51 protein-coding genes and 2 pseudogenes (1 of these 53 running past the window's edge) are annotated in these 57,671 nt (G+C 58.0%); 28 read left to right on the plus strand and 25 right to left on the minus strand.

From position 1 onward, the window contains the following. Nucleotides 1-377: 377 nt before the first annotated feature. The 13 genes from ACGLHR_RS15220 to ACGLHR_RS15280 all read right to left on the minus strand — a co-directional run bounded on the left by ACGLHR_RS15220 (nt 378) and on the right by ACGLHR_RS15280 (nt 8,964). The gene (locus ACGLHR_RS15220; protein WP_400094869.1) at nt 378-1,265 is read right to left on the minus strand and encodes a hypothetical protein; all 888 of its coding nucleotides are present in this window, start codon (nt 1,263-1,265) and stop codon (nt 378-380) included. A gap of 55 nt (nt 1,266-1,320) precedes the next feature. Continuing rightward, on the minus strand, nt 1,321-1,842 hold the full coding sequence (locus tag ACGLHR_RS15225) for a hypothetical protein (protein WP_400094870.1): 522 nt from the start codon (nt 1,840-1,842) through the stop codon (nt 1,321-1,323). 74 nt (nt 1,843-1,916) lie between these two features. Continuing rightward, entirely contained in the window at nt 1,917-2,288 is a 372-nt protein-coding gene (locus ACGLHR_RS15230) for a Rap1a/Tai family immunity protein (RefSeq protein WP_400094871.1), read from the minus strand. 70 nt (nt 2,289-2,358) lie between these two features. Continuing rightward, nucleotides 2,359-3,006 carry a hypothetical protein gene (locus tag ACGLHR_RS15235; protein ID WP_400094872.1) on the minus strand — a complete coding sequence of 216 codons (648 nt, stop codon included), beginning with the start codon at nt 3,004-3,006 and terminating at the stop codon, nt 2,359-2,361. Between the two features lie 17 nt (nt 3,007-3,023). Then, nucleotides 3,024-3,296, minus strand: coding sequence for a hypothetical protein (locus ACGLHR_RS15240; RefSeq protein WP_400094873.1), 273 nt, complete (start codon nt 3,294-3,296; stop codon nt 3,024-3,026). A gap of 185 nt (nt 3,297-3,481) precedes the next feature. Then, nucleotides 3,482-3,619 (minus strand): hypothetical protein, encoded by a 138-nt coding sequence (locus ACGLHR_RS15245; RefSeq protein WP_400094874.1) that lies wholly within the window; start codon nt 3,617-3,619, stop codon nt 3,482-3,484. Between the two features lie 797 nt (nt 3,620-4,416). Then, nucleotides 4,417-4,806, minus strand: coding sequence for a hypothetical protein (locus ACGLHR_RS15250; protein WP_400094875.1), 390 nt, complete (start codon nt 4,804-4,806; stop codon nt 4,417-4,419). A 125-nt stretch (nt 4,807-4,931) separates the two neighbouring features. Then, nucleotides 4,932-5,627 (minus strand): hypothetical protein, encoded by a 696-nt coding sequence (locus ACGLHR_RS15255; RefSeq protein WP_400094877.1) that lies wholly within the window; start codon nt 5,625-5,627, stop codon nt 4,932-4,934. A gap of 242 nt (nt 5,628-5,869) precedes the next feature. After that, entirely contained in the window at nt 5,870-6,148 is a 279-nt protein-coding gene (locus tag ACGLHR_RS15260) for a hypothetical protein (RefSeq protein WP_400094878.1), read from the minus strand. An 11-nt stretch (nt 6,149-6,159) separates the two neighbouring features. Next, nucleotides 6,160-6,321: a DUF6726 family protein gene (locus ACGLHR_RS15265; protein WP_400094879.1), complete on the minus strand. Its 162-nt coding sequence runs from the start codon at nt 6,319-6,321 to the stop codon at nt 6,160-6,162. 32 nt (nt 6,322-6,353) lie between these two features. Further along, nucleotides 6,354-6,638 (minus strand): HU family DNA-binding protein, encoded by a 285-nt coding sequence (locus ACGLHR_RS15270; protein WP_400094881.1) that lies wholly within the window; start codon nt 6,636-6,638, stop codon nt 6,354-6,356. Between the two features lie 775 nt (nt 6,639-7,413). Next, complete coding sequence (locus ACGLHR_RS15275; protein WP_400094882.1) at nt 7,414-7,752, minus strand: hypothetical protein; 339 nt, start codon at nt 7,750-7,752, stop codon at nt 7,414-7,416. Between the two features lie 870 nt (nt 7,753-8,622). Further along, nucleotides 8,623-8,964, minus strand: coding sequence for a hypothetical protein (locus ACGLHR_RS15280; protein WP_400094884.1), 342 nt, complete (start codon nt 8,962-8,964; stop codon nt 8,623-8,625). Between the two features lie 753 nt (nt 8,965-9,717). On the opposite strand from ACGLHR_RS15280, the gene ACGLHR_RS15285 reads away from it, so the two are divergent. After that, a complete protein-coding gene (locus ACGLHR_RS15285; protein ID WP_400094886.1) occupies nt 9,718-10,533 on the plus strand; it encodes an oxaloacetate decarboxylase in 816 nt (271 codons plus the stop codon). Between the two features lie 45 nt (nt 10,534-10,578). Here ACGLHR_RS15285 and ACGLHR_RS15290 read toward each other — a convergent pair whose 3' ends face one another. Both ACGLHR_RS15290 and ACGLHR_RS15295 read right to left on the minus strand, forming a co-directional pair. Then, entirely contained in the window at nt 10,579-10,902 is a 324-nt protein-coding gene (locus tag ACGLHR_RS15290) for a DUF3470 domain-containing protein (protein WP_400094888.1), read from the minus strand. A 60-nt stretch (nt 10,903-10,962) separates the two neighbouring features. Then, a complete protein-coding gene (locus ACGLHR_RS15295; protein ID WP_400094890.1) occupies nt 10,963-11,379 on the minus strand; it encodes a cupin domain-containing protein in 417 nt (138 codons plus the stop codon). 251 nt (nt 11,380-11,630) lie between these two features. On the opposite strand from ACGLHR_RS15295, the gene ACGLHR_RS15300 reads away from it, so the two are divergent. The 5 genes and pseudogenes from ACGLHR_RS15300 (at nt 11,631) to ACGLHR_RS15320 (ending at nt 16,917) form a co-directional block, all read left to right on the plus strand. Continuing rightward, entirely contained in the window at nt 11,631-12,968 is a 1,338-nt protein-coding gene (locus tag ACGLHR_RS15300) for an MFS transporter (protein ID WP_400094891.1), read from the plus strand. 79 nt (nt 12,969-13,047) lie between these two features. After that, on the plus strand, nt 13,048-13,794 hold the full coding sequence (locus ACGLHR_RS15305; protein WP_400094892.1) for a helix-turn-helix domain-containing protein: 747 nt from the start codon (nt 13,048-13,050) through the stop codon (nt 13,792-13,794). A gap of 67 nt (nt 13,795-13,861) precedes the next feature. After that, nucleotides 13,862-14,500 (plus strand): DJ-1/PfpI family protein, encoded by a 639-nt coding sequence (locus tag ACGLHR_RS15310; protein WP_400094894.1) that lies wholly within the window; start codon nt 13,862-13,864, stop codon nt 14,498-14,500. A 733-nt stretch (nt 14,501-15,233) separates the two neighbouring features. Then, nucleotides 15,234-15,850, plus strand: a pseudogene (locus ACGLHR_RS15315) (DNA-3-methyladenine glycosylase I). A gap of 95 nt (nt 15,851-15,945) precedes the next feature. Beyond that, entirely contained in the window at nt 15,946-16,917 is a 972-nt protein-coding gene (locus tag ACGLHR_RS15320) for a LysR substrate-binding domain-containing protein (protein WP_400094895.1), read from the plus strand. Nucleotides 16,918-16,946: 29 nt separating this feature from the next. Here the strand turns inward: ACGLHR_RS15320 and ACGLHR_RS15325 are convergent, their stop codons facing one another. Continuing rightward, nucleotides 16,947-17,543 carry a TetR/AcrR family transcriptional regulator gene (locus ACGLHR_RS15325; RefSeq protein WP_400094897.1) on the minus strand — a complete coding sequence of 199 codons (597 nt, stop codon included), beginning with the start codon at nt 17,541-17,543 and terminating at the stop codon, nt 16,947-16,949. Nucleotides 17,544-19,053: 1,510 nt separating this feature from the next. On the opposite strand from ACGLHR_RS15325, the gene ACGLHR_RS15330 reads away from it, so the two are divergent. From ACGLHR_RS15330 to ACGLHR_RS15345, 4 genes are all read left to right on the plus strand, one after another. Beyond that, on the plus strand, nt 19,054-20,166 hold the full coding sequence (locus tag ACGLHR_RS15330) for an alkene reductase (RefSeq protein WP_400094898.1): 1,113 nt from the start codon (nt 19,054-19,056) through the stop codon (nt 20,164-20,166). 196 nt (nt 20,167-20,362) lie between these two features. Beyond that, a complete protein-coding gene (locus ACGLHR_RS15335; protein WP_400094900.1) occupies nt 20,363-21,007 on the plus strand; it encodes a glutathione S-transferase family protein in 645 nt (214 codons plus the stop codon). A 94-nt stretch (nt 21,008-21,101) separates the two neighbouring features. Further along, nucleotides 21,102-21,848: an SDR family oxidoreductase gene (locus ACGLHR_RS15340; protein WP_400094902.1), complete on the plus strand. Its 747-nt coding sequence runs from the start codon at nt 21,102-21,104 to the stop codon at nt 21,846-21,848. Between the two features lie 491 nt (nt 21,849-22,339). Further along, nucleotides 22,340-23,275 (plus strand): LysR substrate-binding domain-containing protein, encoded by a 936-nt coding sequence (locus tag ACGLHR_RS15345; protein WP_400094904.1) that lies wholly within the window; start codon nt 22,340-22,342, stop codon nt 23,273-23,275. A 42-nt stretch (nt 23,276-23,317) separates the two neighbouring features. Here ACGLHR_RS15345 and ACGLHR_RS15350 read toward each other — a convergent pair whose 3' ends face one another. Both ACGLHR_RS15350 and ACGLHR_RS15355 read right to left on the minus strand, forming a co-directional pair. Then, complete coding sequence (locus tag ACGLHR_RS15350) at nt 23,318-24,505, minus strand: thiolase family protein (protein WP_400094906.1); 1,188 nt, start codon at nt 24,503-24,505, stop codon at nt 23,318-23,320. Then, the gene (locus tag ACGLHR_RS15355) at nt 24,502-25,023 is read right to left on the minus strand and encodes a DUF1993 family protein (protein ID WP_400094907.1); all 522 of its coding nucleotides are present in this window, start codon (nt 25,021-25,023) and stop codon (nt 24,502-24,504) included. Before ACGLHR_RS15355 ends, ACGLHR_RS15350 begins: the two co-directional genes overlap by 4 nt. A gap of 569 nt (nt 25,024-25,592) precedes the next feature. Here ACGLHR_RS15355 and ACGLHR_RS15360 point away from each other — a divergent pair. Further along, nucleotides 25,593-26,530 (plus strand): annotated as a pseudogene (locus ACGLHR_RS15360) (IS3 family transposase); the annotation flags it as partial. Between the two features lie 167 nt (nt 26,531-26,697). Here the strand turns inward: ACGLHR_RS15360 and ACGLHR_RS15365 are convergent. After that, nucleotides 26,698-26,967 (minus strand): LysR family transcriptional regulator, encoded by a 270-nt coding sequence (locus tag ACGLHR_RS15365; RefSeq protein ID WP_400094909.1) that lies wholly within the window; start codon nt 26,965-26,967, stop codon nt 26,698-26,700. A gap of 75 nt (nt 26,968-27,042) precedes the next feature. After that, entirely contained in the window at nt 27,043-27,717 is a 675-nt protein-coding gene (locus ACGLHR_RS15370) for a glutathione S-transferase family protein (RefSeq protein WP_400094910.1), read from the minus strand. A 159-nt stretch (nt 27,718-27,876) separates the two neighbouring features. Between ACGLHR_RS15370 and ACGLHR_RS15375 the strand changes: the two genes are divergently transcribed. From ACGLHR_RS15375 to ACGLHR_RS15385, 3 genes are all read left to right on the plus strand, one after another. Beyond that, nucleotides 27,877-28,479, plus strand: a complete 603-nt coding sequence (locus ACGLHR_RS15375) for a TetR/AcrR family transcriptional regulator (protein ID WP_400094912.1) — start codon at nt 27,877-27,879, stop codon at nt 28,477-28,479. Nucleotides 28,480-29,071: 592 nt separating this feature from the next. Then, entirely contained in the window at nt 29,072-30,016 is a 945-nt protein-coding gene (egtD, locus tag ACGLHR_RS15380; protein WP_400094914.1) for an L-histidine N(alpha)-methyltransferase, read from the plus strand. Nucleotides 30,017-30,542: 526 nt separating this feature from the next. Further along, nucleotides 30,543-31,685 (plus strand): PA0069 family radical SAM protein, encoded by a 1,143-nt coding sequence (locus ACGLHR_RS15385; RefSeq protein ID WP_400094915.1) that lies wholly within the window; start codon nt 30,543-30,545, stop codon nt 31,683-31,685. A 264-nt stretch (nt 31,686-31,949) separates the two neighbouring features. Here ACGLHR_RS15385 and ACGLHR_RS15390 read toward each other — a convergent pair whose 3' ends face one another. Next, on the minus strand, nt 31,950-32,864 hold the full coding sequence (locus tag ACGLHR_RS15390; protein WP_400094916.1) for a LysR family transcriptional regulator: 915 nt from the start codon (nt 32,862-32,864) through the stop codon (nt 31,950-31,952). A gap of 93 nt (nt 32,865-32,957) precedes the next feature. Here ACGLHR_RS15390 and ACGLHR_RS15395 point away from each other — a divergent pair, with 93 nt between their 5' ends. The 10 genes from ACGLHR_RS15395 to ACGLHR_RS15440 all read left to right on the plus strand — a co-directional run bounded on the left by ACGLHR_RS15395 (nt 32,958) and on the right by ACGLHR_RS15440 (nt 44,924). Continuing rightward, complete coding sequence (locus ACGLHR_RS15395) at nt 32,958-34,349, plus strand: dihydroorotase family protein (protein ID WP_400094918.1); 1,392 nt, start codon at nt 32,958-32,960, stop codon at nt 34,347-34,349. Continuing rightward, nucleotides 34,346-35,620, plus strand: a complete 1,275-nt coding sequence (locus ACGLHR_RS15400) for a Zn-dependent hydrolase (RefSeq protein WP_400094920.1) — start codon at nt 34,346-34,348, stop codon at nt 35,618-35,620. Before ACGLHR_RS15395 ends, ACGLHR_RS15400 begins: the two co-directional genes overlap by 4 nt. 12 nt (nt 35,621-35,632) lie before the next feature. Further along, the gene (locus tag ACGLHR_RS15405; RefSeq protein WP_400094921.1) at nt 35,633-37,288 is read left to right on the plus strand and encodes a urocanate hydratase; all 1,656 of its coding nucleotides are present in this window, start codon (nt 35,633-35,635) and stop codon (nt 37,286-37,288) included. Then, nucleotides 37,281-38,354 (plus strand): DUF917 family protein, encoded by a 1,074-nt coding sequence (locus ACGLHR_RS15410; RefSeq protein WP_400094922.1) that lies wholly within the window; start codon nt 37,281-37,283, stop codon nt 38,352-38,354. Before ACGLHR_RS15405 ends, ACGLHR_RS15410 begins: the two co-directional genes overlap by 8 nt. Before the next feature lie 10 nt (nt 38,355-38,364). Then, nucleotides 38,365-38,964, plus strand: a complete 600-nt coding sequence (locus tag ACGLHR_RS15415; protein ID WP_400094924.1) for a glutathione S-transferase family protein — start codon at nt 38,365-38,367, stop codon at nt 38,962-38,964. Nucleotides 38,965-39,000: 36 nt separating this feature from the next. After that, nucleotides 39,001-39,987, plus strand: a complete 987-nt coding sequence (locus tag ACGLHR_RS15420) for a Bug family tripartite tricarboxylate transporter substrate binding protein (RefSeq protein WP_400094926.1) — start codon at nt 39,001-39,003, stop codon at nt 39,985-39,987. A 34-nt stretch (nt 39,988-40,021) separates the two neighbouring features. Next, the gene (locus ACGLHR_RS15425) at nt 40,022-40,804 is read left to right on the plus strand and encodes an enoyl-CoA hydratase/isomerase family protein (protein ID WP_400094927.1); all 783 of its coding nucleotides are present in this window, start codon (nt 40,022-40,024) and stop codon (nt 40,802-40,804) included. Continuing rightward, nucleotides 40,801-41,373, plus strand: a complete 573-nt coding sequence (locus ACGLHR_RS15430; protein WP_400094929.1) for a cysteine dioxygenase — start codon at nt 40,801-40,803, stop codon at nt 41,371-41,373. Before ACGLHR_RS15425 ends, ACGLHR_RS15430 begins: the two co-directional genes overlap by 4 nt. Next, complete coding sequence (locus ACGLHR_RS15435; protein ID WP_400094930.1) at nt 41,370-43,667, plus strand: molybdopterin guanine dinucleotide-containing S/N-oxide reductase; 2,298 nt, start codon at nt 41,370-41,372, stop codon at nt 43,665-43,667. The genes ACGLHR_RS15430 and ACGLHR_RS15435 overlap by 4 nt, the downstream gene beginning before the upstream one ends. A 72-nt stretch (nt 43,668-43,739) precedes the next feature. After that, nucleotides 43,740-44,924, plus strand: a complete 1,185-nt coding sequence (locus ACGLHR_RS15440; RefSeq protein ID WP_400094932.1) for a CaiB/BaiF CoA transferase family protein — start codon at nt 43,740-43,742, stop codon at nt 44,922-44,924. Nucleotides 44,925-45,257: 333 nt separating this feature from the next. On the opposite strand, the gene ACGLHR_RS15445 is transcribed toward ACGLHR_RS15440, so the two are convergent. Genes ACGLHR_RS15445 through ACGLHR_RS15455 form a run of 3 tightly spaced genes read right to left on the minus strand, consistent with a single transcriptional unit; the run spans nt 45,258 to nt 49,383 of the window. Next, on the minus strand, nt 45,258-46,613 hold the full coding sequence (locus ACGLHR_RS15445; RefSeq protein ID WP_400094934.1) for an MFS transporter: 1,356 nt from the start codon (nt 46,611-46,613) through the stop codon (nt 45,258-45,260). Nucleotides 46,614-46,653: 40 nt separating this feature from the next. Beyond that, nucleotides 46,654-48,201, minus strand: coding sequence for a class I adenylate-forming enzyme family protein (locus ACGLHR_RS15450; RefSeq protein ID WP_400094935.1), 1,548 nt, complete (start codon nt 48,199-48,201; stop codon nt 46,654-46,656). Between the two features lie 3 nt (nt 48,202-48,204). Then, nucleotides 48,205-49,383 carry an acetyl-CoA acetyltransferase gene (locus ACGLHR_RS15455; RefSeq protein ID WP_400094936.1) on the minus strand — a complete coding sequence of 393 codons (1,179 nt, stop codon included), beginning with the start codon at nt 49,381-49,383 and terminating at the stop codon, nt 48,205-48,207. Nucleotides 49,384-49,583: 200 nt separating this feature from the next. Between ACGLHR_RS15455 and ACGLHR_RS15460 the strand changes: the two genes are divergently transcribed. Then, nucleotides 49,584-50,624: a LuxR C-terminal-related transcriptional regulator gene (locus tag ACGLHR_RS15460; protein WP_400094973.1), complete on the plus strand. Its 1,041-nt coding sequence runs from the start codon at nt 49,584-49,586 to the stop codon at nt 50,622-50,624. A 430-nt stretch (nt 50,625-51,054) separates the two neighbouring features. On the opposite strand, the gene ACGLHR_RS15465 is transcribed toward ACGLHR_RS15460, so the two are convergent. After that, nucleotides 51,055-51,696 (minus strand): TetR/AcrR family transcriptional regulator, encoded by a 642-nt coding sequence (locus ACGLHR_RS15465; RefSeq protein ID WP_400094937.1) that lies wholly within the window; start codon nt 51,694-51,696, stop codon nt 51,055-51,057. A gap of 285 nt (nt 51,697-51,981) precedes the next feature. Between ACGLHR_RS15465 and ACGLHR_RS15470 the strand changes: the two genes are divergently transcribed. The 3 genes in view from ACGLHR_RS15470 to ACGLHR_RS15480 are tightly spaced (at most 4 nt apart) and all read left to right on the plus strand, a layout consistent with a single transcriptional unit that may run on beyond the window. Further along, complete coding sequence (locus tag ACGLHR_RS15470) at nt 51,982-53,211, plus strand: efflux RND transporter periplasmic adaptor subunit (RefSeq protein ID WP_400094939.1); 1,230 nt, start codon at nt 51,982-51,984, stop codon at nt 53,209-53,211. 4 nt (nt 53,212-53,215) lie between these two features. Next, nucleotides 53,216-56,389 (plus strand): efflux RND transporter permease subunit, encoded by a 3,174-nt coding sequence (locus ACGLHR_RS15475; RefSeq protein WP_400094941.1) that lies wholly within the window; start codon nt 53,216-53,218, stop codon nt 56,387-56,389. Continuing rightward, nucleotides 56,386-57,671, plus strand: the 5' portion of a protein-coding gene (locus ACGLHR_RS15480; protein ID WP_400094943.1) for an efflux transporter outer membrane subunit. 184 nt of this gene lie beyond the right edge of the window; 1,286 of the gene's 1,470 nt are visible here — the first part of the coding sequence; the start codon lies at nt 56,386-56,388; its stop codon lies off the right edge, out of view. Before ACGLHR_RS15475 ends, ACGLHR_RS15480 begins: the two co-directional genes overlap by 4 nt.

A 57,671-nucleotide genomic window follows, 5' to 3' on the forward strand; every position in this document is an offset into this window, starting at 1 on the left:
GCCGTTCCCCCCGCTTCAGGCCCGCTGTCCCATCATCACCATCGCGGCCGACATACCTACCGGCGTCGCTTCACCCCCGCATTCCTGAAGCCTACCGAGCACTTCATCTCGCGCTCTGCGTGGTCATGTTCATTCCCATCGCAGCGCGAGACAAACACTGTCGTTTCACCTCGATTAGCCCGGGATGTCGGCCCTCAAATAGCGCGGGACGTAACAGCAGGTGGCGGCCTTCGTCATCTTTCCATTCCTTAAGTGTGACCGGACGGCCGTCAATCGTACCGTCGAAAATTGGTTTCCAGTTATCCATGGGTTGTCAACTTTTGTTAGACGCTGGCTACCGGCCAGCCTCGGGCGCACGGGGCGCTTTTCCTTGTGGTTCAGTCACCCTCATACTGGCCGGCCATGCGCTCAGCAGTCAGATGCCACTTCCTTACCAGTGCCGCCGCCGTCGGCTGCGCGGCCATGACTTGTGCCGCCTCGGGAAAGAGCGCCACATAGTGATTCGCGAAGTAGCCCATGAGGACACATGCAGTACTCACAGACGTGGCGGCCATGGTGGCTTGCTGGGCGAGATCGCGCGCATCACGGATCTGCAGTATGCTCAGCCAGCTCGCATGCGAGTAGCCGCACAGATAGCTGTAGAGATCGCGGATTTGCGCGGGGTGAAACCCGGCCTGGACGCCGATCGCTGCCCACGCCCGCCCCGCGCGCCAATCCCCATTCAGGAACGCCTTGCGGTCTTTCGCAGGATGTTGCGCCCACCTGCGATGGGCTTGCATCGCGGCGCGTAGCGTCTCGATGGCCGCCCTTTCGTCCGCCAACTTCTGCCTGTTTTCGGCCTTGCGCGCGCTCGCCCGCAGCTTCTGCCGGTCCAGCAGGCCCGCGCAATGCCACGTCAGGTGACGAAATTCCCGCAGGTCGGGATCGCTACAGCCATACACATGTGCAAACGTCAGATAGGTCTCCAAGGCTGCCCGCGCCAGAATCAGCACCGAACTATGGTCGACGTGCGACGCCGAACCCTGGGGCATCACCACCTCGACAGGCTGCACCAGCACGTGCAGCGACGCGAGGTGATAATAGAGCTTAAGCGCCAGCACCTGGGCATCGTTCATCCACAAGTGGCCGACCGGGATCACCCTGTCGGCCTGAGACTCGATCAGCTGCACCGTCAGGTGCAGCAACGTCCGGGAATCGCTCGATCCCACCTGCGTGACAGCTGCGTTGCCGTCCGCCCCCACGCACGGTGCAGTCAGTGGATCCATGTTGTTCGCTTTTTCCTAGTCGTTCCGAACTGCATCAATACAGTCACCGATTGAATTATCGTGCCACGCACAGGATCTTTAGCAGTCGCGCGCCGTTCCCTTCCGGAGGGATGTACCTCCAATCGCCCGGTTTGTCGCTGGAGCCGCGCTTGCCGCCAGTTTGAAATGAAGTGCTTAACTCTCGAATCATGCGTCCCCGGCAGTCGAGTTCGTAAAATATGCTGGCTTGTGGATCCAAGCTACCGATGTCTGCTGTGACTTCGTATTGCGTGACCGTCAAACGTTGGTCGGCGTCAACCGTCTCCACCGTTGCGAACGGCGGTACGTATTTGCTCCCGACCTTCTGAGCAGTGTTCTCCAGGATCTTGCCGCCGAAGGCCTTTTGGATATCGACGCTATCTAGGTCCTTTTCACGGAGGCACTTTGCCCACACCCTCACGTGAGCGTTGGGCATCTGTGTGATCCCCGTTGCGTCGTAGAAGCACCATGCTCGCTCATATAACGATGTGCCGCCATATAACTTCCAATCGACGCTCGGTGGTTGCGCGAAGGCCCCACGCACGACGATGAGCAGCAATGCCGCGCTACAGCAAGCAGCGCGATTTCAACCGTTTCTTTAGATAGCGGTTCATGTGCTTTTCCTCGGTGTTTCTACTGGCACGGAAAGGCCTTCGACAGAGCGATAAGCGCTTCCGTGCGGCCGCTCTGGTGAAGGCCATCCGGATTCTCACGCAGCCATTTCACCACTAGCCGGATGGCTTGGTCGTTCGTGATACCGTTTGGCGGAAGGCAAATGGCTTGCTTCCCATTGACCTTTGGCGGTGTCATACCAACGGCGTCGAGGAATCCAGCAACATATCCGATGCACCAAATAGATTCCGCGCTCTCGTCCACGGAGATCGTGATGCCGTCCTGCTGCTTGACCACCGCTCCACATGAACGCAGCAGGTCGGCGCCAGTCGGAGCGCTCATTGCCACTCCGCTCACGAGAGCCAGAAGAAGCGAGAGAATGTGCTTTCTCATTGCAATCTCCGTATGCTGTCTTTTCCTATGCGACCGTATCGTGTTGATAGGAGGCCTGTGTGCCCAGGATCTAACCCGAATTCAGCAAATGCATCGAGCGACGGTCAAGGTCGCTCGGCCACCAGCGCATGCGCAGCCGGTGCCAAATGTTTGGCCAGCTATTGAAAATCAATCGGTCCAGCAGGTATTCCGCAAGCGTGCCGTGTTCGACACATAGGTCCCACGCCTGCTGCACTCGTTCTGCACTTCGCTGCACCACGGGCATCGCTGCGGGAACATTGGCCGCAGGCATCGGCGCCCGCGAGCCATTGAGCGCGGCGGCAAATTGCTGCAGAAGTGCGTCCAAGTCCTTGTGCCTCATCCGACAGTGCATCAAGTGTGCGCTTAGTCGCGCATCGAGGTCGGATACCTGAGTCACGGCTACACCGTCAGGAAGCGCTGACAACGTCGGGCGCAGTTGTGCAAGACGCTCCGCACGCCACTGAGGTCGAGCCCACTCTCCGAGCGGCGGATCGATGGATTGCAACGCCCGTTCGAGTGCATCGTGGGTGGCTCTTAGTTGTTGCGTGTCGGGGAGCAGCGCAGAGGCCATCACCCAGCGCTGGCGGCGCACGGTCAGCGCTGCAACGATCAGCGCGCCGACTACGCCCATGAGGCCGCCTATGAATGAGCCGACGAGCGTCTGCCAGTGATCGAGCAAGGTCACAACGTCTGCCATGTTTTTCCTGACCGTTCTCAACTACGCGCGAACCACATGGGAACCTTGTCGCCTGGCTCGCGCAGATTTTCAAGCATGTAGCCGCAGAATTCATTTGCGGCCTCTACTGCTGTCATGTCGTTTGGAATGCGGTCGCTCGCATGAAGCGCATCGTGAAGGGTGCCCATGGTTCCCGTAGCAGAAAAGATATGCCGCTTCTTCTTCGCCTCCTCGGGTTCAAGTGCGAGGTTGACTGCGTTCGCTAGCATGATCGTTTGTACCGCCCACAAAAACTGCTCTTGCTTCGACATAGGCTCTCCCTGTTCTTCGATTTCACTCACTCCGGGAGAGATCGGCCATCGAAGCACGAATCCAACCCGTCCATTGACCGTCCAGTCTCAACCAGAAGGGGCGTTCAGTCACTATCCCGTCGCCCTCTTGGACGATCTCAACGATGATCCATACACCGTTCGTTTCCTTCGTCCCTTGTTGCGCCTCAGTGCCGGAAGAGCATCGCAATCGCAAACACAAAGGCAATGACGATCACGCAAGCCCAGAATTTCTGCATGCCGGGACTGGATCGATTGATCTCCTCGGCAAGATGACTGCGTCTGCGGTACTTTCTGCGCGCCATTGAGTTCTCCAGTCAGGTGTCGTGCCCGTCAACCGCAATTCTGCCGGGCTGGGATGGGCCTGCGCCCCTACCAAAGAGGTGACCATCCGAGAGACCTCCCTCGGTTAGCGTGCTTCCGCTTTGCATCACCGCTCCGGCCACGCTCTCCGCCCGCGTTATCGCGCGAGGCAATATTGATGGCAATACAGATGAAAAATTGCTCGATACCATGTCGCCCCTCTTCCTATGAACTTACATCAGATCGAAAGGTGAAAGTACCCCGGACAGTCCTCCATTCTCGTCGTCCACAAGCCACAATGTAGGCAGGTTTTGGTTTACATCATCGAGTAGGCCTGCGACGTCATCGTCAGGCTTGACGACACGGGCATTTACAAGAACGAGGGGGCCGTCCTCACTGACACAGCATTTTCGATTGACGTGCCTAGTGCCATCTTTCTCTGGGGGCCGCCGCGGGGAAGAAGCTTTGGCATGGAAACGTCGGGGAGCAGCTTCCACTGGCCCCCGATTCTGACTGGAAGATACGTGAATGAATTCATCAACATGAGCCTGCCGTGCATAGGCAACAGGCTGCCACGGATGTACGGTCACCGTGCCTCTGACCATGAAGTCTCTAACCTTTGTACGAGCCACCTGCTGTTCTTGCATTAACGCCTCCTCAAGCCCAATGCATAGTCCGATTGCCGTCGCCGTAGCGTGACGCGGCGGCAAGTGCCGCATATCTCGCTGTCCGAAGACTGTCTCTGTAGTGGAGACGCTCCTCCCATCTCAGGGGCGGTGGCATTGTTTTCCTTTGTCTGTCAGAGGATTGCGCCGACGCGATCGGATGTTCCGAACCTAGCTTCGAAGGAAGCCGCCTGATCCGGCGGCACCGCGATAGGTAAAGAGCGTAGTCCGCGGTCCCGCAACCAGGCGAACCGGTGACGACCATCAGTGAATGAAACCCGCCGTTCGTCATCTAGACAGACGGTCGGCATAAAGACGAACTCGGCGTTGGAGAAGAACTCACCGAAGTGCTCATACCTGCCGCCATGCTTCGATCCGACACCACCTGCTGAAATGTAGTCCCCGGTCTTGCGCCATTCCGCCTCCAGAGCAGCAACGGAAATCCAGATCACCGGGTAGGGTGGGACATCCCACCCATCCCCGTTCGGCTGTTGCCCCCACACGATATTCAGAAGGTCCGCCATGGCTTGCTTTTCCTATAGCCAATCATTCATGCGCGCCGTCTCTGCTCACGTGGTCACAAGTGCCGTGAGGCAAGCCCTTGTTGGCTGATGGGCTTTCAAGGCCGCGCGTGTCGTGCGCGTGCGTATTACCAGAGGTCCAGTCGGCGGTGATCATACCGCCCCATGTAGAACTCGGTCAGGTCGTAGCGCGCCTCCAGCACGTCGCTCCACCACGCCGACACTTGGTCGTCGCCGGAGGTCACCGAAGGCGCAGGGGCTGCATTCCACCCATCCGGCCATGCACGGTGCCAGCCATCGCCGCCCGCCCGGATGTACTTTACGATCTCTCGCAGCGCATCCGTCACCCGCAATTGAACATTCACTGTATGCGCATACAGCGAGCTCAGCGGGTGATCGCCCGCTTGCAGCCCGTTACAGTCCCGCACCAGTTGTTCGAGCAGTGACATCACACTGTCCGTGAAGGCGACTACGCGCCTATAGTCCATCTGTGGCGCGACCTTGCGGAGGCGCGCACAGAAGCTTCTTGTGTTGGACACGGACGTGCGCCAAGGAATATTGGCATCGGGCATCGGATGGAGTGCCACGTTCACCAAGTGCTGATGGGCGTCGTACTGCCACTTCTTCAGCATGCCGGGTGGGAACCGCGGCGACAGCACGTCCACGAGCGTTGCGCAGCCCATGCACAGCCACGCACCATTATCGTAGGCCCGAAGTTGCGCCCGGGTCATCGTATGGTCTGGGCGCGGACCACCCTCCGAAGCCGCCGCATCATGCGCTGCGGCGCCAAAATGAACGTATTTTCTCGTGGTGATGTCGAACACGTGTGTGAGCCGATTGCAGCCTGGCCGTACACAGTGGTGATTAGCCGCGCTCGCGAGCGAGTCCTTTACTCCGGGCGTGAAATCGGCCCGCTTACGTCTGGATGTATTCCGCTCCATCACCCACTTTCCCGTTCTCAAATTCACTCATCTGCCAGGCAGGTAGCCCGGCGCACGCCAGGATGACGGTGGCCAACCGTGGCCAGCCAGCCGGCGCACGCGCGGGAGTCCGACATTGCCTTTTCCTACATGAGATCGATGTTCAGTTGGAATCCAATCTTTCCAACCTCAGGACCGAATGCCGGCTTGGCATACCTATTGAGAATGGGAGCGAACATCACCCCGTTCTCAGTACGCAGCTCTACCGCGCCGTGCTTCAGCAGGTACGCAAACTCGGCCGCTGAAACGACGCTCTCGTCCGTAACATATTGAACACCAGCCTTGTTCCAGCCGTTGCTAAGCAACTTGGCGAGAATCGCCTTGGAGGCGGCATCAAGCGGCGCCGTTGAAATCCGCAGACTCATCTTCTTCCTTGCTAGTCGATTTCTGCTGCACAGCCGTCTGCTGGGGCGGCAGCTACTCCACCTATCGCGGGGATCATTTTCAGACCGGCCGACGCGAAACGGCATGGCGCAGCCATGACACCACAGCCAGCCAGGGACGCCGCTAGCGGCAGCAGCACAAGCAAACGCTTCATCCTATTCAACCTTTTCCGGCAAGGCTCGGAGATTACTTCGAGCCAGTGGCCACTGCTTCCTTGAAGGTCTTTCCAGCGGTGAAAGTGGGAACAGTCGTTGCGGCGATCTTGATGATTTCGCCCGTCTGAGGATTGCGACCGTCACGCGCTGCCCGCGCGGAACTCTTGAAGGTGCCGAAACCCGGTACCGTAACGTCGCCTCCAGATGCAACTGTGCCCTGGATGATATCTATGCAGGCATTCACGGCGCGCTCGGCATCCACCTTGGTGAGGTCAGTCTTGTGGGCGATTGCCGCAATCAATTCGGATTTGTTCAACTTCCTTCTCCTGGAGTGGGGTGACTTAATTGGACGGCTCACGGTCGCCGCCGATAGCGGCAACTATCAGCCAATCTGTAGTTGAGGGACACATCGGCAAGTCTAGTACCAGGGTCGCGCAAGAAACAATGGCTTACTGGATCATTGTACGTTCGTATTTTTGAGGGCGAGTGACGAAAATCCGCCACAGAATGGATTCAGTAGCGGAGTAGTCGTGGAGGCGAGTTGCAAAAATACAACATGACATTGACTCGACGCCGCATCCTACTTGGCGCGGCGCGCGCACGACTTGTGTCGCACTCTATTGTTTCGTGTCCAACTCTATTGTTTGTTCACAAGCGTCTGAATCGTACCGAACAGTGCATCGTCGATCATCTGCCTTTCCTATGTTCCAGAGGTGCTGGTCTCTGTTGCCCCGGCAAAATGCCGCGACGAAGCTAGCTTTCCCTCCAATGATCCGATGATCAAGACGTGCCGCAGTCTGAAGTCCGGATCGCCTGAGACCGTCAAGAGCCGTTGTGCAAGTAGCGCGGCACACAGCTTCTGGTCATCCTCATTCAAGTCAGCGGTGTCGAAGCTCGCCCCTAACAACTCGCAGACTGACAGAAACGGCGCGATTTTTGTCCCCCGAAAATACGACGTGCGTCGGATTGATTCGAGCAGCGCACGGTTCGCAGGAAGATGGCAGATGCGATCTACAAATGCTTGATCCCGATGCTGGCCAACGATTCGGCTTTGACGGCGGCGAGGAACCACCAGTTCTTCAACAGACCAATCATGGCTTTTCCGAGTTACCAGCGCCAGCCATCATGCGCGCAATCTGCGGCCCAAGCGGCCGCCAGAAGCCAAGCGAACGCGTATCAAATCCAATTTGGTGCGCAGCGAGTATCGCGTCGTCCAGCGTCAGAAATGAGCAGGGCTCATGACGCCCTGACTCCGCAGTTCGGAGCGGGGTAACTTGCTTACCGCCGGCAACCATGAGGGCAAGGGACCATGCGCCATTTACCCGCATGACCGTGAAATCATCGATCAGGCCGCCTCGAAACATTGCTCGTGCCTGGTCCATCGAGAACGTTTCGACCGGCTTACTACTTTCGGAACTTTTCTGTGGCATTTGTATATCTGGCTTTTCCGTGCTGTTATCGTGGGTCGCGCATCACTACAAAGCCCGGATCGCAGTGATCGCGGCCCGCATCCTTGGCTTTCTCTTCCGTGTCAAACGTGCCTGCATCGGCCAAGTTATCCGTGTAGCCAACGTCGCCATCCTTTGGGCAGAGATAGTCGTCTCCGATGCGGTGTGAAGGAACAATGGAGTTTGACACATGGTGCCCCATAAAATCAGGAGTTTGGCGACACACGCGCACTCACTTCAGAGAAATAGAGTTCGACACAACCTGCTAGCGGCAGGGCGCCATCGAATCCCTTGGCTTGCATCGACGATTGGTGCTCCGTCTGACGCGACCGGCCATGTCGACCCAAAGGAGACGCTGACGTAGCCACCCAGGCGGTTGCGAAGGATCTATTCGTCAGACGCCAATAAGCGGACACGTCCTTGAAGAAGAACCTCGCAGAGCGGGTCGGACGACATCCGCCCGTCCCAATACGCCTGCACGTCCGATATTGACTGGCTATATGAAGCTTCGGGGCGGATACGGTCTAGCAGAGTCATATCGGCGATGAAGGATGTCCCTTCTAACAACTCGACTCGGCACAAGAGCTCGCCAAGTCCATGCCTTTGTCGATACTTGTCAACGGCCTCCCTGCTCAAACACGCGAAAATCGATCTCGTTCGGATTGGTTTTTTCGGCCCATGGGCCTTGCGGACCGTTTCGTAGAGGAACTCCCAAAACCGAACGGCTACGACGTTGTTAGGGACCTCCGACAACGCAGAGGCACCTCGCGCAAGCTTGACAAAACGATCCGTAACGTCGTGATTTCACTCCAATGAATCAAAGTTCGAGCGACCACCAGGTCGCTGCCCTGGTCAGACAACAAATCCGTCCGAGTACATGTCCATCTTCAGCCGCGGCTCAGCGGACGGACCCGAACGGTCCATACCAGCGATGCTGTGCGTGCCGTCGGTGAACGTATTGAATTTGCCCTGACGAGCGCCATCACTGAAGACGTCAAACTTGCCCTGACGGGCGCCTTCGGTGAATGCATCAAATTTGCCTTGGTGCGCTGCGTGGGCACCTCCTTGGTCGTCTGCCCGATAGCAGTAGCCATAGGCTTCACCCGCCTTCCTGGTCGACGAACAGGCCTGGGCCGTGCCGGCCAGTGCTGCAACACCGAAGATGGCGAGGGTCAGAATTTTCTTGGCGTTCATCACGCACTCCTTACTTTGGACTGTCGAGTCCTCAGTCATGGAGAGGCTCAACTTGGGTCTACCGTAGATTAAGTGCCTCTTTAGGCATCATCTATCTATTGCTAGATAGATGATGAGGTCAAAAAAAAGCACTTGCCTGTACTGCGTGGGTTCGGGCGGGTTTCCTTGTGTCATCGCTGCCCTAGTCCGTGATCTGAATGGTATCTACTACTAGATAGATGTTCAAGGAAAACTTGGATGAATTGGATTTGGGCGAGGCGTGAAATTCAGTCTAGAAACTGTTGCGTCATCAACGATGATCGCCCTCGTTATATGCCTCAATTCCTCTGGAAGCTAAGCTGCAAACCAGATGCGGACTTATGGCCTGTCCTTGCAGCAGAGCTTCAATGAGCCAATTGTTTGGAAAAAGAGAACATTGCATACCCTTTTATGCGCTTGAGTAGGGCCGACCCGCAGCGCTACCGTACAGTCCGCTAGAGCTTTTCAGCCGCATTAGCGTCGACCCTTTGCTCCGTAAGGGTAAGCACTCTCATGCGAGTTGATGGCGATTGGCTGCTGCGCTGTTCTATCTTTCCCCATATCCCTGGCTCGTACTCCGCGAGCCAGGGTCTTTTTGTGGGGGAGCGCTCGCCACCTCGATGCAACTTGCTGTGAGCCAGTATGCTTAGCTCATCAACATACCCAATGACTTGTTGGACGCAAAGCCACGAGCGCCGAGCGGTAATTGGAGTCCCTGTTCAAGGAGCCAATGTCATGCCACGCACAATCGCAGAGAAGCGCGCCCTGTTTTGGACACTGCACGCTTCAGATTGTTTCTTGCTTCCCAACCCCTGGGATGTAGGCAGTGCTCGCTACCTTGAAGCACTCGGTTTCCGCGCCATCGCGACCACCAGTTCCGGCTTTGCATGGTCAACCGGACATGCCAACAATCACTTGTCACGGGATACGGTGCTCACGCATCTGGAGCAGATGGTGGCTGCCAGGGACTTACCAGTGAACGCGGACTTCGAGAACGGCTTCGGCAAAGATGCTGCCGGCGTGGCGGAAAGTGTGAAGCTGGCTGTTGCCGCCGGCGTCGCAGGGCTTTCCATAGAAGATTCGACTGCCGACGCGACGGATCCGTTACTTCCGCTGGACGTCGCTGTGGAACGTCTCAGAGCTGCCCGTCAAGCAATTGACGAGGTTGGCGGCGACACGATGCTGATAGGCCGCGCGGAAAACTTCTTTGTGGGAGTACCAGACTTGGAAGACACGCTCACGCGACTCAAGGCATATGCGGCAGCAGGCGCCGACTGTCTCTATGCCCCGGGAATAAAGACGCGAGAGCAGATCGCCGCGGCAGTCGCAGCAGTCGCGCCGAAGCCCGTCAATGTGCTGGTGGGCTCGAGCTCTGAATTCACATTGAGCGACTTCGCCGCTCTGGGCGTACGGCGCGTCAGCGTCGGCGGCGCTTTGGCGAGGGCCGCATGGGGCGGCTTCATGCAGGCTGCACAATCCCTGGCAAATGGTCGCTTTGACGGATTCACGGATGCCGCCACGGGCGCCCAGCTCAACTCACCGTTCACCTGACATTTCCTGACATTCAAAGTCGGAGTTGGTGCGCGCCCGCGAATCTCATAGTTTCAAAAACCTCCTCTTGTCGCTCGAGGAGGCCCAGGCCTCGGCATCAGGGAGCGGCTGTGGGGCAACGGTGACCAAAGGCCATTGCTTTGCCATGTGTTGGTTGATTTCGACAAACTCTTCCTCATGAGGAGCCAGGTCGAAGTCGCTCTTGATGGCCGAAACCGGACAGACAGCCTCACAGATTGAACAGTTGATGCACACCTCTGGATCGATAACCATGAAGTTCGGTCCCTGGTGGAAGGCTTGAACCGGACAAACTTCGATGCAATCTCCGTGGCGGCAATTGATGCAGGGCTCGGTGACGACATACGTCATGGTTACCTCCGAATAGGCTACCAGGGCAATCCACCTGGATCGCCCCACCCTCACCCGACTTCAGGACCCCTTGCGGAAACCCGCCGTACCAAAGAACACATTGGGCTTGCGATAGACAGCAAGCAGCAGGCAGCCTTCATCCGAATGCGTCTCGTGCAGCGAGCCAGGCTGCCGCCAAACGAATTGACCCGCGCGGCAGATGCCGTCGTGGTCGTAAAACGATCCCTCCAGGACATAGCTCTGCTCGATTTCTGGATGCCTGTGGAAAGGCAGAACCGCGCCCGGCTCCCACTTCAGCAGCACCGTCATCTCGCCTGCTTCGTCGTTGCGATACAGGACCTTCATGGAGATCTTCTCGAACTGGGAAGGCTCCCACTCAAGCGTGTTGGGGTCGACGTAGACGGATCCGCCGGCCGTCGGTTCCAGTTTGCCTTTGAGGCGTTCGGCGAAGTGCTTGTTCTCGGTCAGAGTTGTCACGACTGTCTCCTTGGTATGGAAGATGGGGAAAGCGCGCACGCGGAGTCTGCGATGCCGCCACGAATCAATGTAGTCAAATGTTTCCTTCCAGTCAACTCCAGCTTACGCGAAGTGGCCATTTATGGCGCTTAATGCCCATATGTTTCTCTCGTTTACCCTTGTTTGATTGAATATGTTTCCTTTTTGTCTACCATCAACGCGCAGGCAAAGGAAACCAGTGGCCTCAGGCTACGACGAACAGGAGACAAGGAATGGACATCTACAATTCCGATGCGGCGGGACTGGCCCCTACAGCTCCCCCCACCACAGGCACCAACAGCATGGGAAAGGTCGTGATGGCGAGCGTCATCGGCACCATGGTTGAGTGGTACGACTTTCTGCTCTACGGCACCGCTGCCGCCCTCGTATTCAACAAACTCTTCTTTCCGACGCTGGACCCGCTGATGGGCACCCTTGCGGCGCTGGGCTCATTAGCTGTTGGTTTCATCGCGCGCCCTCTTGGAGGCGTGGTTTTCGGTCATTTCGGCGATAAGATCGGACGCAAGACGATGCTGATGACCACTATGTTCCTGATGGGTAGCGGAACATTCGCCATCGGCCTGCTACCGACGTACTCTCAGATCGGCGTCTGGGCACCGGTGCTGCTGATTCTGCTGCGCGTTGTCCAGGGCATCGGGATTGGCGGTGAATGGGGTGGCGCGGCATTGATGGTCATCGAACACGCGCCGCGGGATAAGCGAGGTTTCTACGGCAGCCTTGTACAGATGGGCTTCCCCCTCGGGATGCTTGCCTCCACTGGAATCTTCGCTTATCTGTCGCGCATGCCTGATGCAGACTTTCTGGCGTGGGGCTGGCGCATCCCGTTCCTGCTTAGCGCCATACTGGTGGCTCTCGGCTTCTACATCCGGCTTAAGGTAACTGAGTCGCCTGTATTCGCGGCCGCAGCTGCCGACAAGAAAGAGGAGAGCCCGAAAATCCCGCTTTTCGAGGTCCTTACTAAGCATCGGCGTAACCTGGCGATCAGTATTGGGCTGAAGATCTGCGAGGTTGCTTGGGTCTATATCCTGACCGTTTTTGTTGTGGTCTACGGCACCACGGTTCTACATCTCCCCAAGACCGTAATCCTTGACGGCGTATTGCTCGGCGCCGCTCTCGAACTCTTCACAATTCCATTGTTCGGGTGGCTATCGGACCGTTGGGGCCGCCGCACGCTCTACTTCATGGGCTCCCTCTTCACCATCGCTGCAGCGTATCCGCTTTTTCTCCTGATCCAGACCGGCAACCCCGCCGTGATTGCTCTGACAGTCGCGGTCTGCATGAACATTGGCCATGGCTCGATGTATGGACCACAGGCGGCCCTCTTACCCGAACTCTTCGGCACCAAGGTTCGCTACAGCGGCTCCTCGCTGGGATGTCAGGTCGCGGCCGGCATTGGCGGCGGCCTGGCACCGATGCTGGCCACCGCCCTGCTTGCCAGGCAGGGACATTTCGTCGGCGTGGCCATCATGATCGCTGTGCTGGGTATCGTGACGCTGATTGCCACAGCGGCAAGCCCGGAGACCCATCGCGATAACCTCTACGATTCCTGAGCGAGCCGGTTCGGCACGGTCCGTGCCGTTCCATCTTGGGTGGGCTCGCAAATCCCGCATACAATCTCCGGAGGAAACCTTGCGTTTCCTGATTCCCATCTTGAACGGACGACCGGATTTGCGAGCCATGTCGGCAAAAGCCCTCCAGCAGAACACGACCCCTGCCCAAGAACCCCGAGCTGCTGCGAACGTGTCCCAGGACACCAGCGCAGCACAGGATGATGAAGAAGTCGTATGCCAGCGGTTGCGCATGGCACGGATAGATCACGGCCTCACGCTGGATGCCCTGGCTGAGAAGTCGGGCTTCACCAAAGGCTATCTTTCCAAGATCGAGAACGGCAAAAAGGCCCCTCCCATCGGCTCGCTAGCGCGCATTGCGCGCGCTATGGGTATGGAGCTCAGCTATTTTTTCACGGACCCCAATCCGACAGAAGCCGCGACCATTGAAGAGGTCGACCGCCCCGTTTCAGTGGTCCATCACTGGGAAAGGAAGCCTGTTGTCCGTGGTGGAAGTGCCTATGGATACGACTACGTGAGCCTGGCCCATAAGAAGCAGCACAAGCTGATGGATCCGTTCATGTTCACCTTCCCGTCAGCAACAGACCTGGACTTTTTCTTCGAACACAGTGGCGAAGAGTTCGTCTTTCTGCTCTCCGGCAAGGTGGAATTCGAGTTCAAGCTGAATGGCAAGCTCCAGCGCTATGTCCTGGAGGCAGGCGACAGTCTGTACTTCGAATCTGGCACGCCTCACCGTGGCCGCGCCCTCGAAGGCGATGCGCAAGCCATCGTCGTGGTGACGGAACCTTCCGAACCTAAAGCCAAGTGACTCAACTTGTGTTGCCAGTTGGGAAACTTTCCCCTAGAATTGGGAAACCTACCAACAGGAGACACCCATGCGCGCTGCCGTCGTCTTATATCCCCATGTTGAACCCATCGATTTGGCTGTTGTCGGCACCCTGTCGATGGCCAAGCGTGTGACAGACAAGCTGTCCTACTTCACAGTGTCCGAGAACGGTGGCCAGGTCGAGCTGCAGAACGGATTGCGCGTGGAAACCGATTTCTCATTTGCCGATGCGCCTGTGGCTGACGTCGTTGTCGTAACGGGCGGACCAGGCTGGCGCAAGGAGCTCGAGAACACGAAGATGCACGCGTTCCTCAAGCAGCGTCATGCTCGGGGCGAGGTAATTTCAAGCGTATGCACTGGGGCAATGATTCTCGGAGCATCGGGACTACTCGATGGCAAACGCGCGACAACTAAGGCACCTGTAGCCGACCCGGAGGAGTGTCCCATCACAACAATGGAACGCCTCTACTCGACGACAGACGCTGTCGAAGCGCTTGTCGTAGATGAGGGCGACATCGTGACGGGTGGTGGCGTGACTCTCGGGATCGACACGACGCTCTATCTGCTTGAGCGCTATCTTGGACCAGAGGTTTGCAGTGAGACCGCGCGGATCATGGAATACGGCGCCGCGCTTCGCGCCAATCGAAGCCGACTCCCTACGCTGAAGGCAGAGATTCTCGCAACGTAAAGCCCATGCATAGGCTCGCATGATGGAAACATCCCTCCCACGACGGGCTGGCGGTCATTAGCGAGTCACCTCACAGTCCGTCATGCCGTGACTTGACCCCACGGTATTTTCTTCCCCGACCGCGCAGTGAGACTGCGCGGCTTTCTTTGCACGACAGACATCCATGTATCTGCGGCGGTGGACGCAAAGCGCAACTGATAGTGGATGTGCTACAACGCCTAGCAAGGCTCGTAACGCGTCTCGCAATACGCCGTTGTAGCCCTGCGGCATCGGCGCTCGTTTGCGCGCTGACCACTGCACAAAGCAAAGCCTCACGCGCACACGACGCCCGACGTATTCGCAAGTGAGTCCACGAAGGAATGCGAGCGAACACAAGAACATCCCTCTGCAGTGATGTGATGTCAGGTTCACCGTCTGTACGGATGTGCCCAAGCGGTATCGTCACGGCTCCTCTAATGCAATAAACGAGATGTGCTGCCAGAGAAACGAGATTTTCTCGCGTTGCGCTTTCGATTCTCGATTCGACGGCGCCACATAACTCGCTCCTCATCGCCAGCAGCGCACATATCTGCATCAGGACGAACTGTATGGTTCGTTGACCTTAATGATAGTACCTGCTATCATTAAGATGTGCGGTGCCGGTAGTACTTTTAGCCTCCGACACCGCAGTTCGCCGGCGTGACCATGCAAGCTTTGGAAGGGTCTTGCGAGCTTGATCAATCAAGGAGGCGAGGTGGTGTCAAAGGCCGGGCTGCAGGCATCAGCTCGTTGCGATTGGTGCGGAGACTTGGAAGGCTCTACTGCCGCTATCACGACAAGGAATGGGGCTTCCCAGTTCGCGATGACAAGCGGATCTTCGAAAAGTCTGCCTGGAGGGATTTCAAGCCGGTTTGAGTTGGCTGACGATCCTTCGCAAGCGTGAGGCCTTCTCCGATTTCGAGATTGAGCATGTCGCTCAATTTTCCGAACGCGATGTTCAGCGACTGCTGGGAAATCGGGGCATTGTACGATACAGAGGAAAAATCGAGGCGGCCATTCATAACGCCAAATGTGCGCAGGAAATGCTAAGGACGGAGTCATCCTTGGCTGCCTATTTCTGGCAATACGAACCCGATCCGAGGAGCCGTCCAACACGCGTGACACCGGAGGTGTATCGCGCGATGACTACCAGCCCAGAATCTATTCGCTATATCGAAGGATTTACGAAAGCGCGCCTGGAAGTTTGTCAGGCCAACGAACATGTATGCCTTGATGCAGGCATTGGGCTTGGTGAATGACCACGTGGAAGGCTGCTGGGCCCGAGACGCAGCATTTCGCGCCCGAGAGAAATTCAAGGTCCCACATACATGACGACGCCCGACAGGTGCAGATCAGAAGAGTCTCCCCGATAGCGAGGTGACGGAGAGAACGTGTAAGGGTGAGGGAAGATGGACCGGTTACATGCCATGGAGGTGTTCGTACGCGTGGTAGAGGCTAATAGCTTCTCCCGGGCTGCGAACGTCCTTCATATCTCCCGTACCTCTGTGACGATGATCGTCAAGAATCTAGAAGGGCATCTTCGGGTGCCCTTGTTGCAGAGAACGACGCGCACCGTAAAGCTTACTCCTGAGGGAGAGGAATACTACGAGCATTCTCTGAGAATCCTGGCTGAGGTATCCGAAATGGAAGCCGTGATGGGAGGACCCGGAAATGGGCCTCGCGGCAAATTGCGCGTAAGCATGCCGGCCATCATAGGAAAATGGCTGGTCACTTCTCAACTGCAGCACTTCCATTCGACGTATCCGGACATAGCACTGACTCTGTCGTACTGTGACAGATGGGTGGACCTCATCGGAGAAGGTGTAGATTGCGCAGTCCAAGCTGGCGAGCTTGAGAATTCCAGCTTCTTAATTGGACGTCGCCTGGCTGATATGCAGAAGATCACCGTGGCGACCCCGGACTACCTGCGACGCCATGGGCATCCCGAAAACATCGAAGATTTGAAGAATCACCAGGCACTGCACTATGTGTCGAGCAGGACAAACCGCCCCACGGATCTGAGTTTTCGAGTGGAGGGCGAGCGCCTCGATGTGCCGATGATGGGCAAGCTCAGCTTCCACGACGTCGATGCATATGTCGAGTGTGGACTCACCGGCCTCGGGATATTGCAGCCTCCACGATTCATGGTCCAGGAGCACTTAAGCGTCGGTTCGTTTGTGGAGATTCTGCCGCAGTGGAAGCCAAGCTCACTACCCCTCTCGGCAGTCTATCCACAGAACCGCCATCTTCCTCCGAAGGTCAAAGTGTTCCTGGATTGGATCACCAAACTCTTCGAGCAATCAGACCTTTTCGCGTTGGAAGATAGGCCACGGAAGATACCGGCGATGGCGGCCTCCATGCCTGACTGCCCAGTCCCGAGAGATAGCAAGAGAGGCTAAGCAGTTTTCGATGGCGACGCTCCTTGGGCTTACTTCCTCTTTGGCGGCGGGAGTATCAGCTTTTTGGTTTCGACCGCTGCGGCATTAAGTATCTCTTTCGCGAGCTCGGGATTGGACGGATTAATAGCTCGCGCGATGGCCACTACCCCAGCCAAAGAGGTCACCAGAAACAGAGCCCTGCGACGCGCCAAAGCGGGAGAGAGCGTCTTGCGCAGCGAGAACTCCATTAGCTTGGCAATCTCCGCCGTGCCGTCTGCAAAGGCCGCCATCACGTTCTTCGGCTGACGTGCAATCTCACCCGCATAAGCAGCCAGGGGGCAGTTGACCGTCGGATCCTGGCTCAATGCATAGAGCAGATAGTCGTCTATGTAAGCCAAAGCGCCGTTGCGGTCGCCGCTTTCGGCTTCCCAGCGTTCGCAACGCGAGGCCAGGTCAAGTCGGCAAGCTATCGCCGTGAGCTCATCCTTGGTGGCAAATTGCCGATAGAACGCCCCCTGGGTCAGACCTGCTTTCGCGCTGATCTCCGCGACACTCGCGCCGTCGAATCCCTTCTCCTTAAGCAATAGTCTGGCGGCGTCGATCAGGGCGGCCCGGTTCTCGGCTACCTTTTCCTTGCTGACTTTCATGGTGCTGCCTCTTGTGCATCCACATCGCATGCGCATTTGCCATCGCGATGCAGTCGATGGACCGCAGAAGTCGGGTCCGCTGTATTGTTCAATTATACCAAACATTCTATTTTCAAAAAATGACTTGAGAAGACGATGGTTTATCCGCTACTGTCCTAACGTCAGGACGCGATTCGTTACGGTCTCTTTCCGGCACCTCTTACTCTCCGTGGAAATTGCCGGTTTCTTCATCGAAACGATCCAGGTTCGTTGGTTGCGTCCTGATTTACTCCTATCTTCTCGCCCTGGCCGCTCCCGCAGTCAGGGATTTTTTTTTGAGAGGAAGGATTTGCAGCGATCTCTCGGATGACGGAGTCAGTCGAACAGAGAAGAGCTCTCGGCAGTGGCGCCGATTGCAATGCAAAGCGTTTTTCAATCGCTCGCCGCAGGCTCTTAGCGATGGCGCTACACCGAATAAGCGCGGAGGTTGATTCTCGTTGCTAGGCCTGGCCCTGATCCAGTCTAGTTTGTCCTGCACAAACCACCAATAAACCAAGGTTACTGGCGCCCCCCTTCTCGACGGCACCAATCCGGCCCGCCGTCATCGCTACGCGGCCTGGACACATTGTTGGTACGTTCTGTCCAAAGCTAAATTGTTTCGTTGTGATAAATAAAGCTTTCAGCAGATTGAACTTGGGTTCATAACGCGAATAACGCTATTGTTATAATCGGTTAGGGCAAGATACGTTTCGATTTGGCTCATATGCCTTTTCCCTCCACCTGTCATCTGAGCTTGACCCCGTGTCGAAACTTGAATGGTGCTCGCTCGTCCTGACCTTTCTCCCCCCGTCCCCTGGGCCGAACCGAACCGGCGGTCCAGGGGTTTTTTTTGGTACCGCGGAATTAATAGAACGTGCGCTCCGGGAAATGCAGCATCCAATCCGATCGTTTCGTTTCAACCCACTGCTCGCAGAACACCCGATTTATCGGAATTGACTCAATGGACCCGAGTCCTGACTACGCGATTTGGTGTGAGATCCCGTCGCGGTGTAGCGGTCGGGCCTGCTGATTGCCCAATGGGCTCAATGAGCATCCGACGTCCGGTCATGCTAACCACCGGCAATGGCTGTCATCCGAGCCCGGGAGAGCGTCGCGGGCCGCGCACAGTTCATGCGTCTGCAAAGTCACAAATCGGCATATCCGAAGCGCAAACTGCTGATCTGATAGCCCCTAGGTATGCGCCAAAATACACAAACGTCCGACTGACGTCGTCGCTCCGCGGTGCCCGCCCGGTTCCTCAGCCATCTCACCACCCTGTGGGGAAATGTTTCCCAGCGCAGCCGGATACTGCTTTTCCGCTTCCATTCATACACTTGCATCACCGGGTTCGCGTTGGTCCGATTCACAACGGATTGGAAATAGAGGAGCCCAATTTCGAGCGGTGTTGATTTGCTTTACCGCATAAGCAATCGACGCTCTTTAGCTCTTATTGTTGATTCCGATTGACGTACTTTTAAATCGCGAGATTGTCATGTCCAAGCTTTTTTCGACTGTTAAGGTTGGTGCCTACGAGATTTCCCACCGCGTTGTTATGGCGCCTGTATCGCGTATGCGCGCAGCAGAAGGCGCAATCCCGACGCCGCTGATGGCAACCTACTATGGCCAGCGCGCCTCCAAGGGTGGCTTCATGCTGACCGAAGCTGCCGCGGTAACCATGGGCGGCAACGGCTATCTGGGCTCTCCCGGCATCTACGATGACAGTCAAATTGCTGGCTGGCGTCTCGTCACCCAGGCGGTGCATGCAAAGGGCTCCAAGATTTTCATGCAGCTCTACCATGCTGGCCGCCAGTCGCATGCCGAGCTCCAACCCGATGGCGGCGCCCCCGTTGGTCCGTCCGCAATCCCTCACAGCGGCGTTGCTCACATCCGTGGCGGCTGGGTTCCGGCCACGCCGAACCGCGCACTTGAGTTACACGAGATCGCCGACCTTGTGGAGAGCTTCCGTGTCGCCGCACAGCGCGCCGTGGAAGCTGGGTTCGACGGTGTCGAACTCTATGCGGCAAATGGATACCTGTTCGACCAGTTCCTCCAGGACGGCAGCAACAAGCGCACGGATGTCTATGGGGGTTCGCTCGAGAATCGCGCGCGCCTGCTGGTCGAAACGATTCGCGCTGTCCTCGATGTGGTTGGTGATGGGAAGCTTGGCGTGCGGCTGAGCCCCAGCGGGGTATTCAACGATGTGTCGGACTCTGACCCCGTCGCGCTCTTCACCTTCGTCGCGCGAGAGCTTGCCAATTTCGACCTGGCATACGTGCACATCATTGAGCCGCGCATCACGGGCGCCGGTGAAACGGAGGGCGCGCACCCGGATGCCATCGCGGCTCGGCATATCCGCAAGCACTACCCCGGCATCATCATCGCAGCCGGTGGATTCACCGGCAGCACGGCACAGGAAATCGTCGATGCGGGCGATGCGGACCTCGTGGCATTCGGTCGCCACTTTGTGGCCAACCCTGATCTGCCTGAGCGGCTGCGCAAGAACCTTCCCCTGAATGCTTATGACAGGGCAACGTTCTCCGGCGGTACGGAAGTAGGTTACACGGACTATCCGTTCTACGCCGAAGAAACGCAGGCAGCGGCCTAAGGCATCCGCATCGGGCCGCGAGGGCAGCTGTCGCGGCTGCCCCCTAACCCTGAAGGCCGCGGGGTAGATCTCCTGGTCGCTGCTCATTCGAGCGCTTGGATTGCGCAGACTCCCCCTGGGGCGGAGGGCAGCCAGGGCTTGTGAGCACGCTTAGCGATCGCACTGCTTCCCAACACCGTAAACCTAAAAACGAATCATGAGGATCTTCGATTTTCCCGATTTCCCGAACCCGCTTCGTGTTCGCATCGCGCTGGCTGAGAAGAATCTCGGCTCTCTGATCGACTTCGTTTTCGTCGATTTGCCCGGGGCCGAGCACAAGCAGGAGCCGTTTCTCGCGATAAATCCAGAAGGTACGGTGCCCGTTCTTGAGCTCGACGACGGCACCTACATCTCTGAATGCACCGCGATCATCGAGTATCTGGACCACTTGGAAGGTAAGCCGACGCTAACTGGAACTACGCCAAAGCAACGCGCAATGATTCACATGATGCAGAAGCGCGCAGAGCGTGAACTGCTTTACGCCGTAGGCCACTACTTCCACTACGGGACGCCAGGTCCCGGCCCTATCCTGATGCCGTACAAGCGTCCGGAATGGGAAGCTCGCACCGAGTGGGCGGGCTTCGAGCGTGACCGAGCTATGGAGGCCATGCGCTACTTCAACGACGTGTTGGCGAAGCAACCGTTCGTAGCTGGACACGAATTCTCGATGGCAGATATCACTGTGTGGTCGGGGTTGTATTTTGCGCGCGTCGCGAAGCTCGAAATTCCCACAGAGCTCACGGCCCTCATGGCGTGGCACATCGAAATGAGCCAAAGACCGTCCGTAGTTTCCCCGGCATGACAACCTAGCGGGCACGTTCTTCCACACCACACTACGTCCAATCTTTTGAACATCAATGACGCGCGTAAACCGCGTCTCACATCTGGAGCTTGAAATGAAACTGCAAGATAAAGTAGCATTCATCACAGGCGGCACCTCCGGTATCGGTCTGGAGACTGCGAAGTTGTTTCTGGTCGAGGGAGCGAAGGTTGCTATCGTTGGCTCCAATGCCGAGCGCCTCGCAGCCGCCGGCGAAGTGCTGGGAGGAAAGGCCCTCTCCGTACTGGCAGATGTCAGAAAGGTCGCGGATATCGAGCGTGCCGTCGAGGAAACACGTGCGAAATTTGGTCGTATCGACGTCGTATTTGCCAATGCTGGCGCAAGCACTGTAGCGCCGCTCGAAGCCATCACGCCCGAATACATCGAAAGCAACTTCGCGCTCAACTTCAATGGCGTGTTCTTCACCATCCAGAAGGCGGTGCCCTTCATGTCCAACGGCGGAAGCATTGTCGTGACCACATCGTTCCTCAACGAGGTGGGGATGCCTGGACTGTCCGTCCTAGCTGCCACGAAGGCTGCCACCCGGTCGCTCGTCCGCACACTCGGCGCGGAATTGGCCGGCAAGGGAATTCGTGTCAATGCCGTGAGTCCTGGCACTATTGCGACCCCGTTCTACGGGAAGATGGGCCTGTCCGAGGCTGATCTCCAGCAAGTTGCTGCGAGCCTGCAGGAAAAGGTGCCCCTCAAGCGGTTTGGTTTGCCCGTTGAGTTGGCCAAGGCAGTGCTCTATCTCGCCAGCGACGATTCTTCGTATACGAATGGAATCGAACTGGTGGTGGATGGTGGTCTGACGCAGGTCTGACGTAGTCGCGTCAGGAACATCGCCGAAGCCCTGGTTGCCCCTACGTCATAGTGAAATATGGGCGACCAGAGCACTCCTCCCTTGGCGATTGGCATTACCGCTCAACAGGGGAAGACTAGGATGGCCCGGACTTCGACACAACGCAGGTTTCGACTCTGCTGTTTCTTTGGCTTTCAAGTTTCGTACTGTTTCACGATACGGCTTACCGTGGCAATGCTGGCGACAACCGGCATGACGCAGTCCTACGCCGATCCTGCGGTCCATATAGGATTCGGACGTGACTACTCCGACAACTTCAACAAGCATGAAGTTGGGCTACTGTGGAACTGCGGTTTCGCCTGGGGCAATCTGCAGGGTTGGCAGACCACGTTGCATTGGGCCTTGTGCTCCATTCGGAGCTGGTCAGTCTCCACGTTGAACTCTTGCGTGGGTACACCCGACAGCATCTTTCTCTTACAATCATGCCATCGATCTTAAAGTGGGCAAATGACGTGGACCGTCTGGAAGCCATGGCGATGCTGTTAAGTGCTGTCGACAAGGGAAGCTTGTCCGCAGCTGCGCGCGAAATGAAGGTCCCCGTCTCTACGCTAACCCGCAGAGTCACGGACCTTGAGGAATTTCTCGGTACTCGGCTGCTCACCCGAACAACACGCAAGCTGACGCTGACAGACGCGGGTGCCGCCTATGTCGCAGCGGCTAGACGGATTCTCGATCAGGTTCACGACCAGGAACGCGAAGCAACGGGAGAGTTCACCTCTCCTCGGGGTGAACTGGTCATTACTAGCCCCGTCCAGCTCGGCAGACTCCATGTTCTGCCCATCGTTAGCGAGTTTCTCTCCTTATTCCCAGACATTTCGATCAAGCTGCTGCAGTCTGACCGTAACGTAGACCTGGTCGACATGCACGCTGACCTGGCAATACGCATTGGAGAACTCGCTGACAGCAGCATGATTGCTACGCGAGTAGGGATGCTGCGCCCAGTCCTGTGTGCGAGCCCTGCCTTCCTTGAGAAGTACGGGGTGCCGCGCGAGCCTGACGCGCTTTCCAAGATTCCGTCTGTTGTTTTCAACAGCCCATATTTGTCGCCATGGCGATTCCGGCTACCGCAGACGGGAAAAACCATTACGGTCGTAGTCGAACCGCGGCTCCAGGTGACATCTCCAGACGCCGCGGCGGATGCTGCTTCCGATGGCGTAGGCGCGACCCTGCTGCTCGAACACGACGTCGCAGAAGCGCTGGCAGCCGGTAAACTGGAAATCCTGCTGCCGGAATTCGAGGTCGAACCGGTACCAGTGCACATGATCCATGTATCGCGCAGCCTGATGCCAATCAAGCTGCGCAAGTTCATCGATTTTGCTGCGCCCCAGCTCCGGCAGTCCCTCTCCGGATTTGGGAAGACAGTGGTCCTTGAGCGTCAGCCATCCTGATATTCGGCCGTCGCCGGCAATGCGCGACGGCCGTTTCAAGCCTCAGGAGATCATCTCTAGCGCCAGTGCGATGCCTTGGCCACCACCGATGCATAGTGTGACGATGCCTCGCTTAATGCCGTCGCGTTTCATCGAATGAAGCAACCGTGTTGTCAGGACGGCGCCTGTTGCGCCAATCGGATGCCCATGCGCGACAGCGCCACCCTCCACATTGATCAGGTCTTCGGGCAGCCCTAGCTGTTTTCCAACAGCCAGCGGGACAGCAGCGAAGGCTTCATTGATTTCGATGCGCTCCACATCGCCAAGTGACCATGCGGCTCGTTCTAGCGCCAGTCGGACTGCCGGAACGGGCCCCAGTCCGAACATGCCGGGCTCAACGGCGGCTACGCTAAAAGACACGAGACGCGCCATAGGCTCGATGCCCCTGTTCTCTGCTGCCGCCTGGTCAGCAACAATCATTGCTGCGGCGCCACTATTCAGGCCCGGAGCATTGCCCGCGGTGATGCTGCCATTGGCCCGGAAGGCTGGTTTGAGCTTTGCCAGGATTTCAACCGTTGTGTCCGGACGAGGCGCCTCGTCGATGGCGAAATTCTCGCTTCCCCGCTTGCCTTTCAGTTCAATGGGGACAATCTCGGCTTCAAATCGACCCGCTTCGCGAGCAGCGGCGAAACGTTGTTGCGAACGGGCTGCGAACCGGTCTTGATCCTCGCGAGTCAGCTGCGAAGCCGTCACGAGGTCTTCCGTGTGCCAGCCTGAGTGTTCCCCCGAGAACGCGTCCAGCAAGCCATCTGTCAGCATGCTGTCAAGGATCTCCGCCGGCCCCATCCGATAACCCCAGCGGGCCGCGCCCATCAGATAGGGGGCACGGTCCATGTTCTCCGCGCCTCCGGCAAGCGCTATCTCAGCTTCACCGGTGGCAATCTGTTGAGCGGCTGTGACGATAGCCTGGGCGCCAGAACCGCAGACCCGGTTGATGGTCATCGCGGGGACCGATACGGGCAACCCAGCGCCGATCGATGCCTGTCGTGCCGGATTCATGCGATTTCCCGCCTGGATAACGTTGCCCATCACCACCGATCCAATAAGTGCCGGGTTGAGATTGGCGCGGCGCAAGGTCTCACGAAAGACAATCGCGCCGAGTTCGGTGGCCGGCGTTGATTTGAGAGCGCCGTTGTATGCCCCGATGGCCGTCCTTACGGGATTGCAGAGCACAACATTCAGATTTCTCATTGGAACACTCCATCATAGAGACTAAGATAGTCCCGCTTTCCCAGCGGGACGCCGATGTGCCTGAGGATGTCGTAGGCAGTTGTAATGTGAAAGAAGAAGTTGGGATATCCGTATTGGAGGAGATAGGTCTCCGCAGGTAGTGTCAGCTGACGGACGTCCCATGGAAAGCTGACGATGCGTTCCTCGGCACCTAGAAAAGTTTGGGCATCCAGGCCCGCTAAGAACGACAGGGTTGCATCGCACCGCTGGCGAAGATCTTTGAAGGTGATTTCTGTATCTGGGAAGGCAGGTGGTTTGGTTTGAGAGAGCCGCGCAGCGTTGAATTTTGCAGAGTCCGTCGCAAACTGGATTTGCCTGGCCAAAGGCGCCATGTCGGGCGCAAGTTGCGCCCGGATATAGTAGTCGGGCACCACTGCACGCTCGATCGCATGCGCTTCGCCTTTGTCTAGTAGCGCGTGCAGGATCGTGATACCACGCGTGAAAATAGGGACAGAGCGGTCATACACTGAAAGAATCATCGATGTTTCCTCCTTCAGCCTGACGACAATCGCAAGCTGAAATCAAAGATTGAAGCAGACAAGCGGCTGCTGAGAACACGGTTCGAACTCGCCGCCATCGGTTCGATGACCAGCCACCCGCGCACTGTTCTGTTCTGCAGCGAAAGTTCGCCTTCGGTAACGCGACAGAAAAGCATATGCGAAGTTTGGACGCAGTGCCGCTTGGAAGTTCGATTCGGCCGTGTAGAAACACTACGCATCGCTACCTCCAATCGCCCTGAAAGGCCCGCAGCTAGGGGACCTCGCAGCAGCCACAATTCCACCGCATGCGCATTGTTCAATAAAAGGAAAAGTACCTGGCAACAAATACAAACAGTAGCGACGCATGAAGTATTCGATACTTGTGGCATATGCCGCATTGATCGTTACATTATTTCAAAATAGGGAAAGCACCGATTCACAGTATTGGATAAATATTCGACCCGTCTCGACGTTGAAGAGCGCTTGGCGTCAGTCACTGAGCCCCCCGCGTCAGAATGGTTGTCGCCTCGATAGAATCAAAACCCCAGGGGCGAAGATGAAGGACGAGAGTGGCCAGGTACGGAAGAGAATTCAAGGACAGGGCTGTGGCGCGCATGCTGCCGCCCGAGAGCGCATCGCCGGAAGACGTTGGGCGCGAGATCGGCGTGGGAGTGGATACGCTTGAGCGTTGGCGCAGTGAGTTGCCGTCCAAGCCCTCTCGCGAGCGGGCTTGGACAGCGGCCGCCCGGTTCGACGCGGTGCTGACCACCGCCGCCATGGACGAGGCAGCCAAGAGCGCCTGGTGTCGTGCCAACGGGGTGTACCTGCAGGATCTGGTCAATTGGCGGCAAAGCGCGACGCAGGCGCTGGCCGAGCCGGATGAGGCGCGCGCCAGCCCAAGCCAGACCAAGCAGGACCGGCGCCGCATCAAGGAACTCGAGCGCGATCTACGCCGCAAGAATGCGGCGCTGGCCGAGACGGCGGCCTTGCTGGTGCTCTCAAAAAAACTCGAGGCGATCTTCCACAAGGGCGATGACGAATGATAGGCCTCGAAGATCGCCGATTCGTGGCCCAGAACATCCGCGTGGCGCACACCGATGGCGCGCGGCTGCGTCTGGCGTGCGAGACCGCCGGCATCGACCTGCGCTCGCTGCAGCGATGGAAGGCTGGCGAAGGTCTCACATCGGGCGATCGCAGGCCGGACGCGGCGCGTCCGACACCTGCCCATGCCTTGAGCCCAGCCGAGCGCGAAACGCTGTTGAGCGTAGCCAACGAGGCGCGCTTCGCCGATATGCCGCCAGCGCGCATCGTGCCCATGCTTGCCGACGAAGGTGTGTACATTACCAGCGAGTCGAGCTTTGCCCGCGTGCTGCGTGAACACGGCCAGACCGAGCACCGCGGTCGAGCCAAGGCTCCCAAAGCCAGTCGACCGCCGACCACACACATCGCCACGGCGCCGCGCCAGGGCTGGTGCTGGGACATTACCCACCTGCCTGCCACCGTACGAATCTCAACAGCCCTGTAGCGATGGTCGGATCCGGTAGCGATACGCCGCGCGACTGCGCGACGCAATCATCCACAGGCTGTTGCAGCTTCCACTCTCGTTCTGGCACTCTGCTTCCCTGAGAACAAGCGTGGAATCGTTGCCAAGGAGCGGTAGCGGTTCCACTTCATCTAGGACTTGTTTTGGCTACAGACTGAGAGATCCGCTTCTTCTATGGCAGTAAGGATCCGCTTGCACATACCGTAGTAATAGGCACCTTCCTCGGTCAAGGTGACGTTGCGCGTAGTGCGACGAAATAGTGCAACACCCAGCTGTGATTCCAACATGGTGATGCTCCGCGAAATCGTCGACTTCGGTATGCCCAAGGCTTGGGAAGCGCGGCTAAATCCGCCATGGTCGACGATGTGCGTGAAGACCTGCATCGAAGCCAGTTTGTCCATGATAACTACCTTACTATTGGAAGCTGGCCTGCCATGCGTTCCCGCAAGCAACACCAACACGCGTTGATTGGTTCGCTAGGCGGGGATTCGGATGGCAGGACGCTGGCACATTTCGGAGTGCCATGCTCTGAGCGATTCACATCCTGGTGGCTCGTCAATGCCTAGGGACGATGCGACGTGCAGCGCCGACCATAGCGTAATGTCTGCCATAGAGAATCTGTCGCCAGCGACGTATGGCTGTGTTGCAAGCACACCGTCGAAGTAATGCATGCCGCTGAGCGCCCTCTCTCGCTCGAGCGCAGCCCATTCCGCGCGCCCATCCCAACGGGGCAACTGAAACGCTTCCAACGCCGTGCTACCACCTGGGGTGCCGTAGTAGAAATAGCTTCCGAGAGCGTAAAACAGTTCCTGTTCCGCGCACCTCTGCATTCTCTGCACCAGCGCTCGTTCCTTCTGAGTCGTGCCGGTCAGAACAGGACTCCCATCGAGGTTGTCGAGATGCTCAGTGATGGCAGTCACCCCAGATACGAAGGTGCCGTCATCGAGCTCAAGTATTGGCACCGCGCCGCCAGGATAGATGTCGGCGAAAGGTGCCTCGTCATGCCCGCTAGAGGAAATGTCGATTTCGACGAGTTCGATTTGATCGGACAGGCCCTTTTCAGCCAAGGCAATGCGAATCCGCAAAGAATCTGTGGAAAATGAAACGTCATATAGGCGCATGATGTGCTCTTTGAGTTCCTTTTGTGCCAATGAGGCGCTGAAGTTGCCTCGCAGTTATCCCTTCATCGAAGTCAACTTGCGTACGCACGCTACTGACCGGTCTGTTTCATAGAACGATACAGACCGGTCAGTAGCGAGTCAAGTTCCCGTGGTAGAGTGTGGCAATACGAGCAGAGGAACGGGCCAGATATGCCAGCGCTTCGAGCAGGCCGACAAGCGGAAGAACTAGGTACGGATGTGCGGCAAAAGGTGCTGGACGCCGCTTCGGACCTGTTCTACACACAAGGTGTCCGCGCTGTTGGCGTGGATTTGGTGATTCAAAAGGCCGGGGTCGCCAAGACTAGCCTGTATCGACATTTCGGCACGAAGGACGACTTGGTGGCCGCCTACCTTGAACGCGAAGACAAGGCGTTCTGGGACACATGGAACGAGGTCGCCGCGAAACACGCGGACGATCCCAGGGCGGAATTGGATGCTCATCTGGAGTGGATTGGTCAGCGTGTTAATGACCGTTGCTACCGAGGCTGCGCGCAGATCAATGCAGCTGCAGAATTTCCCGACCTTGACCATCCCGCCCGCAAGGTCGCAGCTGCCCACAAAAGCGAAATGCGCCGCCGCTTAAAGGCGCTTGCCATGCGACTCAATGTCACGGACCCAGACAGAGTTGCGGGTCAGCTGACCGTTTTGATAAACGGCGCTTTCGTTAGTATGCAAGTTCTCGAGCCGGATGAAGCCGTGATGCTTCTTCAAAGTGCAGCAAACGCTGTGCTCGCAGCAAACCAGGCTAGCTAGGTTATCCGCAGCTGCACGAGGGCAACCAGGCGTGCGAGCTCTCGCGATCTGGTAAGCGTTTGTACAGAAACGGCCTTTGCACCAAGCAGAGGCCTATAGATGCTGCCGCTCACTCCGTTTCGGCTCGCAAACGGAGCTTCCAGCGGATGTCTCCCTGGCCTTGGTTGTGCTGCCGATGGTTCTGTGTCGTTAACGGATCGCCCTCGCTAAGCGCGCGCTCTTGCCCGCATCCAGTGCATGCGTAGATGCCCGAGTACGGGACCTTGGTGCCAGGCTTGTACTCATTGTCCAGCCTGGTGCCGTGCCTTTTTCTGGCAACCCTCATCGACATACCATGCCATAAGTCTTGTCCCTCCGTTATATGTTTGTACAATAGATGCGAGAGAGTATCCCCGCATTCGATATCGTATTAGAAATAAGACGGTTGGAATGTTCGTTAAAACAAAACAGTGCGTTTGTCAGACCATTGTTGTCAAAATTCGACCGGTCAACGTAAATTTAATTCCCTCAACAATGTGTCGAGCTGTCGAATCTTGGAGCGGGTAGTCGTCGTTCATCCTGCGTTGTTGCCTCGTCAGCTTCCTCCAACACCATGCTTACGTTGACGAATACCTTTGCCGCTGACGTGTTAGACGGTTTGAATCGACCTCCATCCCTGCCGAAGCAGCTGCAGCCGAAGTATTTTTACGACGCTCTGGGTTCAACGCTGTTCGACAAGATATGTAGCCTTCCTGAGTACTACCCGACCAGGACAGAGCTGGAGATCTTGGCTGATAATGCATGTGAAATCGCGATAGCGATTGGCCGCTATGCAGACATCCTTGAATTCGGCGCAGGCTCACTCACGAAGATCCGACACGTTCTGGATGGCTTCCAGCCCCTCAGCCGCCCGCTCAGCTACACACCCATCGACATCTCAGGGAAGCCTCTGCTGCGAGCCGCACGAGCACTGATGGCGACGTATCCAGACCTTGAGATATTCCCGCGGGTTGAGGACTACATGGCCATCGAGGAACTGCCCAAGCCGTCCATACGCCCCATAGGTTTCTTCCTGGGATCGACCATCGACAACCTGGAGCCTCACGAGGCAATCGCGTTCTTGCGGCGGGCGGCGATCCTGTTGAAAGGTGGTGGTCTGCTGGTTGGCGTGGACCTGGTCAAGCGCCCCGATCTCATGCATGCCGCCTATAACGACCAGGAAGGCGTGACGGCGCAGTTCAACATCAATATGCTGCGACGGATTAACCGCGAGCTCGAGGGTACATTTGACCTCAATGGGTTCTCACACTACGCCTACTACAACCCGGGGCGGCAACGCGTCGAGATGCATCTCGTAAGCAAGGAGGACCAGGTCGCCGAAGTCTGTGGCACCTCAATCGAGCTCCGGGAGGGCGAGACGATTCACACCCAGAACTCGCACAAATTTACAATTGCAGGCTTCCAACAGCTTGCCGCGGACTCGGGGCTCAATCCGACGAAAGTCTGGACCGACCGGGCGCAACTCTTCAGTGTGCATTGGTTGGAGTCGCTTGCCTGAAGTACGTGGCATCTTCCTGTCGTGTGCCGATCGCCGCGCTCATGTTTGGATGAAGGAAGAGGCACAGTAGCCATACAAGGGCTCCGACCTGGACCGCCTGCGCAGCCTTCACGTTGAGCTGAACTGGCGACAGATGGAAAAGAGCCTTGTAGCCTGGGGAAAAAAGGGACCTGACTTGAGCAACTATCTATTTGGCTACGAAGCCCCAGCGCATTGGCTGCGAATGGACGCCATCCCAAGCTAGCGCCCAAAAGCGCCAATGCTTCGGCGTCAGGACTTCTTGATGCCGAGGCATGCTCGAAATCATGGGGTTGGTGTAGGCGCGTATTGTTTGAAGAAGCTAAACACTGCTTTCCGAACAATGACTCAGCGCGGGGGGTCGGATTGGCTTAAGCTTTCACATTGAGAATGTGAGCGCCATCCTTTGGCAGCACTCCGAAAATCACCAAGCCTGGTACGCCAACGATACATTCCTGCGCGTGGCCGGTGGCCTCGCCAAGATCGGCGGCTGGGTAGACCCATTGATATGAGCAATGAAAGACGCGGCGCCCCGCAAGCCCGCAAGGGCCGCGGGGCTATCAGCAATGTGCAGGGACGATTCGAACGCGTGCAGCGCGAGGCATTCGATGACGGATGGGCCGAGCCGGTCGACGAACATCAGCACGAGCCTGACGCCTCTCGGCCAAAGTTGCTGACCCAGGTAACTATCGAGCAGGCGAAGTCCATCCTCACGCGCAACAGCTCGCCAGACATCCGTTTCGATGTTTCGCTCAACCCTTATCGAGGTTGCGAACACGGTTGCATCTATTGTTTTGCGCGGCCGTCCCACGCCTACCTGGATCTTTCCCCTGGACTGGATTTTGAGACGAAACTCTATGCGAAGACGAATGCTGCGGCGCGCCTTCGCGAAGAGCTTTCCAAGACTTCCTATCGCTGTGAACCCATCGCGCTGGGCGTGAACACTGACGCCTATCAGCCAATTGAGCGCGAGCACTGCGTCACGCGCGAAATTCTGGAGGTGCTCCATGAAACGGATCATCCCGTTGCCCTAATCACCAAATCCTCACTGATTGAGCGCGATATCGACCTGCTGGCACCAATGGCGGAGAAGCGTCTCGTTTTCGCAGACATCACGATTGCGACCCTGGATACCGATATCGCGCGCACCCTAGAGCCTCGCGCCGCAACACCATCGCGCAGGCTCCGCACAATTCGTGAACTTTCTAACGCCGGCATCCCGGTAGGCGTCAGCGTGGCCCCAACCATCCCTTTCATCACAGAGCCGGACCTGGAACGAATTCTCGAGGCTGCGCAGGAAGCCGGCGCGCGGTACGCCAGCTATGTTGTGCTGCGCCTGCCGTGGGAAGTAAGACCGTTGTTTCTTGAATGGCTTCAGGCTCATTATCCGGACCGCGCAGAGCGCGTGATGAACCGCGTGCGAGAGATGCGCGGAGGGAAGGATTACGACGCGGACTTTTCGCAGCGGATGAGCGGCACCGGAATTTGGTCGGATTTCCTGAGACAACGCTTCTTCAAGGCTGCAGACCGCCGCGGCCTCAGTTACAAGAGGCTGCGACTTGACACCTCCCGATTTCGCGCGCCTGAACGGCCGCCGTCAGCGAATACCTCCGGCAAGCGACACGACGATCGCCAAGCTTCCCTCTTCTGAATCAAACATAGTCTTTAGGGGAAACAAGCCACGTCGGACGCAGTCAGGGAAGGTACCGCTGATGTTGGGAAACGTGGCGCTGGACAAAAAACGAGAGAGTATTGAGCATCCCTCGGCTTCAGAAGCACAGCAGGACCTTGACGGTTGTTTTACGAAAGGGGGGTAACTGCACGCTTCAACACTTTCGCGACATACCCGAAATTCCCTCGCAACCCGAGACCGAAGCTTGGCCATTTTGTTGCCGATATATGCCAAGTGCCATAGCTAGGTCGCCGCAGCGACCTGGACTCGATAGTCATTAGCATGAGACATAAGTATCGAAATAAACTCTTGCGCAGGTCGAGAGAGGGGCTGATGAAGCGCATGGAACACGTGAACAGGCGTCGGTATGCTCGGAACCACCGGCCGCGTAGTGATTCCGCGCCATTGATGCGAGCGCACCGTCTGTTCGTCGACCAGCGCGACGCCGACGCCAGCCGCCACCAGAGCGCAGGCGACATGAGCCTGCTGCACTTCTGCCCGTGGTCGGGGGATGTGATCGACGCCTTCGAAGCACCTTCGCACCAACTGGCCGAAGGGGATGTCTGCGACATAGCCGATGAAAGGTTCATTGACCAGATCTTCGACACGCAGCTCTGCCCTGCTAGTGAGCGGATGGTCTTCCGGCAATGCTGCAACGATGTGGTTTTCGTACAGCAGTTGCGTCGCGAGACTGGGATGAGGGAATGGCATGTATGCGACGGCGATCTCGACCTGTTGACCAAAGATGTGTTGAACGAGGTTGTCGGGGCTCATCGTGTGCAGTACGACGAGTATTTCGGGATGCCGCTTACCAAACGCAGCAATCGCGTGTGGCAGAAGGGATTGACTGAGATTCGCGCTGCAGCCGACGCGCACGACCCCCGAGCCTCGGGTGATAAGTTCTTCTGCGACCTGATTGACGCGTTGCACGCTGTTATAAACAGCACCGACCTCTTCGAAAAGACGCCGTGCTTCTGGCGTGGGATAGAGCCGTCCCTTGATGCGTTCGAACAGCTTGAGGCCAACGCGCTGCTCGGTATAGGCGATCAGCCGGCTGACTGCCGGTTGAGAAACATGCAGCGCCTTGGCCGCCCCACTGATTGATTGGGCAACCATAACCGCGCGGAAAACTTCAATCTGCCGAAGGTTGAAGGCCATAACGTCGCGTTATATTTGGAGGCTAAACTGGCATATGACATTCTAACACCTGCACTCTAGACTGATGTCACCATTCATCACCTGGAAGCAAGCGTGAGCGACTTTGACTTGGTGGTACGAGGCAACGTTGTTGATCCGGATGGGATCGCAGTGGACGCCTGGCTGGGGGTGCGCGAGGGCCGGATCGCGGAACGAGGCCAATGCCAAGGTGGCGCCGCACCGGCGGGACGGCAGGAGGTGGACGCCAGAGGCCTCTGGATCCTTCCAGGCGTTGTAGACGGGCAAGTCCATTCGGGAAGCCAGGCGAACCAGGAAGGGCTGGGGCACGCCTCGCGGGCAGCGGCGGCAGGCGGGATTACAGTGATGGTCGACATGCCCTACGACGACCCGCACCCTGTGGCCTCGCGTAAAGAGCTAGACGAAAAGATCGCCGAGGTACGCCGCGATTGCCATGTCGACGTAGCGCTGTATGCCACCGTCACTGAGAAGTATGGCGTAGACGCCATCGACGCCATGATCGAAGGGGGCGCTTGTGCGTTCAAGTTCTCCACATTCGAAGCGACACCGGGCCGCTTTCCGCGCGTTGAAGAGGACGTCTTGTACGATGCGTTCCGACGGATCGCCCCATCTGGTCTCGCATGTGGCGTGCACAATCAAATGCAGGAACTCACCCGCAAAAGCGTCGCCAGGCACATCTCAGAAGGCGATATCGGCTGGGACGCATTCATGCGTGCACACACACCCTTAATCGAAAATCTCGCAACCACGCTGATCTACGAGTTGGGGGCTGAAACTGGCGCCCGCGCGCATGCAGTACACGTCTCGACGTCTCGTGGATTTGAAATCTTCAAGATGTACCGCCGTGCCGGTCACCTCGTGAGCATCGAAACGTGTGTGCAATACCTCACGCTCAATCATGATGAGCACTCTCGTCGCCTTGGTGCCAAGACAAAACACTACCCGCCGATCCGCACAAAGGCCGAGGCAGAACTGTTATGGCAGCACATTGCCAGTGGCGATTGCACCTTTGTTTCTTCGGATCACGTGAGCTGGGGACTTGAGCGCAAATCGGATCCGAACATCTTCAAGAACGCTTCGGGAGGTCCAGGGCTGGAGACGCTCCTGCCAGCGTTCTGGACTGGATGTGCTGATCGTGGCCTACCGCCCACGGTCGTCGCGCAACAGCTGTGTCGCAACCCAGCGCGCCACTTCTTGTTGGATGACCGAAAAGGCGCGCTGCAAATCGGGCACGACGCCGACATGGTTCTACTCAAGCCCGGACGCTATACCTTTGACCCTCGAAATAGCCTGTCGGCTGTGCAATGGAGTTCTTTCGAAGGAATGAGCTTCGCAGTCAGCGTCGAAGCAACGTACTGTCGTGGCACTCTGGTGTTCGAACGCGCCGATAGTACTGCACCGCAGATTCGCAATATGCCTGGCTATGGGAGTTTCCTCGCGCCCCGGACGACGGAAACGGCATCATGATGTCGGCCATCCCTTCTATTAATGCGGATCGATTGTGGAAACGCATTCAGACACTCAGTTTGCTGACTTTGCCGGACCAGCCCTGGACGCGACGTGCGTTCTCGCCGCAGTTTGTTAAAAGCCGGGCGTGGCTCAAAGCTGAGTTCAAGGCCGCCGGCCTAGAGGTGCGTGTGGATGCGGCAGGCAACCTGATTGGCCGCCGTGCCGGGAAGCGTAAGGGCTTGGCTCCACTTGTGACAGGATCGCATTGCGACACGGTGGTCGGTGGCGGAAGATTCGATGGCATCGCAGGCGTGCTGGCCGGACTTGAGGTTGCGCAGGCGCTCCACGAGGCAGACGTCCACCTCGATCATCCGCTAGAGGTCATTGACTTCCTCTCCGAGGAGCCGAGTGATTTCGGCGCGTCATGCGTCGGAAGCCGCGGTATGTGCGGACTTCTTGCGCCTGCCATGCTCTCCAGCACAAACGCCTCGGGAGAGACTCTCTCAAGTGCAATCGCCAGCGCCGGTGGCGAGCCAACGCGTCTGAGAGCCCCACTGCGGAAATTTGGGGACATGGCTGCCTTTGTCGAACTTCACATCGAACAAGGGCCGGTTTTGGAACGTATGCAGTTGCCAATCGGCGTAGTCACCAACATCGTGGGAATCCGGCGCTCAGCGATCCGCGTGACTGGCCAGCCGGATCATGCCGGCACGACGCCGATGCACATTCGCAAAGATGCGCTGGTCGGCGCCGCGCACATCATCACCGAGGTGTTCCGGCGTGCTTCCGCTGCGGCTAGAGGTGACAGCTATGTCGTTGCCACAGTCGGCAAAGTCGGCGTACACCCAAACATGTCGAATGCGGTGCCGGGCTGCGTCGAGCTAACACTGGAGGTTCGTAGCGATCAGTTGGCGGTATTGCAGGAATTTCCAGAGCAGGTAATGGCCGCAGCACGAGAGGAGCTCGAGTTGCTGCAATTATGCGCGGAAATGCATACAGTCAGCCAATCGACACCGACGGATTGCTCGGAGCTCGTGATGGACGCCGCGAGTCGCGCCGCCACAGATCTCGGCTATTCCTATACGCGCATGCCGAGCGGCGCCGGCCACGATGCCGCCTACATGTCTCACCTGGGACCGATGGGGATGATCTTCATCCCGTGCTTCAATGGGCGCAGCCACTGCGCCGAAGAATGGATCGAGCCAGGCCAGCTGACTGACGGAACCCGCGTACTTTGCCAGACGCTCCGCCTATTGGACACCAGACTCGCTGAGAATCACTCAACATAAAAAGGACCACGGATGTCGGAACAGCGCACACCACGAGCCATCAAGGCAGCACGAGGCACGAACCTGCGATGCGTGGGATGGCATCAAGAGGCCATCCTACGCATGCTCGAAAACAACCTCGAGAACGGAGAGCGGCCGGAGGATCTGGTGATTTATATGAACGCCGCCAAGGCGGCGCGCAATTGGGAGTGCTTCGATCAGATCGTAGCAACACTCAAGGTTCTGAAGAACGACGAAACTCTTGTCGTTCAATCTGGCAAGCCCATCGGCGTCTTTCGCACCAGCATATTTGCTCCTCGCGCGGTCCTTTCGAATGGCATCGTTCTAGGCCGTTGGGCCAGCGATGGTGAGATGTTTGACCTGGAACAGCAAGGTTTGACCGTGCTGCCCGGCATGACGGCTGCTTGCTGGCAATACATTGGAAGCCAGGGCATCGTGCAAGGCACGTACCAGTCCTTCGTTGGCGCTGCCGAGCGCTATTTTGGCGGCAGTCTGGCCGGTCGCACTATTGTTACTGCCGGATGCGGCGGTATGGGCGGGGCACAACCCCTAGCCGGAAAGATGGCCGGAGCCGCAACTCTCATCGTCGATGTCGATCCTGCTTCCCTGAAAAAGCGCTTGAAGACTGGGTACCTAGACGTCATTGCCAATTCGATCGACGATGCGCGACTGCGCATTCGTCAACTGGTCGAACTCAAGATCGGAGGCTCGGTTGGCCTCGTGGGAAACGTTGCCGATGTCTACGAAGAGCTGATTGCAAATGGATTCCAGCCCGATATCGTCACCGACCAGTGCATGGTCGACCCGTACCGCGGATATGTACCAAGCGGGCTCACTCCAGAGCAGGCGTCCACACTGGTGAAAAGCGACACGCCGAAGGCATTGGAACTGGCCGCAAGCACGATGGCCAGACATGCACGAGCAATTCTGCATTTTCAGAAACAAGGCGCGCTCGCCTTTGAATATGGCAACACACTTCGGGCACGAGCTGTGGAGGCTGGGGTGCCTGAGGCAGCAGCACTAGACTCGTTCGTTACTTTATTCATTCGGCCATTGTTCTGCGAGGGCATCGGTCCATTCCGATGGCTGGCTATCTCGGGAGACGAGCGCGATATCCATGTCATTGATGAGCTGATTGAAGAAAGCTTTCCTCCTGACCACATGATCTGCAAGTGGATCGCGCTGGCACGAAAGCACATTCAGTTTCAGGGCTTGCCTGCCCGCATCGGATGGCTTGGGCACGGCGAACGGTCGCGCCTAGCGCGCATCGTTAATAACGCTGTGGCTGATGGTCGCATCTCGGCTCCGATTGCATTTACGCGCGACCACCTCGACGCCGGCTCGGTGGCGTCTCCCTTCCGCGAGACGGAGAAGATGCGCGATGGAAGTGAGGCGATCGCCGACTGGCCACTGATTAACGCGATGCTCGCTTGCTCCGGCGGAGCCACGCTCGTGGCCATCCACGCTAATGGCAATAAATCCATGAGTGCTGGCAATACGGTCATCGCCGATGGAACAGAGCTTGCTGACGTCAAGATAAAGGCAGTGCTCGATGGCGATACCGGCATCGGTGTATTGCGTCATGCGGATGCGGGCTATGAGCTGGCAATCCAGACGCGCAATACGGCCGGGCTAGGGCTTCCTTTGCAAGCAATTCACCATGACTGAGCTAACGCTGTCTGATATCGAGCCCGGCATTGTCGGTGGCATGCTTCTTTCCGCTGGGGGCAGCGGAAGGTCGCGCGTAGAGAAGGACCGGAACTACGGCGCGCTGGCGTGCCAAAACGGCCCGATTCCATTGATCTCGACCACTGCTCTCCAGGGTAAAGATCAAGTCATGATTGCGTCGGGCGTCGGAGCCCCAGGCGGTGGCAAATTGCTAGTCCACCCCGGCCATTCTATCGCCGCGGCGAAAGAGCTGGTTCGCGCGGTGGGGCGGAAGCCCGACGCCGTAATGCCGGGCCATGTACCCGGCCTGTACGCCTGGCTCGTGGCCTCAGAGCTTTCGATCCCGATGCTGGACGCAGCGACAAACGGGAGAGGTCACCCGACGGTGAAGATGGGCAGTCTTGGCCTATCGTCCCGACCCGATTCCCTGTTCTATCAGGCCGGCTCCGGTGACAATGTGCGCCTTTGCGTGCACGGCAACACCCTGATTACTTCGGCGCTCATGCGTGCGGCCGCTGTACAGAATGGTGGCCTGATCATGGCGGCACGCGGCTACTTCGACGCCGCACTGGTAGAGGAAGCGGGCGCCGTCGGTGCAATCACCTACCAGATTGGCCTCGGACGCTCCGTGATGGACGCAGGCGCTTCCGCGAGCGCACGCCTGGCGGCAGCTGTTGCGTTCACCAAGGGCCAGGTCCTTGCAGTGGGTCCCGTTCTGGCCAACACCGTTGCTTATCGCGATGGGTTCGACATCGGCCAATTAACGGTCCGATGCGAGCAATCGAAGAAGGACATCGTCTTCGGCGTGTGTAATGAATTCATGACCGCTGAACACGAGGGCACTCGCATCGCCACTTTCCCGGATCTGATTGCATCGCTTGATGCGGTATCTGGCGATGTGATTGCCATTTCCGAGGCCAAGGTTGGCACCGAAGTAGCCATATTTGCGGCAAGCAAGCGCGCGCTGCCCATGGGCAGCGGTCTGTTCGATCCCACGATCTACCCCGATGTAGAGCGCCTCCTTGGCCAGGAGCTCGCGGCCTTCGCTCTCGATCGCACTGTGTAGGAGCCCATCAGTGATCTTGTACGACAGCAGACACTCCGGCAACGGCTGGAAAGTCCGCCTCCTTCTTGCGGAGTTGGGGTTGGAGTTCGAGCGTCGTGTGCTCGATCTCGGCAGGGGGGATGCCAAAACTGAAGAATTCTTGGCGCTCAACGCGTGGGGCCGCGTTCCCGTGCTGCAGTTGAACGACGGCACGGTCTTGAGGGAATCAAATGCGATCCTACTGCGACTCGCTGCTCACACCCCGCTGCTGCCGCCTGAACTCGAACAACAGGTTCTCGAATGGCTCTTCTTCGAGCAAGCCGATGTTCTGCGATTCCTCGCACGGCCTCGCTACCTTCTTTCTCTGGCCAAGACGGCAACGGCCTCGGACACGGAAGTTCAGTACCTGCAGGCGATCGGCTCGAAGGCGTTAGCCCATATAGAACGGCACCTGGAGACGGTGGACTACTTCGTCGGAGATTTCAGCGTGGTTGACATCGCTCTGTTTCCATACATCTGCATGGCTGATCTGGCTGGATACCCGATGCAACAGTATCCGCGCATTGCCGAGTGGCTCACCCGCATCCAAGGTCGCACGAACTTCGTTCCGCTGATTGAGAATCCCGCATAAGCGGGTCCGGATCTTTTACCGAATCGGGAGCCAAACATGATCCCCATGCGCATTATCCTTGCGACGCTTCTTTGCGTCTCTCTGAGCAATCCGGCACACGCGCAATCAACGACGACAGCCGGAGCTGACTATCCGTCGAAGCCCATCAAACTAGTCGTTCCTTTCCCGCCGGGCGGCCCGATGGATACGCTGGCGCGTCTGATCAGCGCAGATCTACGCAAGCGATGGAATGCAGTCGCGGTGGTTGAAAACCGACCAGGCGCCGGCACCATCATCGGCACCGACGCTGTCGCCAAATCGGTGCCAGATGGGTACACATTGCTCGTGACATCACCAGCCGGGATAGTGCAGCTGCCTTGGATGCAAAAGGTTCCCTACGATCCATTAAAGGACCTGCAGGCAATCAGCGTGATCACGTATCTTCCGCAAGTCCTAGCTGTTCCTGCCACCTCATCTATTCGATCCTTTGCGGACTTTCAGGCTTATGCAGCGACGCACAAGGGAAGCATGAGCTTCGCCAGCATCGGGGCAGGAAGCACATCGCATATCTACGGGGAACTGCTTAATGGAAAGCTTTCCGCGCAGGCCGTCCACTCACCCTACAAAGGAGATGCACCAGCGATGATGGATTTGATCGCCGGAAGGGTGGACTATCTCTTCATCAGCGCGGTCTCTGCCGTGACCTTTGCCGAGCGCGGGAGCATACGCTTGCTGGCCATCACGGGCACGAAGCGTCTGACTTCCCTGCCCCAAGTCCCAACCTTTAAGGAACTCGGCATACAGGACTTCGAATTGGTCGGCTGGTATGGCGTGTTGTCTCCGACAGGCGTACCCGCTCCAATTGCCGAGAAATTGCACAAGACGCTGCAAGAGGCCTACAGAACTAAGGCGTTTTCTGACTTTCTCAGTGCGGCGGGCATAACCTCCGAGTCGCTATCGAGGTCTGAATTCAGCAGCCAGGTGAAACGCGAATATGAGGCCTGGGGCCGCCTCATTCGACAGAACCACATCCAATTGGAGTGATTGAGTACTGCGGCGTCGTACTCGAGGAGATTAAATGATCCAGACCCTCAGCCATACCTTGGCTGACCGACCATTGGTCGTGACGCAAGAGGGCGGCTTCCTGCGCTTAGGGTTCAACCAGGCCGCCCGCGGCAATGCCTTGTCCGCGGAGGTGGTTGACGCGCTGCTTGAGCGCATCACTGCGCTGCATCCTGGTGGCCCGGTGCACACCGTTGTGCTGTCCGGTAGCGGGAAGCACTTCTGCACCGGCTTTGACCTCGCAAATCTCGAGACAGAGAGTGAAGCAAGTCTCGCCATGCGGTTCATCCGGCTTGAAATGCTGCTGGGAGCACTATGGCACGCCCCAGTTCGCACGATCGCAGTGGCGCAGGGGAAGACTTGGGGCGCCGGGGCCGATATGTTTGTCGCGTGCGACGTGAGGATGTGCACGCAAGATGCCACTTTTCGATTTCCCGGTCCCGCGTTCGGCGTGGTCCTTGGAACCGGCCGTCTCTTTGCCAGGGTCGGACGCGAAGCCGCGCGCGAACTAACGGTCGGAGCAGCAACCTTCAGTTCCGATCAGGCGTTGGCGACCGGACTTTCCTCGCGGATCGTTGCGTCTCCTTGCGTCGATGCGGCAATTGCAAGCTTGCCAGCCGAAACCCTGGAAGCGGAGACGAGCGCCGTGCTTCGCCAGATTACATGCCCTGACCACAGGGATGCGGATCTGGCAGCCCTTGCAAGATCGGTTTGCGGTGGTCAGACGAAGGCGCGGATCATCGCCTATCGCTCGGCCCAACTGCAGGCAGTTAAGCCGCTAAAGGAATCATCAGCATGAAGAATATCTACCGCCTAGACGACTTCATCCGCGAGATTAACGGTTCGGTCTTCAGCGCTGGCGTTAGCGAGAGCGCCCGCCTCACTCTTCCAACTGCTGCCCTTCAAGCCTTGGTGGCGCGCGACGATTGGCTGCCACCAACCATGGCCGAGGACCATCCCGAGCACTACTGTCAGCACCTCCTCTACTGCGACCCCGACCGTCGTTACTCGCTGATCAGCGCGGTCTGGGGGCCTGGCCAGGGAACGCCCGTTCACGACCACCTTACATGGGGAGTCGTCGGAATGCTTCGGGGCACCGAGTGGTCACAGCACTATTCGGTGGGTGACGGCGCACCGTGTCCGATAGGCGAGCCCGAGCTGCTCGAGCCAGGAAAGTTCACCACCGTGTCGCCTCAGAGTAGAGACATCCATCGTGTCTGGAATGCCTACTCGGATCGCGTCTCGATCAGCATCCATCTGTACGGAGGTGACATCGGAAGCATAGAGCGACACGTCTTCGACAGTGCAACCGGCGCCAAGAAATCATTCGTCTCGGGCTATGGAAACTGCCTGGAGCTGGATCTGTGACCTACACCGCCGCTCACTGGGGCACTTACAGGGTAGATAACTCTGGTGGTGAATCCACGCTACTGCCGTTCGAGCAAGACCCAGACCCCTCGCCTATTGGCCTTGGTGCGCTTGCGGCCAGCCAGGCCGATATTCGCGTCAAGCGGCCTGCCATCCGGCTGAGTTGGCTGCGGCATGGGTGGGGTACCCGGCCCGACCTACGGGGTATTGATCCCTATGTGGAAGTGGCCTGGGATGAAGCGCTCGACTTTGCAGCCATGGCCTTGAAGGGTGTGATCGCGGAATGGGGCAATTCCTCGATCTTCGGTGGGTCCTACGGATGGTCCAGTGCGGGACGCTTTCATCACGCTCAGAGTCAGATTCATCGCTTTCTGAATTGCATTGGTGGCTATGTGCGTTCGGTCGACACATACAGCCTGGGAGCAGCACGTGTGTTGATGCCACACGTGATCGCACCCATGGACGACCTTATCAATATCCACACCAGTTGGGACGTCCTGACTGCCCACACAAAACTGTTTGTCGCGTTCGGCGGAGTACCTGCAAAGAACGCCCAAATTTCCCAGGGCCTGACCTCCGAACACAAGATTTCCCGATCGCTCCGCGAAATGGCTCGGACCGGAGTGCGATTCGTCAACATAAGTCCGGTCAATAGCGACCTTGATACGGGCACTCGCCATGAGTGGATTCCCATTCGTCCCAACACAGATGCCGCCATGATCCTCGCGATGGCCTTCACGCTAAATTCTGAGGGCTTGCATGACGAGCAGTTTCTAGCTTCGCATTGCGTTGGATTCGAGCGGTTCGTACCTTACCTCACCGGTCAGAACGATGGCATCGCCAAGACCCCGGAATGGGCGTCCACGATTACAGGTGTGCCCGCAGAACGAATTCGTACGTTGGCCCGTGAACTGGCTAGTGTGCGCTCCATCGTCAACATGTCCTGGTCGCTGCAGAGGGCACATCACGGGGAGCAACCCTATTGGGCGTTGGTCACACTCGCCGCCATGCTGGGACAGATTGGGCTGCCGGGCGGAGGCTTTGGGGTTGCCTATGGCACTGTCAATGGAATTGGGAACATAACACCGCACTTTGGCGGGCCGACATTTGCGCAGGGAACCAATTCCATCAAGCAGTTCATTCCCGTCGCGCGCATCACAGACATGCTTGAGCGCCCTGGCGATACTCTGAATTACAACGGCGAAACGCTCACTTATCCCCGCATCGAGCTCATCTATTGGGCTGGCGGCAATGTCTTTCACCACCATCAGGACCTTAATCGACTGTTGAAGGCCTGGCGCAGACCAAAGGCGATTGTCGTGAATGAGCAGTTCTGGACAGCGACTGCAAAAGCCGCGGATATTATTCTTCCGGCGACCACAACACTGGAACGCGACGACATCGGCTACGCCACGAAGGAGCGCTTCATGGTGGCCATGCAACAGGTGATCCCAAAGGTTGGCGAGGCGCGCGACGATTACGACATCTTCGCAGACCTAGCCAGACGACTCGGAGCACAGGCCTCCTTTACTGAGGGCAGGACCTCTGGAGAATGGATCCGGCTACTGTATGAGGACTCAAGCCTACGCGCGCGCGGCTACGGCGTGGAGCTTCCGGACTTCGATCGCTTCTGGTCCGAAGGCCTCGTCGACCTCGCACCTGAGCCGATGCGGCACGTGATGTTCTCCGAGTTCAGACAAGACCCGGAAGCGTATCCACTGAAAACCCCCTCGGGCAAGATCGAGATCTTCAGCGAGCGAATCCACAGTTTCGGCTACGCAGACTGTGGAGGGCATGCACGCTGGTACGAACCTATCGAATGGCTGGGTAGCGCGAAGGCTGCCACGTACCCGCTTCACATGCTGTCGGATCAGCCGTTCACGAAATTGCACAGCCAGCTCGACCACAGCAGTTACAGCCGCGCAAACAAAATCGACGAGCGCGAGCCGATCACTATCAACCCCGACGATGCGGCGGAGCGTGGCATCCAAGAAGGAGACTTGGTCCGGGTATTCAATGACCGTGGATCCTGTCTGGCTGGGGCACGCTTGAGTCCGCTCATCTCGCGCGGGGTTGTCAAGCTTTCCACTGGGGCCTGGTTTGACCCCGTCGACTGGAAGAACCCTGCCCGGCTGGAGAAGCACGGCAATGCCAACGTGTTGACCCTGGATCATCCGGCGTCTGAGTTGTCACAAGGTTGCATTGCGCAGACCTGCCTGGTGCAAGTCGAGCGCTTCTCAGGTGTAGCTCCGCCAGTCACGGCATTTGCTTTGCCAAAGTTCGTCAATCGCTGACGGCGAGATTATCTCGCTGGAGACGCTCCTCATATCTTGTCTTGCAGATACCTCGCAATGGAGTCGAAACAAATGACCTCTGTACAAATCAACTCGAAAGAACAACTGCAGCCGCTGACAGGCATCAAGGTGGTCGAGTTCTGCCAGGTAGCAGCAGGACCCTTCTGCGCCATGCTGCTTGCAGACCTCGGTGCGCAGGTTATCAAGGTCGAGCCACCGGAGGGCGACTCGCTACGGCAATGGCCTCCCCTCACGGGAGGATTCAGCGAGAACTTTGCATCGCTCAATCGTGGCAAGCGATCGGTAGCACTGGACTTGAAGAATCCCACACAACGTGACCAGGCCCGCGAACTCGTGCTCGGCGCTGATGTATTGATAGAGAATAACCGCCCCGGCACCTTGGACAGGCTGGGTCTGGAATGGAATTGGTTTGCCGAGCGCCATCCAAAGCTGATCTATTGCTCCATCTCCGCCTTTGGCCAGAGTGGGCCACGCAGTGGTGAAGGCGGCTTTGATCTGACCATTCAGGCGGCGGCTGGCGTGATGAGCGTGACCGGCGAACCTGAGGGCGGTCCTGTGAAATGTGGCGTTCCACTAGCCGATTTTTCGTCCGGGCTGTACGCCGCCTACAGCATCGCTGCCATGCTTGCTCGCGTCGCCCAAGGCGGTGCCGGCGGACATCTTGACGTACCCATGTTCGGCGCGACCCTGGCAATTGCGGCGCTGCAGACTAGTGAGTACTTTGGCACGGGCGCCAATCCGCGTAAGTTGGGATCCGCGCATCCTCGCAATGCGCCCTACCAAGCCTATCAGGCAGCGGACGGTTGGTTCGCCATCGCCGCGGGAAACGATAAGCTATGGCGAGCAGTGTGCGAAGTAGTTGATGCAGCAGAGCTGCGGACCGACGTCCGCTTCCAGTCCCCGACGCTTCGAGCGGCAAACCAGACCGCGCTGAAGCAGCATCTGGATCCACTGTTTGCTCGTTGCCCGGTGCAGCATTGGCTGGCTGCTTTTTCCGCAGCGGGCGTACCCGCCTCCGCGATCAACGGCTATGCAGAGGCCTTGGCCGATGTACAAACACACCATCTCGGACTTGTGCACGAGCTTACGCTGCCCAATGGATCGAAAACCCGAACCGTGGGGTGCCCGGTGCGTATTGACGGTCAGGTGGTGCCAGTTGACCTTCAGCTTCCAACCATAGGCCAACACACGTCGTCCCTGCCAGAACGAATCTGGGACAAGAATCCGGCGGCGTGACTGTCGCCCGGGTGCCCGCGCCGCCATTTCCAGCGGCGCGTGTGATGAACGAAGCACTGGACCAAGGGACTAGAGCAAGCAAGAGAGCGGCTGGCTCCCCCGGCATTGCAAACGATTCTGCCATCGCCTTCTTAAATCTTGGCATCGCGCTGCTCAGGCCTGCTCGGAAGGAGCTTCGATGCGGAGAAAAGCTGACGCTTCCTCGCCGTACGATGCGCAGAACGGTGCCAAAGCAGTGGCGACGTATGCCGTCGGCATTAGACGGGAATCTCGCGAGCACGCCAAGGATGCGAATCGAAATGATGCCGCACCCTAGCTGCCGCCAAATGCAACTCAGCTGATGACCGCTCGTACATCCTGTACCGCGGGCATGTTGGTCTCCTCCGTGCTGGGCGGCTCTGTGGCCGCAGCCGCCGCGACAAAGTCGTCTTTGCGCAAGCACAGGAGCGCGACAAGAGAACAAACTCCCGTTCCTACATAGAAATACCAAGGCGATGTAATGTCCCCTGTCACCTTGATCAGCCAAGTCGACAGTAACGGTGCGCTACCTCCAAAGATCGCCACGGGAATGTTGTAGGCAACCGCAATCCCGGTCGAGCGGATACGCGTTGGCAGCAGCTCGCTCATCGTGGCGTAGGTGGAAGAAGCATAGAGTCCAAAGCAGATGGCAACTGCCATCAGAGGCAAGAGGAAGCCTTGCGGTGTTGCCTGTGGCGCTACGTGGAAGAACCAGTACATCGCCAGTGTTGCCATCACGCCCACTACCAGCAGAAACGGCTTGCGACCGTAGACATCTGTGAATTTTCCGCCGAGAGGCATCACGAATGCTGCAGCCAAGCTCGAAATGACGACATATGTCAAAGTGGTCCCGCTCGAGAACCCAAGCACCTTTGACATGTAGGTCGAAGCAAAGGTCAGCAGCAGGTAGAAGATCGAGCTGTGCAGGGTAATGATGAAGAACACCAGCGCTATGGCGCGTCGCCACTGGAACACTTCCTTCAAAGGAGCTTTCGATGTCTTCCCGGCATGAGCGAGCGCCTTGAACTCCGGGCTATCTTCCAGCTTCATCCGGATGTACATGGAAACGATGCCCATAGGCCCGGCAACCAGGAACGGAATCCGCCAGCCCCACTCCTGCATGCTGCTAGCTCCGAGCAAGTGCGTCATGCCATTCGCCACCGCCCCGCCTAGCACCAGACCAAGGACGGCCGTTACCATAAGCCAACTGGTAGAGAATCCACGGCGCTCGGGTCCTGCGTACTCCGCGATGAAGCTCGTGGTTGTTCCGATTTCCCCGCCTGCGGAGAAGCCCTGCAGGCATCGCAACAGAACCAGTAAGACCGGGGCAGCTAGGCCAATGGATGCATATGTCGGCAGAATGCCCAGCATGAACGTCGAACCGGACATGAGGATCAGAACGATAACCAAGGTACGGCGTCGCCCGATTTTGTCTGCGAGCGGGCCGAAGAAGATGCCCCCTATTGGCCGGATGAAGAAGCTCAAGGCAAATGCCGCGAAGCTGCTGATGAGGCTGGTCATGGGGTCGTTTGACACGAAAAACGCTTGCCCGATGTACACCGCCAGGAAGCCATAGACTCCGTAGTCGTACCATTCGATGAGATGGCCAGAGGTCGCACCTATGAATGCCTTACGGCGCTGGGCCGCGTTGTCTCCTGAGAGGATAGTCATTGCTATCATCCTTTATCGATGAAGTAGAAAGCCGAGGACATCAAACGACCAAGGGAGAGATCCCGCGATCCTTGGTGTCCACGAAAAGGCGGCGTAGCTCAGTCTTGGGAATCTTGCCGTAGCCGTTCTTAGGAAGCTCTGCAACGAACAGGTATCGCTTCGGCTTCTTGAACGACGCCATCGTCTTTGTGAACCATCGGTTCAGTGCGAAGGCATCTGCTTCATGGCCTGTTCGCAATACGACAATGGCTAGGACAATTTCGCCCCACTCGTCGTCCGGCTCACCAACCACGGCCACTTCTTCGACCGCCGGATGTTCAGCCAGGACTTCCTCGACTTCGCGGGGATAGATGTTGCTGCCGCCCGAAATAATCACGTCCTTGGAGCGATCCGTCAGGGTGAGCATGCCAGTCTCATCAACGTATCCGACGTCTCCGGTGCGGAGCCAGCCGTCCACAAGCGCAGCACGACTTGCCACCTCGTTACGCCAGTATCCCTGCATGACCGTAGCGCCGCGGACAACGACCTCACCTTGCAAGCCCGAGGCCACCGGCTCAAAGCCGCTGTCTACTACTTTCACCTCAACACATGACTGCGCCCATCCGACGGAAGAAGCGACACGTTCCCAGTCGGGCCGCGAGCGATTGCCCACCGCTTCACGGCTCAGCGCGGTGATGGTCATAGGAGATTCGCCCTGACCGTAAATCTGCACCAGGCGCGGGCCGAACGCGTTCAATGCGATGCGCAGGTCTGCCAGGTACATCGGCGCACCTCCGTAGACGATGGTGCGGATGCCGTTACCACCATAGCCCGACCGTATCGCCTCCTCGCTCATCCGCTTCACCATGGTTGGAGCAGCAAACAGCGATACGCGGCCTAGGGTAGAAGCGATGCTAAATATCTCAGACGGGTCGAAGGCACGCGATTCCGGAACGATATGCGCGGCGCCAGACCTGATGAAGATGAAGTTATAGAGGCCGGCGCCATGTGATATTGGCGCGGCGTAGAGCAAGGCATCGCCTCCACTCACCGACTCGACCTCGACCGGATAGCAAAGCGACATGGCCGAGAGATTGCCATGCGAGAGCATCGCGCCTTTGGAACGCCCAGTGGTCCCGGAGGTGTAGAAGATCCACGCAAGGGTGTCGGACGAGCAAACCTTTGGCGCTACCACAGGCCTGGCCAGCAGCGGGGTCCGCAAATTGCGCAGCGCAGCGATCTCTTTGCACCCGACGGGAAGGTCAGTTGTCGAGAAGACGTGGCCGTTATCCGTGAGCAACACGCTCGCTTGCGCATCCTCGACAATGCGAACAGCTTCAACAACGTGCAGTTTGCAATTGATGGGCACCGCCACCGCGCCAAGCCACCAAATGGCATAGAGCCATTCCAGGTACTCGCAGCAGTTATACATGAAGAGCACCACCCTATCCCCTGGCTGCACGCCATAGGCGTCATGCAGTACGCCGGCCAGCTCGCGCACCGTCTTTCGCAAGTCGTCATAGTCAGCAATCTGCATCGTGCCCCGGTACAGCGCGGGTCGCTCGGGCCAGCGGTTTGCCGCTTCGTCGAGCCAGTTTGCGATGTTCATTTCTTACGCCCTCCGTGCCTCGAGGACAGTCGCATAGTTGGCGACTCCCATCCCGCCCATATTGAAGAGCAATGCTGCCTCGGGTTCGTGAGCACTCACGCCTATAGGATCTCCGGTAAGTTGCCGGAACGCCAGGGCGTGCATCGACACACCGGTGGCACCAACAGGATGGCCCTTGGCTTTCAGACCGCCGGACAGATTTACTGGCAGACGCCCTCCGGGCTGAACGATGCCCTCCTCCAGTGCCAGGTGGCCTTGGCCAGCAGGGGCCAGTCCCATCGCTTCATAAATCAGCAGCTCTGCGATGGTGAAGCAGTCATGAACTTCCGCGAAGTCCATATCGCTCAGCGACACACCAGCTCGCTCCAGTGCAGCTGCGATGGCCCGACGGGGTCCTTCGAAAGCGAGCAGATCCCTTTGACGCAGCGGCAAGATGTCGCTGACCAAGGCGTGAGAGCGAATTGCCACTTCTTTGGCAAATGACTTGGCGCGCGACTCCGATGCCAGGAGAATCGCTGCAGCCCCGTCTGAAATCAGCGAGCAATCCGTCAGGCGCAACGGCGGGGCAATCAACGGATTGCTATCCGACACCGTATTGCAGTGCTCGAACGTCATTTCCCGACGCATCTGAGCAAGCGGGTTCGTCAGGGCATTGGCGTGATTCTTTGCAGCAATAGCCGCCATGGCGGGAAGCGGGTCCCTGAAACGCGACGAATACTGTTGCGCAGCGACGGCAAATACTTGAGGGAAGCTCAGCTTCGCTTCTTCGGCGTCGTTCTGGTAACCGGCACCGGCAAGGCTGCGCGTCACCTCCGCGGTTGAGTTTGAAGTCATCTTTTCGGCGCCAACCACGAGCACAAGCTCAGCTTCGCCGGCCCGAATCAGATTGATGCCAGCCTGAACAGCAGCCGATCCAGACGCGCAGGCGTTCTCGCATCGCATGGCAGGCTTGTAACGGAGCCCGGGATCCGCTTGCAGTACGAGCGAAGCGGGAAATCCGTCGGGCACCATGCCGGAGTTGAAATGACCGAGAAAGACTGCATCGATCTCAGAAGCGTCGATCTTGGCGTCACGAAGAACGCTCTGTGTTGCCTCAACGATGAGAGATTCGAGAGTCTGCTGGCTGAGACGGCCAAATGAGGTATGAGCGCTCGCAACGATGGACACGGATTTGGCTGACATGGGTCGCTCCTTTGCAGGCAATGTCGCTGTACTAGGGGCCGCATATGCGGGATTGCTGTTGGTCGTAATCTATATCTCTCGCAACATCGCAGGCAGACGGCCAATTACCCTAGGGTTCACACTGATACGCGATTCATAAGTTCGTTCCAAAATTCGAGCGTAAGAGCGTATACAGCGGCGAAACGGTGCAAGGGACAGATATGAAGAGGCGGCCACGCGTAGAATTTTCCATATCCGAGTCAGAAGTTCGTTCGCTATTAGTGCGCTCGAGGCTTCCAGAAACGGGGCCAGCAACGGCGCTTCGGCTTCGAATCGTGACGCGACTTGCGCAGGGTCTCTCGAGCACCGCTGTTGCTGCGGAGCTGGGCATAAGCGAAAAGACCGTAGTGAAATGGCGGGGCCGATTTCTCGCGCGTGGGGAAGATGGGCTACTCGATGCCCCTCGCCAAGGTGCGCCGCGCCGCATCGACAATGTTTCCGTGGCCAACGTCATCACGCACAGATTGTCCTTAGACGATGCCACTAGCACGCGCGAGGTTGCGCGGCAAACAGGCGTCTCGCAGTCCACCGTCGCGAGAATCTGGCGGGCCACAGGTCTATCAGGCGCGCGGCACGAGGGCAAGTCATCGGGTTCAGCACGACGCAAAACTCGTGCCCCATCCCATATTGCATCCGGAGACGAGCGTGATAGCGAAGCCAGCGACCTCATGCTGGCGTTCTATATGGCTCCCGTAGGTCTCATGGTGTCCCGACAACGCGTTGTTCACACGTACAACGGAGCATTCGGTCAAATGTTCGGATACGAGCCGAAATCACTCGTCGGAAAATCGCTGGAGGCGCTCTATCCGACGCCAAAGGAGTTCGAGCACATCGGCGAACGAGCTCTGCTTATCATGCGAGACACTGGTGTGTATTCGGATGAGCGCATCATGCGCCGCGCAAACGACAGCCTTTTTTGGTGTCACGTGTCTGGGCGCGCAATCGACCGGGCAGATCCATTCGCTGCTGCGGTCTGGACGTTCGAAGACCTTTCTTCGGTACGCAAGGTCACTGCCGACCTGACCTCTCGTGAGCGTCAAATAGCCCAGCTGTTGGTGAACGGCAACAGCAGCAAGCAGATCGGGCGCGAATTGGCTATCAGTCCACGCACCGTGGAGGGGCATCGTGCTCGCCTGATGCTCAAGTACGGGGTCCAGTCTTCGAGCGAGCTGATTGCGCACCTAATCGGAAGAGTGATTTAAAACCATATTCGGCGCATGCCTATCTCTCCCTCATGCTGCGGGAGATAGCCATTTGCCACGCCATAACTCTGGCGTCCCGATCCGAGGGCGTGCACTCTTGAATTGGCCGCACGGCAAGCGACACGTGCGCGGCCACACCACTCCATAACGGCTACCTAGGCGTAACCACACCACCAACTCGTGGATGGAACAAGCACGCATTGTTCCGTTCTATCGAACAATTCTTTTGGAACATTGAACTTGAGTCTATGCAGCCGCCGACGCTATGTTTTTAACAGCTAGGCGGAATTTGTTCCGCTTTGTCCGACGTGCGCATTCCATCGTAGGTCAACGTCAACTTCCTGGGTCGAAAAGAAAAATGCCGCTCGCTCATTCCGCCTTTTCGCTCTGTCGTGACCTCGCTTCGCTGCTTGCGCTTCGAGCACTGCCCCTACTGCTCCAGCGGCGCATTCGCCGTTTGCCCATTGGGCAGCGACTTTCCTGCTGCGGCTCGCCTCCTTCCCGCAGTTTCCGTGGGAAGCCCCGCCAATCGCTTCTTCGCCTCTTCCAGGATTTGGTTCGAGAGCTGTGGGTCATCGATGATCCGCGACATCGTGACGGCTCCAATCATGGCCGACAACGTGAAGATTGCGCCACCTTTCGCCTCTTCCGAGTCAAAGTACTCAGAAATCACATCGATAAGCCCACGGAACCCATTCGAGGCAGCACGCCTGGCGTCATCGTCCGCCCGCGCGAGCTCACTACCAAGGGCGACCAACGGGCATCCGCCCAAACGGTCGTCTCGATATTCAGCGGATAGAAAGTCCCGAATGTGATTTAAGAAAGCCTCAGTTCCACCTTCGGCAGCAGCCTCTGCCGTCTGTACCAGGGACTCCATGCTTGCCGCGCAAGCCTCTGCGACAAGCTGGTCTTTCGACGCAAAGTGGCGATAAAAGCCCCCGTGTGTAAGGCCGGCCGCCGCCATGATCTCCGAGACACCCGTTGCATGGATGCCATTGCGCCGAAACTCCCGCACTGCAATTTCAACAATCCGCCGTCGCGTTTCGGCGGTTTCTGCCTTCGACTTCTTCATTTGCCAACTCCTTCAGGCCGCGCGCGGGGACGACCCAACTCTTGCGCCGGCGACGTCTGAACTATCGGTCATAAAATTTATAGTGTCAAGTGATCATCTATTTCTTGACTTTTTAGATGACGACTTTTATCTTACAGGCAGATAGCGTCAACCAATCATCTAAAGCTGGCGGGGTGGTAGACCAGCTGGAGAGGTTTAGGCAGATGTGGACGCTTCGGAACAAACCGGTGCCGGCTTGGGTGTTTCAGCGGCGCAATCCCTCTCCAAGACAAATGAGGAATGAAGATGAATGACGACATCACCCGGCTGGACGCCGGAAGTAGCGCGAGCCAGACTTCCCGCAAGAAGGGGACAGCTGTATGGGTGGGGTCAATCGCAGCGGCTGCTGTTGTTGTGGCAGGTGGCGCATTGACGCTTTATGTGGGAGGTTCAAACAAGGTCCAGGCTGCTCCGACTAAGGCACCAATCGTCTCAGTCAGTGCCCCTCTGCAACGCGATGTCGAGACCCGCATTGGCTTTCTCGGCCAATTCTCGCCGGTCAAGAACGTGGAGCTGCGCGCACAGGTCGGTGGGACCTTGAAGCAAATCAACTTCAAGGACGGCGACATCGTCCGCGAGGGCGAGGTTCTGTTCGTCATCGACCCCGAGCCGTATGAAATCACCCTTAGCAAGGCACAAGCCCAGCTCGAAAGTGCGACTGCTCGACTTGAATTGGCCGGCCGTGAATTGACCCGCGCCGAGACGCTGAAGAACACCGACGCCGGAACGCAGCAAAACGTTGAGCAACGTCTGGCTGAAAAGCGTGCTGCTCAGGCGGCCGTGAACGATGCGAAAGCGCAGATCCGGGACGCACGTTTCGACCTTGAGCGCACGCGTGTCAAGGCTCCATTCACCGGCCGGATTGGCACACACCAGGTATCGGCAGGCAACATCATTGCCGGCAGCCGCGCAGCCAATGGTCCGACCACCCTGCTCGCCACCATCGTGTCCATGGACCCGATCTACCTGAATTTCGACATGAGCGAGGCTGACTATATGAAGTTCCAGCAGCAGCGCGCGAAGGAAAAGGGGCCACTCGCCAACAAGATTGAGATCTCTCTCAATGGCGAATCGAAGTACGAGCGCGACGGCACACTGGATTTCATCGACAACACGCTTGACCGTTCCAGCGGCACGATTCATGCCCGTGCCACGATTCGCAATCCCGACCTGGGTCTGACTCCGGGCGGATTCGCGCGCATTCGCCTCGCCGTATCAGCCCCTGAGCCGGCTCTGCTCGTGCCGGATGCTTCCGTCATTGCGGACCAATCGGAACACATTGTCCTCACGGTCGGCAAGGGCAACATCGTGACACCGAAGAAAGTTGAGATCGGGGACATTCGCGGCGGGCTGCGCGTGGTGCGCTCGGGTCTGGCTGCGACCGACCAGGTCGTAATCGACGGTGTACCTCTCGCAGCGCCGGGCTCGAAGATTGCGCCGCAGCCGGGTTCTATCAAGTTCGCCGAACAGGACTGATGCCATGAAGCTCGCTCACTTCTTTATTGACCATCCACGGTTCGCCGCGGTGCTCAATATCTTCCTTGTCCTGTTTGGGCTGGCAGCAATGACCACGCTGCCCGTGGCTCAATATCCGGACATTGTTCCGCCAACCATTCAGATTACGACCGCCTATCCGGGCGCGTCTGGCGAGACCATCGCCCGCACGGTGGCCACGCCCCTCGAGCAAGCCATCAACGGCGTGGAAAACATGTCGTACATCAGCAGCCAGTCGACGGGTAATGGATTGCTTACCATCACCGTCATTTTCAAAATCGGGACGGATCCGAATACAGCGCTGATGCTCACCCGCAACCGGGTGCAGGACACGTTGTCTCGGCTGCCACAAGAAGTCCAGCTTCAGGGCGTCCAGGTGAAGAAGACCATTCAGGCCCTACTGCTTGGGGTGCACGTCTATTCGCCGGACGGTTCGCGTAGCGCTGAGTATCTTTCCAACTACATGCTCCGCGTGAGGGATGAGATCGCACGCATCCCTGGTGTCGCTGACTTCTGGGCACTCGGCGAGCGCCGCTATGCAATGCGAATCTGGATCGACCCGGATAAGGCTGCCGCATACAACATCAGCGCGAGCGAAATCATGGCAGCGCTTCGCGCACAGAACGCTCAGGTGTCGGCAGGTGCGTTGAACGTACCTCCCGTCGCGAACAGCGCAGCGTATCAGGTCAACGTCGAAGCGCTGGGGCGCCTGACCAAGCCTGAAGAGTTCGCTGACATCATCATCAAGTCCGACAACAAGGGCCGGGTTACGCGTATCCGTGATGTGGGCCGCGTAGAACTGGGTTCGGTTGACTATGGCTCCAAGGCATATGCCGACCGCCATGTCTCGGCACCGTGGTGGGTCATCGCCACGCCGGACGCAAACGTGGTTGAAGTTCAGCATGCGGTCTGGGACAAGATGGCGGAGCTCAAGAAGGACTTCCCGCCGGGCGTCGACTACATCAAGATCTACGATCCGACCAACTTCGTAACGTACTCCATCGATGAAGTCATTCTGACCATCTTTATCGCCATCATCCTGGTCGTCGGCGTTGTCTACATATTCCTCCAGAGCTGGAGAGCCACAATTATCCCGGTGATTGCCATCCCGATTTCGCTGCTTGGCACCTTCACGGTCCTGGCTGCGCTCGGAATGTCGGTGAACAACTTGTCGCTATTTGGGCTAGTGCTGGCAGTGGGGATTGTGGTGGACGACGCGATTGTCGTGGTCGAGAACGTCGAGCGCAACATGAGTCTTGGTATGTCTCCGCTCGAAGCCGCTCACCAGACAATGACTGAAGTCTCGACGGCCCTGATTGCCATCGCGTTGACGCTGTGCGCAGTGTTCGTGCCGACGGCCTTCATCTCGGGCATCTCGGGTCTCTTCTTCAAGCAGTTCGCAACCACGATTGCCGCATCGACGGTTATCTCGTGCTTCGTCTCGCTGACGCTGAGCCCGGCCCTGTGCGCGGTCATGCTTAAGCCGCACGACCATGCCCATGCGAAGGCCCATGGCATTGGCGCGTTCTTCCGTCGGTTCTTCGGCAAGTTCAACGTTGGGTTCGAGTGGCTGTCGGACCGCTACGGCAAGATGACCGCTCGCCTGGTTCGCGCTGGCGTGATTGTCGTGGTGGCGTACGTCGGCCTGATTGGTCTTACCGGCCTGCAGATGTCACGCATGAGCACTGGCTTTATTCCTGAGCAAGACATTGGATATCTCGCGATAATCGTCATGTTACCGCCAGGATCGAGCCTCGAGCGCACCGACAAGGTAGTTCGTGAAGTCAATGAAATTGCCCTGAAGACCCCTGGGGTTACGCATACCTCGCCGACGACGGGATTCGATGTCACCACGTCGACCGTGTCACCGAATGTTGGGACGATTTTCACGTCCCTCCCTTCCCTCTACGGTGAACATATGAAGGGTGTCACGGCTGCATCGATGGTTCAAACCTTGCGAGAACGGTTGTCTGTCATCAAGGACGCCTACGTCATCGTCGTGCAACCGCCTGCAGTTCAGGGCCTCGGTGCTGCCGGTGGCTTCAAGATGATGCTCCAGGACCGCGATGGGCTCGGGCCGCAGGCGCTGGCCAAGGCAGCGAACACGTTGGTCGCCGCAGCGAACAAGGACAAGACCTTTGGTGGTGTCTTCACGCTGTACAACGCCGGCTCTCCGTCGATATACACCGATATTGACCGTCTGAAGGCCGAGAAGATTGGTCTGACGACCACCGACGTCTTCTCCACTCTGCAGCTGTACCTCGGTTCGCAATACGTCAATGACTTCAACTACCTCGGCCGCACCTATCAAGTGCTCGCCCAGGGCGACGAAGCATTCCGCAAGACGCCCGGGGATATTGCACGGCTGAAGGTGCGTAATGCAGACGGGGAGATGGTGCCTATCGGTTCTGTGGCCACGTTCAAGGACTTGACTTCGCCGTATCGCGTACCGCGACACAACCTGTTCCCGGCAGCTGAAGTGATGGGTGTAGCAGCGCCTGGTGTGGCTTCCGGTACAGCGATGAAGCGCATGGAGGAGCTTGCCAAGGAAGTGTTGCCGTCGGGCATCGGCTTCGAGTGGGCCGACCTTGCATATCAGCAACAGCAGCACGGTATCCCGACGATTGCCATCTTCGCTGCAGCGGCCCTGTTCGTATTCCTCGTGCTGGCCGCGCAATACGAAAGCTGGAAGACTCCGTTGGCCATCGTCCTGATTGTCCCGATGTGCTTGCTTGCGTCGTCCTCGGGCCTGCACTTGCGCAATATGCCGATCGACATCCTGGCCCAGATTGGATTCGTGGTGCTCCTTGGGCTAGCGGCGAAGAACGCGATTCTCATCGTCGAGTTCGCTAAGCAGCGGCAGGATGAGGATGGTGCAAACGCAGAAGATGCAGCAGTGCATTCGGCTCGGACTCGTCTGCGCCCGATTCTGATGACATCGTTCGCCTTCATCGCGGGTGTGGCACCGCTGGTCGTAGCTACCGGAGCTGGTTCTGAAATGCGCCAATCTCTCGGCACCGCCGTGTTCTTCGGAATGCTGGGTGTGACGATCTTCGGTCTGCTGTTCACGCCTGCCTTCTACAGCATGATCCACAGAGTCCGTAGCAGTCCTGCTGTGTCGAGCGCTCTGAATCGACTCCGCATTGGGAGGTCAGCATGATCCGCATTCCTTCAAAGTTGTCCAGGACAGCAGTAGGCACCCTGTTGTTGAGTGCAATGTTGGCAGGCTGCGCCGTCGGCCCTGACTACACACCGCCGACAAACGATATGACGCCGTTTCACAGCACGGCCGCCGCAGCGAATAAAGCAGCACCGGCGCCGTCGCTGGAGAGCTGGTGGCGCGGTTTTAACGACCCGATGCTTGTCAACATCGTCCAGCGCGCACTCGGTCAGAACCTGGACCTGGCGGCATCGATAGCACGCGTGCAACAGGCTCGGGCGGTGGCGAGTAGCGCAGGCGCACAGCTTCTGCCTACGGCGGATTTCAACGCAGCGGCCGGCTATACGCACCAGAGCCTGCGTGGCCCCCTCGGCTCTGTCGCTTCGGGAAGCCCGGGTTTCAAGCGGAACACGCCTTTTTACACGGTTGGTCCTGCTGCTAGCTGGGAAATTGATCTGTTCGGTGGGCTGCGGCGCGGTGCAGCGGCAGCCGAATATGAGGCAGTTGCGGCAGAAGCTGACCATGCTGGCACTCGCGTGATGGTCGCGGCCGACGCAGCCGACGCCTACTTCCAGATCCGCGGCTACCAGGTGCGACTGGCCATTGCCGGAAAGCAGATCGAGACGGATGAACGTCTGCTACGTCTGGTACGTGACCGCTACGATGCTGGCGCAGCACAGGGACGGGAGGTTGCGCAGGCTGACGCGCTGCTGAAGCATGCCTTGGCCTCTGTTCCTCCGTTGCGCATTGGCTTGGAGCAGCAGCTCAATCGACTCGATGTCCTGATGGGCGTTCAGCCTGGTACGTATGCACAGGAACTAGGGGCGGCAAGCGATATTCCGGCTGTCCCCGGCGTGCCTGCGGATGCCGAGCCCCAGGAGGTGTTGCGTCGCCGCCCCGACATCATTGCCGCTGAGCGTCGTCTGGCCGCTTCCAGTGAGCGTATCGGCGCAGCGATCTCCGACTACTACCCCAAAATCTCGCTGTCTGGAGCCCTCGGATTCGACAGTCTGAACGCTGGGAAGCTCTTCACTTCCTCCGCCTTCACTGCGACCGGTGGCGGTGCGCTGCGCTGGAGGCTGTTCGATTTCGGCAAGGTGGACGCAGAGGTGGCTCAGGCACGCGGCGCTAACGCCGAGGCTCTGGCGCTCTATCGCAAGGCTGTGCTTCGCGCTACCGAGGATGTGGAGAACGCGTTCACCACCCTGACGCAGACGGAGATTCATGTGGTCCAGCTTCGGGATGAGGTCCAGGCGCTTCTAAAAGCCCGCGATCTGTCGGA

The organism is Cupriavidus sp. CuC1 (assembly GCF_044627735.1).
Taxonomy (GTDB): Bacteria; Pseudomonadota; Gammaproteobacteria; order Burkholderiales; family Burkholderiaceae; genus Cupriavidus; species Cupriavidus ulmosensis.

What these genes read in the sequence shown, in the direction of transcription:
- ACGLHR_RS15240 (WP_400094873.1), bottom strand. Translation starts at nt 3,296, where the DNA reads ATGTCGAAGCAAGAGCAGTTTTTGTGGGCGGTACAAACGATCATGCTA.
- ACGLHR_RS15475 (WP_400094941.1), top strand. Translation starts at nt 53,216, where the DNA reads ATGAAGCTCGCTCACTTCTTTATTGACCATCCACGGTTCGCCGCGGTG.
- ACGLHR_RS15410 (WP_400094922.1), top strand. Translation starts at nt 37,281, where the DNA reads ATGACTGAGCTAACGCTGTCTGATATCGAGCCCGGCATTGTCGGTGGC.
- ACGLHR_RS15280 (WP_400094884.1), bottom strand. Translation starts at nt 8,964, where the DNA reads ATGAACGCCAAGAAAATTCTGACCCTCGCCATCTTCGGTGTTGCAGCA.
- ACGLHR_RS15425 (WP_400094927.1), top strand. Translation starts at nt 40,022, where the DNA reads ATGATCCAGACCCTCAGCCATACCTTGGCTGACCGACCATTGGTCGTG.
- ACGLHR_RS15400 (WP_400094920.1), top strand. Translation starts at nt 34,346, where the DNA reads ATGATGTCGGCCATCCCTTCTATTAATGCGGATCGATTGTGGAAACGC.
- ACGLHR_RS15350 (WP_400094906.1), bottom strand. Translation starts at nt 24,505, where the DNA reads ATGAGAAATCTGAATGTTGTGCTCTGCAATCCCGTAAGGACGGCCATC.
- ACGLHR_RS15430 (WP_400094929.1), top strand. Translation starts at nt 40,801, where the DNA reads ATGAAGAATATCTACCGCCTAGACGACTTCATCCGCGAGATTAACGGT.
- ACGLHR_RS15445 (WP_400094934.1), bottom strand. Translation starts at nt 46,613, where the DNA reads ATGACTATCCTCTCAGGAGACAACGCGGCCCAGCGCCGTAAGGCATTC.
- ACGLHR_RS15455 (WP_400094936.1), bottom strand. Translation starts at nt 49,383, where the DNA reads ATGTCAGCCAAATCCGTGTCCATCGTTGCGAGCGCTCATACCTCATTT.
- ACGLHR_RS15335 (WP_400094900.1), top strand. Translation starts at nt 20,363, where the DNA reads ATGAGGATCTTCGATTTTCCCGATTTCCCGAACCCGCTTCGTGTTCGC.
- ACGLHR_RS15450 (WP_400094935.1), bottom strand. Translation starts at nt 48,201, where the DNA reads ATGAACATCGCAAACTGGCTCGACGAAGCGGCAAACCGCTGGCCCGAG.
- ACGLHR_RS15390 (WP_400094916.1), bottom strand. Translation starts at nt 32,864, where the DNA reads ATGGCCTTCAACCTTCGGCAGATTGAAGTTTTCCGCGCGGTTATGGTT.
- ACGLHR_RS15470 (WP_400094939.1), top strand. Translation starts at nt 51,982, where the DNA reads ATGAATGACGACATCACCCGGCTGGACGCCGGAAGTAGCGCGAGCCAG.
- ACGLHR_RS15420 (WP_400094926.1), top strand. Translation starts at nt 39,001, where the DNA reads ATGATCCCCATGCGCATTATCCTTGCGACGCTTCTTTGCGTCTCTCTG.
- ACGLHR_RS15440 (WP_400094932.1), top strand. Translation starts at nt 43,740, where the DNA reads ATGACCTCTGTACAAATCAACTCGAAAGAACAACTGCAGCCGCTGACA.
- ACGLHR_RS15325 (WP_400094897.1), bottom strand. Translation starts at nt 17,543, where the DNA reads ATGAAAGTCAGCAAGGAAAAGGTAGCCGAGAACCGGGCCGCCCTGATC.
- egtD (WP_400094914.1), top strand. Translation starts at nt 29,072, where the DNA reads ATGCTTACGTTGACGAATACCTTTGCCGCTGACGTGTTAGACGGTTTG.
- ACGLHR_RS15385 (WP_400094915.1), top strand. Translation starts at nt 30,543, where the DNA reads ATGAGCAATGAAAGACGCGGCGCCCCGCAAGCCCGCAAGGGCCGCGGG.
- ACGLHR_RS15460 (WP_400094973.1), top strand. Translation starts at nt 49,584, where the DNA reads ATGAAGAGGCGGCCACGCGTAGAATTTTCCATATCCGAGTCAGAAGTT.
- ACGLHR_RS15310 (WP_400094894.1), top strand. Translation starts at nt 13,862, where the DNA reads ATGCGCGCTGCCGTCGTCTTATATCCCCATGTTGAACCCATCGATTTG.
- ACGLHR_RS15265 (WP_400094879.1), bottom strand. Translation starts at nt 6,321, where the DNA reads ATGAAGCGTTTGCTTGTGCTGCTGCCGCTAGCGGCGTCCCTGGCTGGC.
- ACGLHR_RS15260 (WP_400094878.1), bottom strand. Translation starts at nt 6,148, where the DNA reads ATGAGTCTGCGGATTTCAACGGCGCCGCTTGATGCCGCCTCCAAGGCG.
- ACGLHR_RS15230 (WP_400094871.1), bottom strand. Translation starts at nt 2,288, where the DNA reads ATGAGAAAGCACATTCTCTCGCTTCTTCTGGCTCTCGTGAGCGGAGTG.
- ACGLHR_RS15275 (WP_400094882.1), bottom strand. Translation starts at nt 7,752, where the DNA reads ATGCCACAGAAAAGTTCCGAAAGTAGTAAGCCGGTCGAAACGTTCTCG.
- ACGLHR_RS15235 (WP_400094872.1), bottom strand. Translation starts at nt 3,006, where the DNA reads ATGGCAGACGTTGTGACCTTGCTCGATCACTGGCAGACGCTCGTCGGC.
- ACGLHR_RS15290 (WP_400094888.1), bottom strand. Translation starts at nt 10,902, where the DNA reads ATGACGTATGTCGTCACCGAGCCCTGCATCAATTGCCGCCACGGAGAT.
- ACGLHR_RS15250 (WP_400094875.1), bottom strand. Translation starts at nt 4,806, where the DNA reads ATGGCGGACCTTCTGAATATCGTGTGGGGGCAACAGCCGAACGGGGAT.
- ACGLHR_RS15340 (WP_400094902.1), top strand. Translation starts at nt 21,102, where the DNA reads ATGAAACTGCAAGATAAAGTAGCATTCATCACAGGCGGCACCTCCGGT.
- ACGLHR_RS15355 (WP_400094907.1), bottom strand. Translation starts at nt 25,023, where the DNA reads ATGATTCTTTCAGTGTATGACCGCTCTGTCCCTATTTTCACGCGTGGT.
- ACGLHR_RS15245 (WP_400094874.1), bottom strand. Translation starts at nt 3,619, where the DNA reads ATGGCGCGCAGAAAGTACCGCAGACGCAGTCATCTTGCCGAGGAGATC.
- ACGLHR_RS15405 (WP_400094921.1), top strand. Translation starts at nt 35,633, where the DNA reads ATGTCGGAACAGCGCACACCACGAGCCATCAAGGCAGCACGAGGCACG.
- ACGLHR_RS15220 (WP_400094869.1), bottom strand. Translation starts at nt 1,265, where the DNA reads ATGGATCCACTGACTGCACCGTGCGTGGGGGCGGACGGCAACGCAGCT.
- ACGLHR_RS15330 (WP_400094898.1), top strand. Translation starts at nt 19,054, where the DNA reads ATGTCCAAGCTTTTTTCGACTGTTAAGGTTGGTGCCTACGAGATTTCC.
- ACGLHR_RS15365 (WP_400094909.1), bottom strand. Translation starts at nt 26,967, where the DNA reads ATGGACAAACTGGCTTCGATGCAGGTCTTCACGCACATCGTCGACCAT.
- ACGLHR_RS15320 (WP_400094895.1), top strand. Translation starts at nt 15,946, where the DNA reads ATGGAGGTGTTCGTACGCGTGGTAGAGGCTAATAGCTTCTCCCGGGCT.
- ACGLHR_RS15465 (WP_400094937.1), bottom strand. Translation starts at nt 51,696, where the DNA reads ATGAAGAAGTCGAAGGCAGAAACCGCCGAAACGCGACGGCGGATTGTT.
- ACGLHR_RS15375 (WP_400094912.1), top strand. Translation starts at nt 27,877, where the DNA reads ATGCCAGCGCTTCGAGCAGGCCGACAAGCGGAAGAACTAGGTACGGAT.
- ACGLHR_RS15285 (WP_400094886.1), top strand. Translation starts at nt 9,718, where the DNA reads ATGCCACGCACAATCGCAGAGAAGCGCGCCCTGTTTTGGACACTGCAC.
- ACGLHR_RS15300 (WP_400094891.1), top strand. Translation starts at nt 11,631, where the DNA reads ATGGACATCTACAATTCCGATGCGGCGGGACTGGCCCCTACAGCTCCC.